Source organism: Achromobacter mucicolens (genome assembly GCF_902859725.1).
Classification (GTDB): domain Bacteria; phylum Pseudomonadota; class Gammaproteobacteria; order Burkholderiales; family Burkholderiaceae_B; genus Achromobacter; species Achromobacter mucicolens.
In genome coordinates, this window is the sequence record NZ_CADIJP010000007.1 from 167,260 (window position 1) to 224,385 (window position 57,126).

General features: G+C 67.4%; 52 protein-coding genes (1 of these 52 only partly in view). 28 read left to right on the forward strand and 24 right to left on the reverse strand.

What is annotated here, in order from left to right:
* Positions 1-514, reverse strand: the 5' portion of a protein-coding gene (locus HV786_RS10915) for an acyltransferase family protein (RefSeq protein WP_128828091.1). The gene continues 500 nt to the left of window position 1, outside the view; the window shows 514 of its 1,014 coding nt (coding positions 1-514); it begins with the start codon at positions 512-514; its stop codon lies beyond the left edge, outside the window.
* A 101-nt stretch (positions 515-615) separates the two neighbouring features.
* Here HV786_RS10915 and HV786_RS10920 point away from each other — a divergent pair, with 101 nt between their 5' ends.
* From HV786_RS10920 to HV786_RS10930, 3 genes are read left to right on the forward strand one after another with little or no spacing between them, the layout of a single operon-like run.
* Positions 616-924 (forward strand): hypothetical protein, encoded by a 309-nt coding sequence (locus tag HV786_RS10920; protein ID WP_128828092.1) that lies wholly within the window; start codon positions 616-618, stop codon positions 922-924.
* A gap of 9 nt (positions 925-933) precedes the next feature.
* Positions 934-1,428, forward strand: a complete 495-nt coding sequence (locus HV786_RS10925; protein WP_128828093.1) for a glycoside hydrolase family 108 protein — start codon at positions 934-936, stop codon at positions 1,426-1,428.
* Positions 1,425-1,952, forward strand: coding sequence for a hypothetical protein (locus tag HV786_RS10930; protein ID WP_128828094.1), 528 nt, complete (start codon positions 1,425-1,427; stop codon positions 1,950-1,952). Before HV786_RS10925 ends, HV786_RS10930 begins: the two co-directional genes overlap by 4 nt.
* A 9-nt stretch (positions 1,953-1,961) precedes the next feature.
* On the opposite strand, the gene HV786_RS10935 is transcribed toward HV786_RS10930, so the two are convergent.
* From HV786_RS10935 to HV786_RS10950, 4 genes are all read right to left on the reverse strand, one after another.
* Positions 1,962-3,218, reverse strand: coding sequence for a tyrosine-type recombinase/integrase (locus HV786_RS10935; protein WP_128828095.1), 1,257 nt, complete (start codon positions 3,216-3,218; stop codon positions 1,962-1,964).
* A gap of 456 nt (positions 3,219-3,674) precedes the next feature.
* Positions 3,675-3,893 (reverse strand): hypothetical protein, encoded by a 219-nt coding sequence (locus tag HV786_RS10940; protein WP_128828096.1) that lies wholly within the window; start codon positions 3,891-3,893, stop codon positions 3,675-3,677.
* A gap of 86 nt (positions 3,894-3,979) precedes the next feature.
* Positions 3,980-4,762, reverse strand: coding sequence for a 3-oxoacyl-ACP reductase (locus HV786_RS10945; protein ID WP_175210822.1), 783 nt, complete (start codon positions 4,760-4,762; stop codon positions 3,980-3,982).
* A gap of 17 nt (positions 4,763-4,779) precedes the next feature.
* Positions 4,780-5,583, reverse strand: a complete 804-nt coding sequence (locus tag HV786_RS10950; RefSeq protein WP_062840836.1) for a FadR/GntR family transcriptional regulator — start codon at positions 5,581-5,583, stop codon at positions 4,780-4,782.
* A gap of 289 nt (positions 5,584-5,872) precedes the next feature.
* On the opposite strand from HV786_RS10950, the gene HV786_RS10955 reads away from it, so the two are divergent.
* Positions 5,873-7,309: an aldehyde dehydrogenase family protein gene (locus HV786_RS10955; protein ID WP_175210918.1), complete on the forward strand. Its 1,437-nt coding sequence runs from the start codon at positions 5,873-5,875 to the stop codon at positions 7,307-7,309.
* Positions 7,310-7,410: 101 nt separating this feature from the next.
* Positions 7,411-8,115 (forward strand): riboflavin synthase subunit alpha, encoded by a 705-nt coding sequence (locus HV786_RS10960; RefSeq protein ID WP_128828098.1) that lies wholly within the window; start codon positions 7,411-7,413, stop codon positions 8,113-8,115.
* Between the two features lie 63 nt (positions 8,116-8,178).
* On the opposite strand, the gene HV786_RS10965 is transcribed toward HV786_RS10960, so the two are convergent.
* Positions 8,179-9,675, reverse strand: coding sequence for a M81 family metallopeptidase (locus tag HV786_RS10965; RefSeq protein WP_175210824.1), 1,497 nt, complete (start codon positions 9,673-9,675; stop codon positions 8,179-8,181).
* A gap of 306 nt (positions 9,676-9,981) precedes the next feature.
* Between HV786_RS10965 and HV786_RS10970 the strand changes: the two genes are divergently transcribed.
* From HV786_RS10970 to HV786_RS11020, 11 genes are all read left to right on the forward strand, one after another.
* Positions 9,982-11,415, forward strand: coding sequence for an amidase (locus tag HV786_RS10970; RefSeq protein WP_175210826.1), 1,434 nt, complete (start codon positions 9,982-9,984; stop codon positions 11,413-11,415).
* Between the two features lie 59 nt (positions 11,416-11,474).
* A complete protein-coding gene (locus HV786_RS10975) occupies positions 11,475-13,058 on the forward strand; it encodes an ABC transporter substrate-binding protein (RefSeq protein ID WP_128827147.1) in 1,584 nt (527 codons plus the stop codon).
* A gap of 18 nt (positions 13,059-13,076) precedes the next feature.
* Positions 13,077-14,018: an ABC transporter permease gene (locus HV786_RS10980; protein WP_062840841.1), complete on the forward strand. Its 942-nt coding sequence runs from the start codon at positions 13,077-13,079 to the stop codon at positions 14,016-14,018.
* Between the two features lie 8 nt (positions 14,019-14,026).
* Positions 14,027-14,890, forward strand: a complete 864-nt coding sequence (locus HV786_RS10985) for an ABC transporter permease (RefSeq protein WP_175210828.1) — start codon at positions 14,027-14,029, stop codon at positions 14,888-14,890.
* Positions 14,891-14,896: 6 nt separating this feature from the next.
* Positions 14,897-16,549, forward strand: coding sequence for an ABC transporter ATP-binding protein (locus HV786_RS10990; protein WP_128827146.1), 1,653 nt, complete (start codon positions 14,897-14,899; stop codon positions 16,547-16,549).
* A gap of 12 nt (positions 16,550-16,561) precedes the next feature.
* A complete protein-coding gene (locus tag HV786_RS10995; protein ID WP_175210830.1) occupies positions 16,562-17,488 on the forward strand; it encodes a 2-hydroxyacid dehydrogenase in 927 nt (308 codons plus the stop codon).
* Between the two features lie 45 nt (positions 17,489-17,533).
* On the forward strand, positions 17,534-18,514 hold the full coding sequence (locus tag HV786_RS11000) for an alpha/beta hydrolase fold domain-containing protein (protein ID WP_128827145.1): 981 nt from the start codon (positions 17,534-17,536) through the stop codon (positions 18,512-18,514).
* An 8-nt stretch (positions 18,515-18,522) separates the two neighbouring features.
* The gene (locus tag HV786_RS11005) at positions 18,523-19,161 is read left to right on the forward strand and encodes an FMN-binding negative transcriptional regulator (RefSeq protein ID WP_128827144.1); all 639 of its coding nucleotides are present in this window, start codon (positions 18,523-18,525) and stop codon (positions 19,159-19,161) included.
* A 17-nt stretch (positions 19,162-19,178) separates the two neighbouring features.
* Positions 19,179-19,922, forward strand: a complete 744-nt coding sequence (locus tag HV786_RS11010) for a class II aldolase/adducin family protein (RefSeq protein ID WP_128827143.1) — start codon at positions 19,179-19,181, stop codon at positions 19,920-19,922.
* A 210-nt stretch (positions 19,923-20,132) separates the two neighbouring features.
* Positions 20,133-21,128 carry a pyridoxal-phosphate-dependent aminotransferase family protein gene (locus HV786_RS11015; RefSeq protein ID WP_175210832.1) on the forward strand — a complete coding sequence of 332 codons (996 nt, stop codon included), beginning with the start codon at positions 20,133-20,135 and terminating at the stop codon, positions 21,126-21,128.
* A gap of 63 nt (positions 21,129-21,191) precedes the next feature.
* Entirely contained in the window at positions 21,192-22,766 is a 1,575-nt protein-coding gene (locus HV786_RS11020; RefSeq protein ID WP_128828099.1) for an ABC transporter substrate-binding protein, read from the forward strand.
* A gap of 10 nt (positions 22,767-22,776) precedes the next feature.
* Here the strand turns inward: HV786_RS11020 and HV786_RS11025 are convergent, their stop codons facing one another.
* Positions 22,777-23,568 carry an IclR family transcriptional regulator gene (locus HV786_RS11025; RefSeq protein ID WP_062840848.1) on the reverse strand — a complete coding sequence of 264 codons (792 nt, stop codon included), beginning with the start codon at positions 23,566-23,568 and terminating at the stop codon, positions 22,777-22,779.
* A gap of 183 nt (positions 23,569-23,751) precedes the next feature.
* Here HV786_RS11025 and speG point away from each other — a divergent pair, with 183 nt between their 5' ends.
* Positions 23,752-24,336, forward strand: coding sequence for a spermidine N1-acetyltransferase (gene speG / locus HV786_RS11030; protein ID WP_128828100.1), 585 nt, complete (start codon positions 23,752-23,754; stop codon positions 24,334-24,336).
* Positions 24,337-24,357: 21 nt separating this feature from the next.
* Here speG and HV786_RS11035 read toward each other — a convergent pair whose 3' ends face one another.
* From HV786_RS11035 to HV786_RS11055, 5 genes are all read right to left on the reverse strand, one after another.
* A complete protein-coding gene (locus HV786_RS11035; protein ID WP_105238410.1) occupies positions 24,358-24,675 on the reverse strand; it encodes an NIPSNAP family protein in 318 nt (105 codons plus the stop codon).
* A 32-nt stretch (positions 24,676-24,707) separates the two neighbouring features.
* On the reverse strand, positions 24,708-25,697 hold the full coding sequence (locus HV786_RS11040) for a Bug family tripartite tricarboxylate transporter substrate binding protein (protein ID WP_175210833.1): 990 nt from the start codon (positions 25,695-25,697) through the stop codon (positions 24,708-24,710).
* Positions 25,698-25,747: 50 nt separating this feature from the next.
* Positions 25,748-27,433, reverse strand: coding sequence for a thiamine pyrophosphate-binding protein (locus HV786_RS11045; protein ID WP_128830140.1), 1,686 nt, complete (start codon positions 27,431-27,433; stop codon positions 25,748-25,750).
* A 149-nt stretch (positions 27,434-27,582) separates the two neighbouring features.
* Positions 27,583-28,482, reverse strand: a complete 900-nt coding sequence (locus HV786_RS11050; protein ID WP_128827308.1) for a helix-turn-helix domain-containing protein — start codon at positions 28,480-28,482, stop codon at positions 27,583-27,585.
* Between the two features lie 79 nt (positions 28,483-28,561).
* Positions 28,562-30,964 (reverse strand): heavy metal translocating P-type ATPase, encoded by a 2,403-nt coding sequence (locus HV786_RS11055; RefSeq protein WP_254599474.1) that lies wholly within the window; start codon positions 30,962-30,964, stop codon positions 28,562-28,564.
* A gap of 97 nt (positions 30,965-31,061) precedes the next feature.
* Here HV786_RS11055 and cadR point away from each other — a divergent pair, with 97 nt between their 5' ends.
* From cadR to lpdA, 6 genes are all read left to right on the forward strand, one after another.
* Positions 31,062-31,496 (forward strand): Cd(II)/Pb(II)-responsive transcriptional regulator, encoded by a 435-nt coding sequence (gene cadR / locus HV786_RS11060; protein ID WP_056316368.1) that lies wholly within the window; start codon positions 31,062-31,064, stop codon positions 31,494-31,496.
* Between the two features lie 105 nt (positions 31,497-31,601).
* Positions 31,602-32,195 carry a nitroreductase family protein gene (locus HV786_RS11065; protein WP_056316369.1) on the forward strand — a complete coding sequence of 198 codons (594 nt, stop codon included), beginning with the start codon at positions 31,602-31,604 and terminating at the stop codon, positions 32,193-32,195.
* Between the two features lie 199 nt (positions 32,196-32,394).
* Complete coding sequence (locus HV786_RS11070) at positions 32,395-33,627, forward strand: 3-methyl-2-oxobutanoate dehydrogenase (2-methylpropanoyl-transferring) subunit alpha (RefSeq protein WP_128828101.1); 1,233 nt, start codon at positions 32,395-32,397, stop codon at positions 33,625-33,627.
* 2 nt (positions 33,628-33,629) lie between these two features.
* Positions 33,630-34,673 carry an alpha-ketoacid dehydrogenase subunit beta gene (locus tag HV786_RS11075; RefSeq protein WP_063952498.1) on the forward strand — a complete coding sequence of 348 codons (1,044 nt, stop codon included), beginning with the start codon at positions 33,630-33,632 and terminating at the stop codon, positions 34,671-34,673.
* Between the two features lies 1 nt (position 34,674).
* Complete coding sequence (locus HV786_RS11080; protein WP_175210835.1) at positions 34,675-36,096, forward strand: dihydrolipoamide acetyltransferase family protein; 1,422 nt, start codon at positions 34,675-34,677, stop codon at positions 36,094-36,096.
* Positions 36,097-36,098: 2 nt separating this feature from the next.
* Positions 36,099-37,502 carry a dihydrolipoyl dehydrogenase gene (lpdA, locus tag HV786_RS11085; RefSeq protein WP_128828102.1) on the forward strand — a complete coding sequence of 468 codons (1,404 nt, stop codon included), beginning with the start codon at positions 36,099-36,101 and terminating at the stop codon, positions 37,500-37,502.
* A gap of 127 nt (positions 37,503-37,629) precedes the next feature.
* Here the strand turns inward: lpdA and HV786_RS11090 are convergent, their stop codons facing one another.
* Positions 37,630-39,648 (reverse strand): PEP/pyruvate-binding domain-containing protein, encoded by a 2,019-nt coding sequence (locus HV786_RS11090; RefSeq protein WP_175210837.1) that lies wholly within the window; start codon positions 39,646-39,648, stop codon positions 37,630-37,632.
* 128 nt (positions 39,649-39,776) lie between these two features.
* A complete protein-coding gene (gene argH, locus HV786_RS11095; RefSeq protein WP_175210839.1) occupies positions 39,777-41,198 on the reverse strand; it encodes an argininosuccinate lyase in 1,422 nt (473 codons plus the stop codon).
* Positions 41,199-41,344: 146 nt separating this feature from the next.
* Between argH and HV786_RS11100 the strand changes: the two genes are divergently transcribed.
* The 3 genes from HV786_RS11100 to HV786_RS11110 all read left to right on the forward strand — a co-directional run bounded on the left by HV786_RS11100 (position 41,345) and on the right by HV786_RS11110 (position 45,381).
* The gene (locus HV786_RS11100) at positions 41,345-42,718 is read left to right on the forward strand and encodes a mechanosensitive ion channel family protein (protein WP_128828104.1); all 1,374 of its coding nucleotides are present in this window, start codon (positions 41,345-41,347) and stop codon (positions 42,716-42,718) included.
* Positions 42,719-42,807: 89 nt separating this feature from the next.
* Entirely contained in the window at positions 42,808-44,874 is a 2,067-nt protein-coding gene (locus tag HV786_RS11105) for an NAD(+) synthase (protein ID WP_128828105.1), read from the forward strand.
* A gap of 168 nt (positions 44,875-45,042) precedes the next feature.
* The gene (locus HV786_RS11110) at positions 45,043-45,381 is read left to right on the forward strand and encodes a P-II family nitrogen regulator (protein WP_006386376.1); all 339 of its coding nucleotides are present in this window, start codon (positions 45,043-45,045) and stop codon (positions 45,379-45,381) included.
* A gap of 39 nt (positions 45,382-45,420) precedes the next feature.
* Here HV786_RS11110 and gspF read toward each other — a convergent pair whose 3' ends face one another.
* Positions 45,421-46,626: a type II secretion system inner membrane protein GspF gene (gene gspF, locus HV786_RS11115; protein WP_175210841.1), complete on the reverse strand. Its 1,206-nt coding sequence runs from the start codon at positions 46,624-46,626 to the stop codon at positions 45,421-45,423.
* 176 nt (positions 46,627-46,802) lie between these two features.
* On the opposite strand from gspF, the gene gspD reads away from it, so the two are divergent.
* Entirely contained in the window at positions 46,803-49,184 is a 2,382-nt protein-coding gene (gene gspD, locus HV786_RS11120) for a type II secretion system secretin GspD (protein WP_175210922.1), read from the forward strand.
* Complete coding sequence (gene gspE / locus HV786_RS11125; RefSeq protein WP_175210843.1) at positions 49,181-50,608, forward strand: type II secretion system ATPase GspE; 1,428 nt, start codon at positions 49,181-49,183, stop codon at positions 50,606-50,608. The genes gspD and gspE overlap by 4 nt, the downstream gene beginning before the upstream one ends.
* Before the next feature lie 21 nt (positions 50,609-50,629).
* Here gspE and gspN read toward each other — a convergent pair whose 3' ends face one another.
* The 9 genes from gspN to HV786_RS11170 all read right to left on the reverse strand — a co-directional run bounded on the left by gspN (position 50,630) and on the right by HV786_RS11170 (position 56,397).
* Positions 50,630-51,394 (reverse strand): type II secretion system protein N, encoded by a 765-nt coding sequence (gspN, locus tag HV786_RS11130; RefSeq protein WP_128828415.1) that lies wholly within the window; start codon positions 51,392-51,394, stop codon positions 50,630-50,632.
* Entirely contained in the window at positions 51,394-51,978 is a 585-nt protein-coding gene (gene gspM, locus HV786_RS11135) for a type II secretion system protein GspM (protein WP_175210853.1), read from the reverse strand. Before gspM ends, gspN begins: the two co-directional genes overlap by 1 nt.
* Positions 51,975-52,967, reverse strand: coding sequence for a type II secretion system protein GspL (gspL, locus tag HV786_RS11140; protein WP_175210855.1), 993 nt, complete (start codon positions 52,965-52,967; stop codon positions 51,975-51,977). The genes gspM and gspL overlap by 4 nt, the downstream gene beginning before the upstream one ends.
* On the reverse strand, positions 52,964-53,950 hold the full coding sequence (gene gspK, locus HV786_RS11145; RefSeq protein WP_175210857.1) for a type II secretion system minor pseudopilin GspK: 987 nt from the start codon (positions 53,948-53,950) through the stop codon (positions 52,964-52,966). The genes gspL and gspK overlap by 4 nt, the downstream gene beginning before the upstream one ends.
* Complete coding sequence (locus HV786_RS11150; RefSeq protein ID WP_175210859.1) at positions 53,947-54,558, reverse strand: prepilin-type N-terminal cleavage/methylation domain-containing protein; 612 nt, start codon at positions 54,556-54,558, stop codon at positions 53,947-53,949. The genes gspK and HV786_RS11150 overlap by 4 nt, the downstream gene beginning before the upstream one ends.
* On the reverse strand, positions 54,555-54,989 hold the full coding sequence (gene gspI / locus HV786_RS11155) for a type II secretion system minor pseudopilin GspI (RefSeq protein ID WP_175210861.1): 435 nt from the start codon (positions 54,987-54,989) through the stop codon (positions 54,555-54,557). Before gspI ends, HV786_RS11150 begins: the two co-directional genes overlap by 4 nt.
* On the reverse strand, positions 54,976-55,464 hold the full coding sequence (gene gspH / locus HV786_RS11160) for a type II secretion system minor pseudopilin GspH (protein ID WP_128828106.1): 489 nt from the start codon (positions 55,462-55,464) through the stop codon (positions 54,976-54,978). Before gspH ends, gspI begins: the two co-directional genes overlap by 14 nt.
* Positions 55,436-55,864 (reverse strand): type II secretion system major pseudopilin GspG, encoded by a 429-nt coding sequence (gene gspG, locus HV786_RS11165; protein WP_056316420.1) that lies wholly within the window; start codon positions 55,862-55,864, stop codon positions 55,436-55,438. The genes gspH and gspG overlap by 29 nt, the downstream gene beginning before the upstream one ends.
* An 89-nt stretch (positions 55,865-55,953) precedes the next feature.
* Complete coding sequence (locus HV786_RS11170) at positions 55,954-56,397, reverse strand: general secretion pathway protein GspC (protein ID WP_175210863.1); 444 nt, start codon at positions 56,395-56,397, stop codon at positions 55,954-55,956.
* Between the last annotated feature and the right edge of the window lie 729 nt (positions 56,398-57,126).

The window sequence follows — 57,126 nt, forward strand, 5'->3', positions numbered from 1 at the left end:
CCTGCATACCTGTGATGGAAAGCAGAGAGCCAATGAGGCAGGCCCAAAGAGCAGTGTCACCCAGTCGGGACGCAAAATGAGTTGCGATTGTCGTGACTAGCAGGGCGGAGAAGAAATAGTAGGACCCCATGCCTGTGAACAGGGCATAAAGAGGGCGGATCTGGAAAGTCGAGAAGGCCCCTAGCAAGGAAGGGACGCCCCCTAGCACCAAGAAATATGTGACCGCCCAAAAGCAGTGCAGTGTGATCAGTTTCTTAGTTCGTGCTGACAGGCTTGCCCGAGTAGGATCCTTTGATGCGTAAAGAAAGCATGAAATGAATATGAAGAACGGAACAGCCTGCAAGAGAACGTTGCTGTACAGGACGTCCGATATCGAAGGCCATGCGGGAAAGGCTGTCTCAGGGTAGAACATTCGCCCGCGACCAAAGATGTGCTCGTGCCAAAGAAGTACGAAGAGGACAGCAACGGCGCGGCCATATTCAAGGCCATAGATGCGTGTCTGACTTTGAGGCATGAACTTGTCCCTTCCACGAGTGGACGGAATCGTAGCAAAAAGACCGATGAATCGCTTAACGGACCCGCTTCGGCGGGTTTTTTTACGTCCAAAGGAACGTTATGGAACAGCCGCACTATGGGGATTTGGTCAGCCGGGTATCAGTCCTTGAGCGCCGGGTTGACAAGCTCTACGCCTGGGGCGCTGCGGCCTTCTTCACCGCGTCGCTGCTGAGCGGTGGGTACATCTGGTTTGGTAATCGCAGCGTGAACCAGCTTGACCAGGTTATCGGTGGCATGAACACGATGCAGACGGACGTGCTGCTCATCAAGAAGGACAACGAGCGCAAGGACCGGGAGTGGAAGCTGATTACTCAGATGGTGAAAAAAGGGGGGGTACCCGATGTTTCAAAAACTCTCAACGATGAATAGGTGCGACAGATGAATTTCGATACAGCATTCGACCGCCTCATCGGGCATGAGGGCGGCTACAGCAACCATCCGGACGACCCTGGCGGCGAAACTATGTGGGGCGTGACTATAGCCGTGGCGCGGGCCAACGGGTATTCGGGCGCCATGCGCGACATGCCGCGCGATACAGCCAAGGCTATCTACCGGTCGCAATACTGGGACAAGGTGCAGGCGGACCGCATGCAGTTCCCGGTCGCTTTTCAGTTATTCGATGCTGCGGTGAACCACGGCAACGGCCAGGCCGCAAAGCTTCTTCAGCGCGCCGCGGGCGTGACGGATGACGGCATCATCGGGCCGAAGACACTGGCGGCGGTAGCTGCGCGCGGCGCGGCGGCCATCCTGCTTCTCTTCAACGCCGAGCGCGAGCAGTTCTACACCGATCTGAAGACCTGGCCCAGCTTTGGCAAAGGCTGGTCGCGGCGCGTGGTTGCCAATCTGCGGTACGCCGCGGGGGATCTGCAATGAACTTCGACTGGAAGAGCGTGTTGGGCAACGTGGCGCCCATGCTGGCGACTGCCCTGGGCGGACCGCTCGCTGGCGGCGCGGTGGCAGCCATCACCAGAGCGCTGGGCCTGGGGGATGACGCGACGGACGCCGAAATAGCCAAGAAGCTGGCCGAAGCCGACCCCAGCACTCTGCTGCAACTCAAGAAAGCCGAGCAGGAATTCGCGGCGCGTATGGCCGAGATGGGATTCAAGAGCGAGACGGATCTCGAAAAGATCGCGGCCGACGACCGGGCCGACGCGCGGCACCGCGAGATTGAGCGCCAGGACTGGACGCCGCGAATCCTCGCCTACCTGGTGACCGCCGGTTTCTTCGGCATGCTTTCCGTGATGGTCTTTGCGGCCATCCCCGCCGCCAGCAAGGAACCGCTGTATATCCTGCTCGGCTCGCTCGGCACCGCCTGGACCAGCATCATTTCCTACTACTTCGGCAGCACCGCCGGCGGCCAGAAGAAGTCCGAGCTGCTGGCCAAGACCAAGCCCTAGGGTTGCCCCTCAAGACGCCGCGCGCAGGGGCGTCACATTCCAGTCCTTGCCGCTGGCGCAGCTCTCCAGGTAGGCCGCCCACAGTTCGAGCGCGGCCCGCCGCTCGGGGATGTCGTCCCGCACGTCGTAGATCGCCTCCATCCCCTTGAGCTTGTGATTCAGGGCCAGCTCTGAAATCTCGTTGCTGACGCCCAGGTTTCGCATGTGGCCCTTGGCGGTGCTGCGCGTGTCGTGCGGGGTGAACCGGCGGATGTCCAGGTCGCCGCGGTCGAAGGCGCGCCGGATGGCAGCCCACAGGGTGGTTTCGCCTACATGTGTATCGCCGCCCTGGTTGCGCCGGCGGCGCTCGTGCCTGGCCGGCAGCACCCATTCCGACGTGCCGGCCAGGGCCTGCAATTGCCGGAACCAGCCGGCTACGGTCGGCGTGAGCGGCACAGTGAAGCCGCGCCGGACCTTGACGTGTTCTTCTGGCACCCACCAGGTGCCGCGCTCCAGGTCGACGTACTCCCATCGGGCCTTGGCCAGCTCCACCGATCGGACACAGGTGGCCAGCAGGATGCGCAGCGCCAGGGCGTTCTCCGTCCCAATGTCCTCGATCTTGGCCAGCAGCCCGCGCAGCTCGGCCTCGGTCAGCATGACTCGTCGCTTGATCGGTGGGCGCGGCCCCAAGAGGGATACGAGATCGACGCCGGCGGCCGGGTTGGTGTCGATCAGGCGCAGGCCGCAGGCGTGGGCGAATAGCTGTTTGGCGGTCGTCAGCACGCGCTTGTTGATGGTCCACGTCCGCTTGGTGGATGTGAGCATGTGCACGACGTCAGACGGTTGCACCTGGTCTACCGGTATGGCGCCCAGCTTGGGAAGGATCGCCTTGTCCAGATCCCAGTTCCGGTAGGTGATGGTGTCGGCGGCCAGCCCTTCCAGCTTTTTGGCGCGGAAGTCGGCGACCAGTGCGCGGACATTTGAGATCTTCTCGGACCGGGCCTTGTCCCGCTGCTTCTCCAGGGCTGGATCGATCCCCTGGTCGATGGACGCACGATGCCCGCGAGCAGGGGCGCGTGCTGCCGCTAAGGTCAGGTCGGGGTAGTTCCCGATGGTGAGTTCCCGGGCGCGCTTCAAGTGCTGGTATCGCAGCACCCAGGTGGCGGTTCCAGCCCGGGAAAGGGTGAACGTCAACCCGTCCCCGTCCGTCCTCGAAATCGGCTGACCAGCCGAAACCCACCGGCGGATCTGTATGTCTTCCAGCAAATTCTTGCCGCGCTTGGCCATGCGTTTCTGCCTCCAAACTTTGTAGCTAGCCGCCTAGCTACAAACCTAGCTACAAATTGAGTTGTCGCCAGGAAAGTACTACATGACGCCATGGGAAACAAAACAGCCCGCGGTTATGCGGGCTGGCGGGGCATCGTGTGCATGGTGGGAAACAGCGGGCCACCTGCATCGGGCTTGCAGGTGGCGAGTTTCATGTTTTCTTCAGACCGTTTATTCAGGCGGTTCTTGGCGGTGGCGCCTTCCAAACCCCGGTCTAGCTACTCATCTGGCTACGCATCCGGGGCGTGGTTGGCATTCGCCGGGGATAAGGCCAGATGATACCCGCTCATGCTGTCTTCTTCTGCTTGCTGAACTCGATCATCGGATTCTCACCCACCGTAGCTCCGCCATTGCCGCAAGGTGTCTGACCCCTTCAAGCAAAAACCCCGATTCCTTCGAATCGGGGTTTTTCTTTTGCTACTCACTGATGTGATTGAACTCGACCGAGCCCGGGTCGATGCCGCCGCCCCGCAGTCTGGCGTCGACATCGTCGGGGTTGCCGGCCGTCTTTGCCTCGGGCAGGTCCAGCCAGTTTGCCAATTCCTGCCTGGCCTGCTGGGCCTCGGAAATGCCGCCGTTGACCAAAGCCACGCCTTCGCTGCCGTCGAGCTTTCGATAACTGATCTGTGTCTTCATCTTGCCTCCTGGGTTGCGGTGGATTGCCGTTCCACCGTAACACACGAGACAACGGCGTTGTCCGGGCAGCAGCCCGATCCGCTTCCTTATCCCTTGACCAATCCGCCATCCACAATCAGGTTCTGCCCGGTCACCGCGCGCGACCACGGGCTGGCGAAGAACAGGACCGCGTCGGCGAATTGTTCCGGCGTGGTGACCTCGCGCAGCGGGGTGCCGGCGGCGATCATGTCGAAGACGGCGTCGGGGGTGGCGGCGGAGGCGTCGGTGGTGCGCAGCAGGCCGCCGGACACCATGTTGACGGTGATGCCGTCAGCGCCCAGCTCGTGCGACAGCGTGCGGGTGAAGGCCAGCAGCGCGGCCTTGGCGGCGGTGTAGTCGTGGTAAGGCACGACCGGGTTCTGGACGAGGTTGGTGCCGACGTTGATGATGCGTCCGCCGCCGGCGGCGCGCATGCCGGGCAGGGCGGCCTGCGTGGTGTTCAGGGCGGCGCGCACGCTGCCTTCGAGCTGGGCGTTCATCTGCGCCCAGTCCAGCGTGTCGGCGTGGGGGCGGGCATCGCCGTTGAACTGGAAGGCGGGCAGCGCGTTGTTGACGATGGTGTGGACCGGCTGGCCGAAATGCTGGCTGGCGCGGGCGACCATGGCGGCGACGGCCGCGGGGTCGCGCACGTCGGCCTGCACGGCCAGGGCGCGGTCCGGGGCGATGGCTGCAAGGGCCTGCGCGCGGTCGGCGCTGTTCAGGTAGTTGATGACGACCTTGGCGCCTTCACGCAGAAAGGCCTGCGCGATGGCGGCGCCCAGGCCGCGGCTGGCGCCGGTGACGATGACGAGTTGCTGGTCCAGGGTTGGTTGCGGGCGTTGCGATGACATGAATTGAAGCTTCCTGCTCAGTGTTCCGAGCCGCTGTTGAGCATGCGGCTGCGGGCTTTTTCGATATGGGCGCGCATGACGTTGCGGGCGCCCTCGGCATCCTGATCGCGGATCAGTTTATAGATGTGGCGATGTTCGTCGATGGCGGCGCGCGTGCGCTTCCAGGGTTCGCTGTGCACCAGATGGCGCATGACGTTCACGGCGTGGCTGACGTCGTACTCCAGCGACTTGAGCACCTGCACGAAGCGCTGGTTGCCGGTGGCGGACGCAATGGCGCGGTGAAATCCGTAGTCGTGATGGTGGGCGATGGCACCGGACGCGTCGGCCTCTTCGTAGCCGGTCAGCATGCGGTCCATTTCCTGCAGGTCTTCGGGCGTGCGGCGCAGCGCGGCAAGGTGGGCGCATTCGGGCTCGATCACCATGCGCAGTTCCAGGCCTTCCAGGATATGGCCCACGCGGCGCGCGGGGTCCACGGCGGGCATGCCGCCCATCAGGTCCGGTTTGGACTTGACGTAGGTGCCGGACCCGCGGATCGAGTCCACGAGCTGATCTTCGCGCAGGCGGTCCAGCGCCTGGCGCACGACCGGCCGCGACACCTCGAAGAGGGCGGCCAGTTCCAGTTCTGTCGGCAGCTTGTTGCCGGGCGCGATCTTGCCGGTGGCGATCGCGTAGAACAGGCTTTCGTAGACGCGCTCGGCAAAACGCTCGGCGCGCACGTAGCCCAGGCCGGACGCCACCTCGGCCAGAACGTCCAGTTCGGGACGGGGGCGGGTGGCCGCGGCCAGCAGCGATTCCAGCTGCGGGTCACGCACGTTGCTCATCGGACGCTCCTTGAAGTGGGGACGGGTTGTCATGCGGCATGACTTCCCCGCCGGGCGCTAAGCCCCTGAAATATTAGGGATAACCCGATCATCCAGAAAAATATCCTGAACCTTGGGATAAAAGCTGTCATTCCAATTGACAAGTTACGGAGGGCTCCCGTACCTTGCCATCACACCACAACGCCCGCGCGCATGACGCGCTGGCGGCGCGGCTGGCCCTCTGCCGGCAAGCGCCTGGAGACACGCAGATTCCCCCAACCGGCCGTTCGGCCGCTACTTTACTCCGCACATCGTGACTCAGAAGAACTTTATCGCCAACCAATGGGTGGCCGCGGCCACCGGTGAAACCATTCCCGTCCTGAACCCGTCCGATGGCAAGCCTTTCGAGGAATTGGCCCGCTCGAACGAGGCGGACGTGGACCGTGCCGTCAAGGCCGCCCGCCAGGCCTTCGAGGGCGAGTGGGGCCAGATGGCGCCCGCCGTGCGCAGCCGCCTGTTGATGAAGATCGCCTTCGCGCTGCTGGACCGCCAGGAGGAACTGGCGCAGCTGGAGTCGGCCGACACGGGCAAGCCCATCAAGCAGGCGCGCGCCGACGCCGCCGCGGTGGCGCGCTACTTCGAGTTCTATGCCGGCGCGGTCGACAAGCTGCACGGCGAGACCATTCCCTACACGCCCGGCTTCACGGTGCTGACCGTGCGCGAGCCCCACGGCGTGACCGGCCACATCGTGCCTTGGAACTACCCCCTGCAGATCTTCGGCCGCAGCGTCGGCGCGGCGCTGGCCGCGAGCAATGCCTGCGTGGTCAAGCCCGCCGAGGACGCCTGCCTGTCGCTCCTGAAGCTGGCCGAAATCGCCGCTGAAGTGGGCCTGCCCGCCGGCGCGCTGAACATCGTCACCGGCTACGGCCATGAGGCGGGCGCCGCGCTGTCCGCGCATCCCGGCATCGACCACATTTCGTTCACGGGCTCGCCGCAGACGGGCAAGATGGTGGCGCATGCCGCCGCCGAAAACCACGTGCCCGTCACGCTGGAGCTGGGCGGCAAGTCGCCGCAGATCGTGTTTGACGACGCCGACCTGGACGCCGCGATGCCGGTGCTGCTGGGCGCCATCATCCAGAACGCCGGCCAGACGTGCTCGGCGGGCAGCCGCGTGCTGATCCAGCGCGGCGTGTACGAAACCGTGCTCAAGCGCCTGTCCGACGCGTTCTCGGCCACGGTGACCGGCCCGGCGGCGGCCGACCTGGATGTGGGTCCGCTGATCAACGCGCGCCAGCAGGACCGCGTGCGCGGCTTCCTGGCCGAAGCCGAAGCGCAAGGCATGAAGGTCGCCGCGCGCGGCAAGCTGAAGGACGGCACGCCCGAGGCCGGCTTCTACCAGCCGCCCGTCCTGTTCCGCGACGTGCCGCCGGACAGCCGCCTGGCGCAGGAAGAAGTCTTCGGCCCGGTGCTGGCCGCCATGGTCTTCGACACCGAGGAAGAAGCGCTGGAAATCGCCAACGGCACCCTGTACGGCCTGGTGGCGGGCGTGTGGACGCGCGATGGCGGTCGCCAGATGCGCCTGGCGCGCAAGCTGCGCGCGGGCCAGGTGTTCGTCAACAACTACGGCGCTGGCGGCGGCGTGGAACTGCCATTCGGCGGTTCGCGCCAGTCTGGCTACGGCCGCGAAAAGGGCTTTGAGGCGCTGTACGGCTTCACGTCCCTGAAGACCATCGCGATCCGCCACTGATCGCGGGGCGGGGCGGCGGCCCTGACCAAGGACCCGGGCAAAATATCGGTTAACGTTGATGTTTTGCTTCCGGGGCCTGCCGCCCCGCATTCAGGATCCGTATGTTCACCGGTATTGTTCAAGGCACCGCGAAGATCGCAAAGATCGCGGATCGCGAAGGCCTGCGCACCTTCACGCTGGATTTTCCCCCTGGTTTCTGCACTGACCTGGCCATTGGCGCCAGCGTCTCGACGGACGGCGTCTGCCTGACCGTCACGGAAATCCTGTCCGAGAACCAGGCCACGTTCGACGTCATGCTGCAAAGCCTGGCGATCACCACGCTGGGCAGCTACGCCGAGGGCGATAGCGCGAACGTGGAGCGCGCGGCCAAGGACGGCGCCGAGATCGGCGGCCATCCGCTGTCCGGTCACGTGGACTTCACCTCGCAGGTGCTGATGGTGAAATCGTCGGACACCAATCGCCTGATGCGCTTCAGCATCCCCGAGGCCTTTCGCAAATACGTGTTCGCCAAGGGCTACATCGCCATCAACGGCGCCAGCCTCACCGTGTCGGAAGTGAACCGCGCCGAGGGCTGGTTCGAGGTCTGGCTGATTCCCGAGACGCGCCGCATGACGGTCTTCGAGGACAAGCAGGTGGGCGATGCGGTCAACATCGAGATCGAACGCAGCACGCAGGTCATCGTCGACACCGTGCGCGAAACCGTGCAGGAAAGCCTGGGCAAGCTGCAACCGCTGCTGGAAGCGATCCTGAAGGAAAAGGGGCTGACGCTTGAAGACTTCGTCAACCCGCAGGGCAAGCTGAAGTAATTCCGCCCAAGCGTGGCCGCCCTGACTGCAATGGCCGGCGCCTTCGCGCCGGCCATGTCGTTTTCACGCCGTCCTGAACGGCTGCCCCTGCGGCCGCACCCGCATCCCGGGCTCAAGCCGCGTCCACGGCAGATCCGCGGGATCCGCCTGCATCGGGCCGGGCGCCTTGGCCACCAGCACCTCGTGCGCAATTGGCTGGAAGTCGGCCCGGAAATGCACCGAGCTTTTCACCACCAGGATCGCCATCTGCTCGGGCTGCACGCCGCCGACGCGGAAGAGGTTGCGGTCCAGCATCTGCGCCTTGCCGGCGCTGGCCACGACCCGCACGCCGCCGATCCGCAGCGTGGCCGTCGCGCCCAGGTCCACGTCCATGCCGTTCATCATCGGTCCGTCAAAGCGCAGCTTGCCGTCCGATAACGCCTCGACCACGAATTCGCCCTCGAACGCGGCGTCGCCCGCGACGCCGGACTGCCCGCCCAGGCTGAGCGCAACCGTGGCGCCGACGCCAGCCTGCGTGGCCCGACGCACCGCCTCGGGGTCGTACAGCAAGCCCAGCGCCGCGTTCTGCGCGTTGGCTTGCACCAGCGCGCGCAACATGCCGGTGGTGTTGGCGTCGCCGCCAGCGCCGGGGTTGTCCTGCGTGTCGGCGATCACGACGGGCCGCGTGGCGCCGGCGGCGAGGGCCTGCGCGCGGCGCACGGCTTCGGCCGGTTCCAGGAAATCGGGCGACCACTCGGGTTCCAGTTCCAGCACGCGTGCACACAGCGATTCGGTGACCGCTTCGACCGCGGCGGCGTCCGTGCCGTAGGCCCACACCACGGGTCCGCACTCAGGGAAATCCGCCGCCGGAAAGCCCGGCGCGAAAGAGACGGAGGCGACCTCCGGCGTCTGTTCCAGTTCGCTCAGCAGCGCATACACGCCCTGCGAGGGTTGCAGCATCGTGCACATGCCGTTGATGGGAATCAGGAAGGGCAGGCGGCGCTCGCTGCGGGTCCATTGTTCTCCGGCCTGAATGCGCGCAATCAGCAGCCGCGCGGCCAGCACGCCGGTGTCGGCCATGTCCACGTGCGGATAGGTGCGAAAGGCCACCAGGCCGTCAGCGCTGTGCAGCATCCGCGCGGTGACGTTGGCGTGCAGGTCCAGGCTGGCGACCACGGGCACGCCGGGCCCCGCGATCTCGCGCACGCGGGCCAGGAGTTCACCTTCGCCGTCGTCCAGGTGCTCGGTGACCATGGCGCCGTGCAGGTCCAGGTAGATGGCGTCAAAGCCGCCAGCCCGCACCGCGTCCAGGATCTCGCCGGCAATGCGCTCATAGGCATCGCGCGTCACGTGGGCCGACGGGCTGGCGCCCGCCCAGATCACCGTCTGCACGGTGTGGCCTTCAGCCGCCACGGCATTGATGAATCCGCCGGCCGGGATGTTGACCTCGCGCAGCGCCAGCATGTCAGCGCCGCGCACCATCGCGGGAAAGCCTTCGCCGCGCACGAAATTGTCGTAACCCGCCTTGGAGGGCGCAAAGGTGTTGGTCTCGTGCTGGAAGCCAGCAACCAGGATGTGCATGAGCGTTTTTCCTTGCCGTGTGAGAGAGGGGGAATGCGAGCGTCCACAAATTATTGGGGGCGGCGACGCGATCAGCAATACCGCCGTCCACGCCTGAACGCGACGACGCATCGGCAAGCCCGCCAGCGCGGGAAATCCCTGATGAATCGCGCGTTGCGTGCCCCGAAGTTGCTCGCTTAGAATATTTTTATGTACTACATCAGTATTGCTAAACAATACTTGAAACGTAGGCAATAAAGCAGGGCATCGAATCGGATGCGGGCTATCGCGCCGGCCACCCAGGCGCATCAAGGTTGCAGGGAAGTCATGCGGACAGACGAGTACGAAGAGCAGGACGGTTTGGCGTTGGCGGCGCTGGTTGCACGCGGCCAAGTCACGCCGGCCGAGCTGATGGAATGCGCGTTGCAGTTGGCCGAGGAACGCGGTGCGCCATTGAACGCGCTGACCTATGTGCAGCGTGAAACGGGGCGCAAGCTGGCGGGCAACTGGACCGAGCGCGGCCTGTTCCGCGGCATTCCTTTCCTGCTCAAGGATTCGGGCCTGCCGAGCAAGCGCTTTCCGTCCAGCCTGGGTTCGGCGCTGTTCGACGACACGGAATATGCGTTCGATGCGACGCTGGCCCAACGCTTCGAAGCGTCGGGACTGATTCCATTCGCGCGGACCACGGTATCCGAGCTGTGCATGGGGCCGTCTACGGAGGCGCGGCGCAATGGCGGCGCCACGCTGAACCCGCGTGCGCTGGACCGGTCCGTCGGCGGTTCCAGCGGCGGTGCGGCGGCGGCGGTGGCGGCGGGCATCGTGCCGGTGGCCCACGGTAGCGACGGCGGCGGATCGATCCGCATCCCGGCGGCCTGCTGCGGGGTGTTCGGGCTCAAGCCCAGCCGGGGACGTGTACCGATGGGACCTGCGCGCGGCGAGGGTTGGGGCGGCATGGCGTGCGAAGGCGTGCTGACGCGCAGCGTGCGCGATACCGCGGCGGCGATGGACGGCATCAGCGGTTATGCCGCGGGCGCGCCCTATGCCGCGCCGCCCGCGCCCGGGTCGTATCTGGATTCCGTGCGCGAGCAGCGCCGCGAGCCGCTGCGCATTGCCCTGTGGCGCCAGGCATGGAACGGGATCGCCATCGCGCCGGAATGCCTGGCAGCGGTGGAGCGCACCGCCCGCCTGTGCCGGGAACTGGGGCACGAAGTGGTGGAAGCGCCTTTGCCGGATCTGGACTATTCGGGATTCGTCCGCGCGCACGGCACGGTGCTGGCCACCAACATCGTGCTGGCTGTGCAGACGCGGCTGGCGATCCGCGGCCGCGATCTGCGTGACGACGACCTGGAACCGGTCATCCGCGACGGCCTGTCGGTCGGACGCGAACTGACGGCCACGCAATACGTGGATTCGATCAACCGTTTCCACGCCATCGGACGCGCCATCGAGGCGGCCATGACGGATTTTGACCTGGTGTTGACGCCCACGTTGGCGCAACTGCCGGCCAAGCTGGGGGATCTGGCGCTGGAAGGCGAGTTCTGGGCGTTCCGCGAAAAAGTGTCTCGCTACGCGACATTCCTGGCGGTGATCAATGCCTCGGGCCAGCCGGCGGCCAGCCTGCCGCTGGACTGGACGGAATCGGGTGTGCCGGTGGCCAGTCAGCTCATCGGGCATTTTGGGCGCGAAGACCAGATCCTGCGCTTGGCCGCCGAGCTGGAGCGCGCGGCTCCTTGGACGGGACGGCAGATACTGCTGCCCTGATCCGCACCCGGGCCCGCGGCACGCTGCCGGCGCCGGACCAAACCATAAAAGGGGAAGAAATGAAGCGATCCTTTCTGTTTTCCGCAGCAATGTTCCTGGCCGCAGCCGCGCCGCTGGCCGCCGCGCCGGCCGCCAGCCACGCCGAGACCACGGCAAAGTTCGTGATGCATGCACCGTTGCGCGTGCTGGATCCGATCCTGACGTCGGCCTATGTCACGCGCAACCACGGCTATCTCGTGTACGACACGTTGTTTTCGATGAACGCCTCGGGTCGGCCCCAGCCGCAGATGGTGGACTCGTGGACCGTGTCGGATGACGGCATGACCTATGTTTTCAAGTTGCGCGCCGGGCTGCTGTTTCATGACGGGGCGCCTGTCACAGCCGACGACGTCGTTGCGTCCCTGCAGCGGTGGCAGGCCGGCGACGCCACGATCGGCAATCGGCTGAAAAACGCCACCGCCGAACTGACTGCGTCCGGCCCCGACACCTTCACGCTCAAGCTCAAGTCGCCCTACGGGCTGGTGCTGGAATCGCTGGCCAAGGAGAGCTCGCCGGTGCCGTTCATCATGCCCAAGCGCATCGCGTCCGTGCCGGCTTCGCAGGCGATCAGCGAGACGATCGGCTCCGGTCCCTACAAGTTCGTGCAGGCCGATTTCCAGGCCGGCGTGAAAGCCACCTACTTGAAGTTCGACGGCTATGTGCCGCGCAAGGAACCGGCCAGCGCGTTCGCGGGCGGCAAGGTCGTGACCGTGGACCGGCTGGAACTGCTGAACATCCCTGATAGCCAGACGGCGGTGAACGCGCTGCGCAATGGCGAAATCGACTTTCTGGAAGATGTGCCGCCCGACCTGATGCCGCAGTTGAAGGACGCCAAGGGCATCTCGCTCAAGTCTTATGGCAAGAACTCCAACATGTTCACCTTGCGGATGAACTGGCTGCAGGCGCCGTTCAACAACGTTAAGGTGCGCCGTGCGGCGCTGGCCGCCTTGTACCAGGCGGACTACCTGGATGCGCAGATCGGCGATCCGGACGTCTATCAGGTCTGCGGCGCGGTCCTGACCTGCGTGTCGCCCTATGCGTCCGAGGAAGGCGCCACGCAGATCAAGGCGCCGGACCTGGCGCACGCCCGCAAGCTGTTGAAGGAAAGCGGCTATGCCGGCGAGAAAGTGGTGGTGCTGCATCCGGCCGACTTGCCCATCTTCGCCAACATTGCGCCGGTCACCGCGCAGGCGCTGCGCAGCATCGGCATGAACGTCGAGATCCAGTCCATGGATTGGGCGACGCTGCTCAGCCGCCGCAGCAAGAAGGAGGGCGTGGACCAGGGGGGCTGGAGCATCTTCCAATCGAATATGTCCAGCCTGGACCTGATCTCGGCGGTGGGCAATCCCAATCTGGACGGGCGCGCCGACTCGACTTATCCCGGCTGGACGCACGACGCCGTCATGGACGAACTGCGCAGCCGCTTCGCCGCCGCCCGCATCGAGGACGAGCGCCGCGAACTGGCCCAGGCCATCCAGCGCCGCAACTATGAACAGGTGATGTACGTGCCGCTGGGCGGGTACTCCAAATTCAAGGGCTACAACGCCAAGTTCGCTGATCTGGTCGATGCGCCGATTCCGCTGTTCTGGACCTCGCCCAAGTAGCGCAAGGGGATCTCCATCATGCTCAACCTGATCTTCAAGCGCGTGCTGGCCGCCATCCCCGTGATGCTGGTGGTGGCCACCGTGGTATTCCTGCTGCTACGGCTGGCGCCGGGCGATCCCGCCCGCGTCATCGCCGGCGACATGGCCAGCGAGCAGGCGGTGGCCGAGGTTCGGGCCGAAATGGGCCTGGACCGTCCGCTGGCCACGCAATACGCCCTGGCGATGGGCGCACTGCTCAAGGGCGACCTGGGCTCCTCGATCATTTCGAAGGACCCGGTCACCACGCTGATTGGCCAGCGGCTGGGGCCGACGATGGCGCTGGCGATCTGCGCGATCCTGCTCACCATCTTTGCCGCGATTCCGCTGGGCGTCTTCTCCGCCTGGTGGCACAAGGGCCTGTTCGACCGCGTGACGCTGGCGGTCACGGTGCTGGCGTTTTCCGTGCCGGCGTTCGTGGTGGGCTATCTGCTGATCCTGGCGTTCTCGGTGAAGCTGAACTGGTTTCCCGTGCAGGGCTACGCGGGGCTGGCGTCGGGGTTCGGGACGTTTCTGTATCACATGGCGCTGCCCACCATCACGTTGGCGACCGTGTTCGTGGCGCTGATCACGCGCATTACGCGCGGCAGCATGCTGGAAGTGCTGGGCGAGGACTTCGTGCGCACGGCGCGCGCCAAAGGCGTGCCCGAACGCTACGTGCTGTACCGCCACGCCTTGCGCAACGCCGCGGTGCCCATCGTCACCGTCATCGGGCTGGCGCTCACCACGCTGATCAGCGGAGTGGTCGTCACCGAGACCATCTTCAACATCCCCGGCGTGGGCCGCCTGATCGTCGACGCCGTGCTGGCGCGCGACTATCCGGTGGTGCAGGGCACGATCTTGTTCTTCTCGTTCGTGTATGTCTTCATCAACCTGGCGATCGACCTGCTGTATGTCGTGCTCGATCCGCGCATCCGCTACTGAGGCCGGACATGACCACAACTGCTCTGGACCGTCCCCGTTCCTTCTGGCCCGCGCTCACGCGCGATCCGCTCATGTTCACCGGGCTGGCGCTGCTGGCCGCGCTGGTGGGGCTGGCCATGCTGGCGCCCCTGATCACCTGGCATGACCCCGCCGCGCTGGCGCCCCGGATGCGGCTCAAACCGGTCAGCGCCGAATATTGGCTGGGCACCGATTCGCTGGGCCGCGACCTGTTTTCGCGCGTGCTTTACGGCGGCCGGCTGTCGATCACGCTGGCGGCGCTGGTCAGCCTGATCTCGGTGTGCGCCGGCCTGCTGCTGGGCCTCCTGGCGGGCTATTTCCGCCAGCTTGACGCGGTGGTGATGCGCATCATCGACGGCATCATGGCCATTCCCGGCCTGCTGCTGGCGATCGCCATGGTGGCGCTGGGCGGCGCGACCATTCCCACCATGGTGACGGCCATCGCCATCCCGGAGATTCCGCGGGTGGCGCGGCTGGTGCGCAGCGTGGTGCTGTCGGTGCGCGAGGAGCCTTACGTCGAAGCGTCCCTCGGCATGGGTACGGCGACCTGGCGCGTGCTGTGGCGCCACGTGTTGCCCAGCACGATAAATCCGCTGGTGGTGCAGGCCACGTTCATCTGCGCCTCGGCAATCCTGATCGAAGCCGTGCTGGGCTTTTTGGGCCTGGGCTTTCCGCCCGAGATCCCCAGCCTGGGCAGCATCATTTCCGAGGGCCGTCCGTTCTTCCAGCGCGCGCCGTGGATCGTCCTGTTCCCGGGCGTCTTCCTGGCGCTGCTGATCCTGTCAGTGAACCTGTTCGGCGACGCGCTGCGCGATCGCCTGGACCCGCGCATGGCGCGTCAACGCAAGGGCTGAAAGCCAATGTCCTCTCATCCCATTCTGGAAATCCGCGATTTGAAGGTCAGCCTGCCCGGCGCCGGCGACCGGCGTTACGCCGCCGAAGGCATCGCGCTGACCGTCCGCCCGCGCGAAATCGTGTGCATCGTCGGCGAATCGGGCTCGGGCAAGTCCGTCACGGCCAGCGCCGTCATGGGCCTGCTGCCCAAGAATGTGCTCAAGCTCGAAAGCGGACAGATCCTCTTGTCGGGCCGCGACATCACGCACGCCTCCCTGGCCGAGCTGCGTGCGCTGCGCGGCGACCGCATGGCCATGATCTTCCAGGAGCCCATGACGGCCCTGAATCCGCTGATGCAGGTGGGCGACCAGATCGCCGAGATCTTCCAGTTCCATGGCCCGTCGCTGTCGCGCCGGGAAGTCGACCAGCGCGTGCTGGCGTTGCTGACCGATATGCGGCTGCCGTCGCCCGAGACGCTGCGTCACGCCTTTCCCCACCAACTGTCGGGCGGGCAGCGCCAGCGCGTGATGATCGCGATGGCGCTGGCGATGGAGCCGGCGCTGATCATCGCGGACGAGCCGACCACGGCGCTGGATGTGACGTCGCAGGCCCAGGTGCTGCGCCTCTTGCACGGCCTGCGCGAGCGTCACGACACCGGCATCCTGTTCATCACGCACGACTTCGACGTGGTGGCCGAGATTGCCGATCGCGTGATCGTGATGCAGCACGGCCGCATCGTCGAGGCCGGCACGGCTGCCGAGGTGCTGGCCAATCCCCAGCATCCCTATACCCGCAAGCTGATCGACGCGGTGCCCAAAGGCAGGTTCGGCGCCGGCGCGCCCTTGGCCGCAGCCGATCCCGTCATCTCCGTCGAAAACCTGGGCATGCGTTTCGTGACGTCCAGCCTGTTTCGCTCCAAGCGGCGCGAGGTCAATGCGCTGGACGGCGTGTCGCTGTCGCTGGCGCGCGGCGAAACGCTGGGCATCGTCGGCGAGTCCGGCTCGGGCAAGACGACGCTGGGCCGGTGCCTGGCGCACTTCGCACGGCCCACCTCCGGCCGCATCGTCATGAACGGCGAGGACGTCTCGAACCTGTCGCGCGCGGCCTGGCGCCAGTGGTGCAAGCGCATCCAGATGGTGTTCCAGGATCCTTACCGGTCCTTCAACCCGCGCCTGACCATCGAAGCCACGCTGTCCGAGGGGCCGCTGAACTACGGCGAAGACCCGGCCCGCGTGCAGGCGCGGATGCGCGACATGCTGGCGCTGGTCAGCATCGATGCCAGCGCGCTCAAGCGCTATCCGCACGAGTTTTCCGGCGGGCAGCGTCAGCGGATTTCGATTGCGCGGGCGCTGATGATGGAGCCGGAAATCCTGATCGCGGACGAGGCGGTGTCGGCGCTGGACGTGTCCGTGCAGGCGCAGATCCTGGATCTGCTGGAGCGTATCCGCGCACAACTGAACCTGAGCATGATCTTCATCACCCACGACCTGCGCGTGGCCGCCCGGCTATGTCACCGCATCGCCGTGATGCAGCGCGGCCGCGTCATGGAGATCGGCCCCGCCGAGCAGATATTCACGCGGCCCGCCAGCCGCTACACCCAGGAACTGCTGGCCGCCATTCCCGGCAAGGACGGACTGGGCAGCCGCGATGCGGCCGGTCTGGCGTTGGCCGGCGCTTGAAGGAAACCCCCGATGACACGCGTTGCCTTGTTGAGCCGATCCGCCAATCTTTCCTACTTTCAGCCGCTCTTGCAGGGGCTGGCGCCCGACCTGGACGTTGCCGTCTGGCCCGATCCGCGCAGTCTGCACGCCGAGGTGGCGGTCTGCTGGAATCCGCCCCTGGGCGTTTACGACGACATGCCGAATCTGAAGCTGATCCACAGCATCGCCGCCGGCGTGGACAACCTGCTGGACGGCCAGCGCACGCGCGGGCTGCCGGTCTGCCGCGTGGTGGACCCGGAGCTGGCGCAGGGGATGCTGCAGTACGTGCTGTGGTGCGTGCTGACCTTTCATCGCAAGCTGGATCTGGCGCTCTCCAACCAGCGCGCCGCGCGCTGGAACCGGCCGCCGCAGACGCCGGCGTCGCAATGCCGGATCGGGCTGATGGGCCTGGGCGAGCTGGGCGGCGCCATCGCCGCCGTGCTGCCGGGGCTGGGCTATGCGGTCAACGGCTGGTCGCGCACGCCGCGCGATCTTGACGGCGTGCGCGTCTATGCCGGGGAGGCTGCCTTTGACGAATTTCTGGCCAACACCGATGTGCTGGTGTGCCTGGTCCCGCTGACCGACGCGACCCGCGGCATCCTTAACCGGCGCACCTTCGACGCGCTGCCGCAAGGCGCGGCGGTGGTCAATTGCGGCCGGGGAGAGCACCTGGTCGCGGCGGACCTGATCGACGCGCTGGCGCGCGGGCAACTGCGCGGCGCCGTGCTGGACGTGTTCGCGCAGGAGCCGCTGGATCCGGCCGATCCGTTGTGGTCGACGCCGGGGGTGATCGTCACCCCGCACATGGCGACCATGCCGGCGCCCGTCACCGTGGCCGAGCAGGTCGTGGCCAACATCCGCCGGCTGGGCCAGGGCGAGGCCCTGGCCCACACCGTGGACCTGACGCGCGGCTACTGACGCCGCCACCCGTTTTCCGATTGCCAACCCAAGACGAGACATTCCATGTATTTCGAAGATCCCGCGTTCACCATCCCGACCGGCACGCCCGCGCCCCTGGACCCGCAGATAGCCGAGTTCCTGCGGCGCATGGCGGCCGATGCGTCGCAGTATCCCCGCCGCGACACCCTGTCCATCGAACAGGGCCGCGCCAATGCCGAAAAGGTACGCCTGCCGTGGGCCCAGGGCGGCCCGGAGATGGCGCGCACGGCGGAACATCAGGTTGCGACGCGCCATGGACCGGTGCGCGTGCGTGTCTACTACCCGGCAGAGCGCCGGCTGCCGGGCGCCTTCATGTACATCCATGGCGGCGGCTTCGTGCTGTTCAGCATCGACACGCATGACCGCGTGATGCGCGAATACGCCGAGCGCGCCGGGGTCGTGGTGGTTGGGGTGGACTACACCCGCGCGCCCGAGGCCAAGTTCCCGCAGCCGCTGGAGGAATGCGTGGACGTGCTGCGCTGGGTCGCCGCGTCGGCGGGCGAACTGGATATCGATGCCGGGCAGATCTTTGTGGGCGGCGATTCCGCCGGCGCCAACCTGTCCATGGGCACGGCCCTGACGCTGCGCGACGAAGGCGTGCCGCTCATCAAGGGGCTGGTGCTGAACTACGGGGGCTTCGGCAGCAATCTGTTCCGCAATTCGGTCGTGCGGTATGGCGCGGGAGAGTACGGCCTGTCGCTGCACATGATGATCTGGTTCCGCGGCATGCACATCCGCCACGGCAAGGATTTCTTCGATCCGCGCGTGGACATCCTGCGCGCCGACCTGCAAGGCCTGCCGCCGGCCTGGCTGGTGGTGACCGAATGCGATCCGCTGCATGACGACAGCATCGAGCTGGAGCGCAAGCTGCGCGAGGCCGGGGTGGACGTCGCGTCCAAGGTCTACCCGGGCACCGCGCACAGCTTTCTGGAGGCCGTTTCGATTGCCGCCGTCGCGGGCGAAGCCTTCGACGACACCGCGCGCTGGCTGCACGCGAAGGCCTAGGGGACGCCATGTACACCCCGCCGGCCTATGCCGAATCCGATATCGGTGCGTTGCACGCGTTCATGCGCACCCACAGTTTCGCCACGCTGGTGACCGTGGGCGCGGCGGGCGCGAACGCCACGCACCTGCCGTTCCTGCTGCGCGAGGACGGCGCGTGCGGGACCTTGGTCACGCATCTGGCGCGCGCCAATCCGCAGTGGCGGGACCTGCAGGACGGCGCGCAGGCGCTGGTGCTGTTCCAGGGACCGCATGCGTTCATTTCGCCCAGCTGGTACGTCAACAGGCAGACGTTCCCGACGTGGAACTACACCGCGGTCCATGCGCGAGGCACGCCACGCTTGATCGATGCGCCCGAGGCCATCCGCGCGGTCCTGGCGGAAACGGTGGCTCGCTACGACACGCCGCTGGGGGGCGAATGGCGCTTTCCCGAGATGCCCGAGAGCCTGACGGCACCGCGCCTCACGGCGATCGCGGCGCTGGAGATCCCGATTGCCGGGCTGGAGGGAAAGATGAAGCTGAACCAGGACAAATCGGTGGCCGACCGCCTGAACGTGATCCGCGAGCTGGAACGGCTGGGGGACGCGGGCAGCCTGGCGGTCGCCCGGCTGATCCGCGCCCAGCCGGACCTGGCGGCGGACAACGCCTGATTCCAACCGGAGCCCTCATGACGCAAGAACTCACCGAAGCGAGCGTGCGCGACGAACTGGCCGCCCTGTACCGCCTCGTCGCCCACTTTCGCATGACCGATCTGATCGACACCCACATCAGCGCGCGGGTGCCGGGCACGAAAGATCATTTCCTCATCAACCGCTACGGCGTGCTGTTTCACGAAATGCGCCCGCAGGACCTGGTGAAGATCGATCTGGACGGCAATCCGGTCGATCCGGGCGACGCCGACAGTCAGCACGTCAACGCGGCCGGCTTCACCATTCATTCGGCGGTGCATGCCGCGCGCCACGATCTGGCGTGCGTGGTGCATACGCATACCGCCGATGGCATTGCCGTGGCGTGCCAGCGCGATGGGCTTCTGCCGATCACGCAGCATGCGCTGCGCTTCTACAACCGGCTCGGCTATCACGACTACCAGGGCATCGCGCTGGACCTCGAAGAGCGCGAAAGCCTCGTCGCCAGCCTTGGCCCGCACAAGGCCATGATCCTGCGCAACCACGGCCTGCTGGCGGCGGGATCGTCGGTGGCCGAGGCCTTCGTCAATATCTATTACCTGGAGCGCGCCTGCCAGGCGCAGGTCAAGGCCCAATCGGCCGGCGCGCCACTGGTATTCCCGCCGGAGGCGGTGTGCGAGCGCACCGCGAGCCAGTTTGAACGGCCCACCGCCCCGATCTACACGCAGCGGGTTTGGACCGCCGCGCGGCGCCTGCTGGAGCCGGACCTGGAGACGATCGAATGAAAGACAGCCTGACGACAGCACGCGCCGAATTGGCCGGGCCGCAGTTCCTGCATACGCCCGGGCCGACGCACGTGCCCGATGCGGTGCGCGAGGCCATGGGCCGCCAGTGCATGGATCTATCCGATCCGCGGCTGGCCGAATTGGTCGCGGATTGCGAGGCGGGCCTGGCCCGTCTGCTGGGCACGCGGCACGCGGCACGCGGACGTGCTGATGTACGCGGCCAACGGGCACGGCGCGTGGGAAGCCGCCATTGCCAATCTGGTCGCGCCCGGCGCGCAGGTGCTGGTGGCCGGCAGCGGCCATTTCGCGGAAGCGTGGGCCGTGCATGCCGAGGCCATGGGCGCCACGGCCTTGCGCACGCCGACCCGCCCCGGACAGGCGCTGGATCCGGCCGCGATCGAAGCGGCGCTGCGGGCGGACACGGCGCGGCGCATCGCCGCCGTGTTCGCGGTGCATACCGACACGGCCAGCGGCGTGACCAGCGACATTGCGGCCGTGCGCCGGGCCATGGACGCCAGCGGCCATCCGGCGCTGCTGGTGGCCGACGTGATCGCCTCGCTGGGCGCCACGCCCTTCCGCATGGACGAGTGGGGCGTCAACGTGGCGATCGGCGCATCGCAGAAGGCGCTGATGGGACCGCCGGGGCTGTCCTTCACCGCGGTCGACGCGCGCGCCCTGCAGGCGGCGCAAGCCAATCCCACGCCGCGTGCCTATTGGGACTGGAACAAGCGCAAGAGCGATCTGCTTTACCGCAAGTTCTGCGGCACGCCGCCGCAGAGCCTCCTGGCCGGCATGCGCGCCGCGCTGGCGCTGATTGCCGCCGAAGGCGAGGAGGCGGTGTTCGCCCGCCACCGGCGCGTAGCGAACGCGGTGCATGCCGCGGTGAACGCGTGGTCGCGCGGTGGCGCGCTCAGGCTGTTCGTGCAGGATCCCGCCGCGCGGGCGGTGTCGGTCACCACGATTTCGGTCGCCGACGGCGTGGACGTCGAGGCCATGCGTACCGTGGCGCGCGAACGCTTCCACGTTGCCGTGGCGGGCGGGCTGGGGCCGCTCGCCGGACGGATGTTCCGCATTGGCCACCTGGGCGACGTGCATCCCGCCATGATCCTGGGCGCGCTGGGCGGCGTTGACGCCGCATTGCGGGCCTGCGGCATACCCATTGGCGACGGCGCGCTGCTGGAGGCAGTCAGGGCGCTGCACGACTGAATCGGTTTTGCTGGCGCGGCCCTGACCCGGCCGCCATTTCTGCCGTACCTACGATAAGGACACATGATGAGACAACGTGGTTTTGCGGCGGCCGCCCTGGCCGTCATCGCGGTGGCGGTTTCCCTTTGCCCGGCCCAGGCCGAGCCGGTCAGCGCCAAGGTGGTCATGCATGCGCCGCTGCGCGTGCTGGACCCGGTGCTGACCAATGCGTACATCACGCGCAATCACGGGTACATGGTGTACGACACGCTGTTTTCGCTGGACGCGAATTCGCGTCCGCAGCCGCAGATGGTGGCGTCGTGGACGGTGTCGCCCGACCAGTTGACCTATATGTTCACGCTTAGGCCGGGCTTGAAATTTCATGACGGTGCGCCCGTCTCCGGTGAGGACGTGGTGGCGTCCCTCAAGCGCTGGTCGCAGCGCGATCCCGTCGGTTCGCGCCTGGCCGGCACCACGCAGAGCATGGACAGCCCGTCGGCCGACACCTTCCGCATCGTGCTCACCAAGCCCTACGGGCTGCTGCTGGATGCGCTGGCCAAGCCGGGCTCGCCCGTGCCGTTCATCATGCCCCGTCGCATCGCGGCGACGCCGCCGTCCGAGGCCATCAAGGAAACCGTCGGCTCGGGTCCGTACAAATTCCTGCAAGCCGAGTTCCAGGCCGGCGTGAAGGCCGCGTATGTGAAGAATGCGGATTACGTGCCGCGCAACGAGCCGGCCAGCCGCTTTGCCGGGGGCAAGGTCGCCATGTTCGACCGCATCGACGTGGTGAACGTGCCGGATGCGCAGACCGCGGTGAACGCACTGCGCCAGGGCGAAATCGACTTCGTCGAGAACGTGGCGCCCGACCTCTTGCCACAGCTGGACGGCGTGAAGACCGTGACGGTGCAGAGCTATGGCGACGCGTCCGAAACCTACACCTTGCGCATGAACTGGAAGCAGCCGCCCCTGGACAACGTGAAGGTGCGGCGTGCGGTGCTGGCCGCGCTGTACCAGGCCGACTACCTGGATGCCTCGCTGGGCGATCCGGCCTACTACAAGCTGTGTGGCGCCATGTTGAGCTGCATCTCGGCATACCAGACCGAAGACGGCGCGACGCAGACCAAGCCCGCCAATCTGGCGCAGGCGCGGGCGTTGCTGAAGGACAGCGGCTACGCGGGCGAGAAGATCGTGGTGCTGCATCCGACCGACGTGCGCAGCCTGTCCAGCCTGGCGCCCGTGACCGCGCAGGCGCTGCGCAGCATCGGTATGAACGTGGAAGTGCAGTCGATGGACTGGGCCACGCTGCTCTCGCGGCGCAGCAAGGACGCGCCGCTGGCCGAAGGCGGCTGGAGCATCTTCCATTCCAGTCTGACCAGCATGGACCTGCTGAACCCCATCGTGAACGCCAATCTGGACGGACGGGGCGAGGGCGGCTATCCGGGCTGGACCAAGGACGACACCATCCAGCGCCTGCGCGCCGAGTTCGAGTCGGTGAGCGGGCTGGAAGCGCAGAAGCGCGTGGCCGCCGAAATCCAGCAGCGCGCCTACGAGCAGGTGATGTTCGTGCCGCTGGGGGGATACTCGGAATTCAAGGCGTACGACAAGAAGTTCGACGGCATGGTGCCGGCCCCATTGCCGCTGTTCTGGCGCGGCAAGTAGGAAAGGCCGTTCAGGACAGCCCCACCTTGCCGCTCAGCCCCCGCGCCGCGGTCAGCAAGAGCGGCGAATAGCGTCGCGCAAACTCCGCCGGCGAAGCCCATTCGGACACCAGCCCGGCGATCTGGATGGCCGCTACCGGCCGATGCCGATGATCCAGGATGGCGGCGGCCAGGTTCAGCTCGCCCAGCATGCTTTCCTCGATGGCCGTGGCATACCCATCCTGGCGCGCCTGCTGGACCAGCCCCCGGATGCGGTCCGGGTCGTTGTCGGTCTTGGGCGTACTGGGGATGGTGTCGAGCGGCATGTCCTTGGACCGGGAAAGGATGTCTTCGACTTCCTCCTCGGGCAGGTGGGACATGATGGCCCGCCCGCCGGCCGTCTGCACCATCGGCAGGGCGCGGCCGGCCAGCGTGCTGCTGAAGGTCTGGCGCTTGGTCTGGCGTCGCAGCGCAAAAATGATGTACAGGTCATCGAACAGGCTCAGTTCGACGCGTTCGTTGGTTTCGCGCTGCATTTCGGCGATCAGCGGGGTGGCGCGTTCAAGCAGCGGCACGCTGCGCATGTAATCGAAGCTGCGCTGCAGGATCTTCTTGCCGGGCGTGTAGCCCTTGCCGCCCGCGCCGCGTTCCAGGTAGCCCAGCGTGACCAGCGTGTGGGTCATGCGCTGCGTGGTGCTGCGGTCAAAGCCGGTGATCTCCATGAGCTCGTTCATGCTCATGGTTGACGGGCGCTGGGCAAAGGCTTCCAGCAGTTCGAAGCCTTTGGCCAGGGATTGCACGAAGAGAGGGTCGGGACGGCTCATGGGAATCGCTTGTAGGGTGGCGGTGGGCGTCCGCGCCGGTTGGGAACTGCAGGGATTTTATAAAGATTCCGAGGTATTTCCTAGAGATACTTGCGTGCTCGCAAGCGGCTGCGGTTTCCACCAGGCGGGACGTGAGGGCTTGACATAGAATGGCCGCACATCAGCGGTCATTTCGAGGTACCCATGTCGGCCATATCCGATATCAAACTACGCCCGCTCGAACGCGGCGACCTGCACTTCGTGCACAAGATCAACAATAACGACGTCATCATGCGCTACTGGTTCGAAGAGCCGTACGAAGCCTATGACGAACTCGTCGCGCTGTACGACCGCCACCTTCACGACCAGAACGAGCGGCGCTTCATCATCGAGCACGACACGGGGCAGCCGGCCGGGCTGGTCGAGCTTGTGGAGATCGACTACATCCATCGCCGGGCAGAATTCCAGATCATCATCGCGCCCAGCTACCAGGGCAGGGGCTACGCCAAGGCCGCGACGCGCATTGCGGTGGGCTATGCGTTTCGGGTGCTGAACCTGCACAAGGTGTATCTGGTGGTGGACAAGGACAATACCGCCGCCGTGCACATCTACGAACGGTGCGGTTTCCAGATCGAAGGCCTGCTCAAGGAGGAATTCTTTTCCAACGGCGCGTACCGCGATGCCTATCGGATGGCGCTGTTGCAGCACGACCATCTGCGCGACGTGGGACCGGGCGCGCCGGACGCGCCCGTGCTGCGGGACTGGCCGCAGGAAGAGCAGGCGGGCTAGCGCCGCCTGCTGCGTGCTACATCAGGGCTTGAAGAACGCCGTCGGCGTCATCAGGCGGTTTTCCTGGCTGATCAGGTAACCGGCTTCGGCGCTCTTGGTCAGGTAGGTCGCCCAGGCCGGGTCCTTCTGCAGCGCCTGGCGCTTGGCTTCGCGGTCGGCGGCGCTGTCGTACACCCAGATGTGCATGTAGGAGTTGACGTTGCCGGTTTCAGTCTGCATGTAGGCGAGCGGCTTGCCCAGATGGCGGCTCTGCACCTCGTAGCCGTGCTCGGCATAGAGCGCCAGGTGTTTCTTGATGGTGCCGGCGCGGCACGTATAGGTACGGACGTCGTAAAGCATGTTGATCCTTGATAGGGGTAGCGGAAAGCGTGTTATTCGGCCGTGGCGCCGGACTGCTTGACCAGCTCGCTCCAGCGTTCCACTTCGGTGTTCACATATTTCTGGAAGGCGGTGTGGCCGTCGCCCACGGGGTCGGCGCCCAGGCCCTTCAACTTGTCCTGCACGGCCGGGTCGGCGACGCTGTCGGTGACGGCCTTGGACAGCTTCTCGACCACGGGCGCGGGCGTGGCGGCCGGCACGAACAGACCGAACCACGATCGCGCGTTCATGGCCGGGTAGGCCGCCTCGGAGAATGCGGGCACGTTGGGCAGCGCCGCATGGCGCTGCGTGCCGGTGACCGCGATGGGCGTGAGGCGCCCGGCCTGCACCTGCGACAGCACTTCGGGCAGGTTGGCGAACATGATCTGGACCTGTCCGCCCATGAGGTCGTTGAGCGCCTGCGCGCCGCCCTTGTACGGCACGTGCGTCATCTGCGCGCCAGCCAGCGAATTGAATTGCGCGCCGGCCAGGTGCGAAGCCGTGCCGGTGCCGCCCGAGGCGTAGTTCACGCGGTTGCCGTTGGCCTTGGCATAGGCCGCCAGTTCCTGCGGGGTCTTGGCCGGCACCGAGGGGTTCACCACCAGCAGCAGCGGCACCGACGCCAGGTTGGACAGGCCGGCGAAGTCGCGCGTCAGGCTGTAGTCGAGCTTGTGATAGAGCGTGGCGTTGATGGCGTGGCTGGACGTGGCCATCAGCAGCGTGTAGCCGTCGGGCTCGGCGCGGGCCGCCATGACGGCGCCGATGTTGCCGTTGGCGCCCGCCTTGTTCTCCACCACCACGGGTTGGCCAAGCCGTGTCGACATGGCCTGCGCCACGGTGCGCGCGATCACGTCGGTGGCGCCGCCCGCGGCGAAGGGCACGATGATGCGCAAGGGGCGTTCGGGGAAGTCGGCCGCGGCGGCCGTTGCTGCCGTGCCCAGCGACGCGGCGGCCATCAGGACGGCGGCGGCCAGGCGCCGCACGGGGGTCAGGGTTTTCGTCATGTCTCTCTCCAGTGTTTTGGGTTTTTTTATGGGTTGCCGGGCCTGGTCTCTCAGGCGCCGGCGGTGCGCGCCTTTTCGCGCAGGCTCGTCAGGGTGGCCCGGGGCGTGATCACCTCCGGGTCCAGGCTGAGTTCGATCAGATAAGGGGCTGCGCTGTCCAGCGCGCGAGCCAGCGCGGGCGTGAAGGCTTCATGCGTCTGTACGCGTTCGGCCGTCACGCCGAACGATTGCGCGTACGCCACGAAATCCGGGTTGCACAGGTCCGTGCCGATGGTGCGGCCGGGGTAGTGCACCTCCTGGTGCATGCGGATCGTGCCGTACATGCCGTTGTTGAACACGATGAAGACGATGCCAAGCTGGTGCTGCTTCACGGTGGCCAATTCCTGCGAAGTCATCAGGAAGCAGCCGTCGCCCGCCAGGCAGATCACCTGGCGGTCGGGATGGCGCAGCTTGGCCGCGATGGCCGCGGGCACGCCGTAACCCATGGCGCCGCTGGTCGGCGCCAGTTGTGTGCGCGGGTGGGTGAAACGGTAGTAACGATGCGCCCAGGCGCTGTAGTTGCCCGCGCCATTGGTCAGGATGGCGCTCGGGTCCAACTGGTCGCGCAGCGCGGCAATGACGCGCGCCGGGTCCAGGCCCGTGCGCGGGGCAGGCAGCTCGGTGTAGCGCAGGTAGTTGTCGTGCAGGCGTTGCGCCCACGCGCGCCACGGCGATGCGTCCACGGGCTCCAGCTCCACCGCCGTCTTCGCGAAGGCGTCCATGCCGGCCTGGATTTTCACGGCTGGCTGGTACACGCGGCCCAGCTCTTCGGGGCTTGCCAGCACGTGGATCAGCGTCTGGCTGGGCACCGGCGATTGCAGCAGCGAATAGCCGCCCGTCACCATCTCGCCCAGCCGCGCGCCCACCGCCAGGATGACGTCGGCCTGGCGCACCGCCTCGGCCAGTTCGGGGTTCACGCCGATGCCGACTTCACCCACGTATTGCGCGTGGTGGTTGTCGAACAGATCCTGCCGGCGGAACGAGCACGCCACGGGCAGGCCGTTCAGCTCGGCAAAGCGGGTCAGGCTTGACAGTCCCGCGTCGGTCCAGCCCGAACCGCCGACGATCATCAGGGGGCGCTGGGCGCCCGCCAGCAGCGTGCGCATGCTGGCCAGGGCGTCGGGCGCCGGATAGGCCTGCGGCACCTGGATCGTGCCGCAGGGCAGGGCCGGGGCCACGTCGGTCAGCATGTCCTCGGGCAGCGCCAGGACCACCGGGCCGGGGCGGCCGGACGTGGCGACGGAGAATGCGCGGTTCAGGTATTCGGTGACGCGCGCGGCGCTGTCGATCTGCGCCACCCACTTCGTGAACTGGCCGAACATGCGGCGGTAGTCGATCTCCTGGAACGCCTCGCGCTCGACCATGTCGTTGCCGACCTGGCCGACCAGCACGATGAGCGGGGTGGAATCCTGGAAGGCCGTCTGCACGCCGATGCTGGCGTTGGTGGCGCCGGGGCCACGCGTGACCATGCAGATGCCGGGGCGACCGGTCAGCTTGCCGTGCGCTTCGGCCATGAATGCCGCCGCGCCTTCGTGGCGGCAGGACACCAGCCGGATGCGGTCGCGATGCGCGTACAGCGCGTCCAGTACGTCCAGGTAGCTCTCGCCGGGTACGCCGAATACGGTATCCACGCCGTGGTCCAGCAGGGCCCGCACCACGTGCTGGCCGCCCGTCATCAATGTCGAAGTGTCGTTCATCGCAATTTCAATCTGGCCGCAGCGCGGCGGGTTGAGTCCGGATGAACTTTACGCAGCCCCGGTCAGGGCGCGTTAGGACAGATCAGAGCTTGTTTTGCACTTTTTTGCGGGCCGGGTCGCGCGGCCGCTGTCCGCCAGTCACTCAGCCATCACTCGATGGGGCGGTAGTACTTCTTGCGGAAGTCGCCCGGGGTGCAGCCGGTGTGCTTCTTGAAAAAGCGCGCGAAATAGGCCGGATCCTCGATGTTCAACTGAAAGCCGATTTCGGCAATGCCCAGATCCGTGTTGCACAGGAGCCGCTTGGCCTCCAGCGCGATGCGTTCCTGCACGAGCTGGCTGGCCGTGCGTCCCACGCTGCGCTTGACCGCTTCGTTCAACTGGCGTTCGCTGATGCACAGCGCGTCGGCGTACTGGCGGATAGCCGAGAAATCCAGGTAGTGCTCTTCGATCAGCATGGTGAAGCGCTTGGCCAGCGAATAGCTGGGACCCGCCTCGGTTTCGCGCTCGTCGGCCGGATACAGCCGGCGCAGTTGCGTCAGGAGGATCAGCAGGTAAGAGCGCACCACGTCGAACCGGCCCGTCTGCCGGTCGCGCGTTTCGCGTTCGATTTCCGCCAGCAGCGGCAGCATGGCGTCGTGCTGCTCGCGCGTCAGGTAGATGACCGGCGATCCGCCGGCCAGGTGAAAGAACGGGAACTTGGCGATGTCGTCGGCGCGCGGGAACATCTGCGCGAAGAACTCGGTGCTGATGTTCATGACATAGCCGCTGGGCTTGACCGACGACGTCCACGCGTGGATCTGGCCGGGCGACAGGAAAAAGACCGAGTGGTCGCGCACCTCGTGCTGCTCGAAGTCCAGCAGGTGGGTGCCTTGCGCCTCGGTCATCCACAACAGGTGGTAATAGCGGTGCCGGTGCAGGAAACCGCGCGGGATGTCGTCGTGATCCTGCAGGCGCACGAGGTCGAAGTAAAAGGATCCCTCTCCCGAGAAATCCGAGGATTCGAAGGTGGGAAAGGTCTCCGGGACGGGCGAAATCGTACCTGCGGACAAGCGGCAGTCTCCTTGATGGCGCGCGGGGCGGCTCTGTTTTTCGCCATCATACGGGGATTCGCCGCACCGCCCGCTTGGCTTACCGGCTGGCCGGGGCGGCGCGCAGCAGACGCAGGCCGTTCGCCACCACCAGCAGGCTCGCGCCCACGTCTGCAAACACCGCCATCCACAGCGTCGCGTGACCCGTCACGGCCAGCGCCAGGAACACCACCTTGATGCCCAGCGCCAGCGCGATGTTCTGCACGAGGATGCGGTGCGTGGCGCGCGACAAGCGCAGGAAGGTGCCGATCTTGCGCAGGTCGTCGTCCATGAGGGCCACGTCGGCGGTCTCGATCGCCGTGCCGGTGCCTGCCGCGCCCATGGCGAAACCGATGTCGGCCCGGGCCAGCGCGGGCGCGTCGTTGATGCCGTCGCCCACCATGCCGACCCGGATGTCCGGCGCCAGCTTGCTTTCAATGGCGGCCAGCTTGTCCTCGGGCAACTGGTCGCCACGCGCTTCGTCGATGCCGACCTGGTGCGCGATGGCCTGCGCGGTCGGCGTGTTGTCGCCCGTCAGCATGAGCGTGCGCACGCCCAGGCCGTGCAGGTCGGCGATGGCCTGCGCGCTGGTGGGCTTGACCGTGTCGGCCACGGCGGCCACCGCCAGCACGCGGCTGCCGTCCGAAAGCGCGATGACGCTCTTGCCCTGGCTCTCCAGCTCGTCAAAGCGCGTGTCGAGCGCGGCGCTGGAGACGCCCAGTTCCCGCATCAGGCGGCGGTTGCCCAGGTGGTACGTCTGCCCGCCCACCTGGCCACTGACGCCGCGGCCGGGCAGGGCGGTAAAGGCCTCGACGTCCAGCAGCGTGCTGCCGGCCTGGCGCGCGGCGTTGGCCACGGCCAGTGAGACCGGGTGATCTGATCGGGCCGCCAGGCTTGCCGCGACGAGGGCGGCAGGGTGAGGGCCAGGCGCCGCCGCGTCCCAATCCTGCAGGTCGGTTTGAACGGGCTTGCCGTGCGTCAGCGTGCCGGTCTTGTCCAGCGCCAGCCATTTCAGGTTGCGGCCTTCTTCCAGATAGACCCCACCCTTGACGAGAATGCCGCGGCGCGAGGCGGCGGTCAGGCCGCTGACGATGCTGACCGGCGTGGAAATCACCAGCGCGCACGGGCAGGCGATGATCAGCAGCGCAAGCGCGCGGTACAGGGCATCGAACCACGGCTGGCCCCACAGCAGTGGCGGCAGCACCGCGACGGCCAGCGCAATCGCCACGACCGCAGGCGTGTAGATGCGCGAGAAGCGGTCGATGAAGCGCTGCGTGGGGGCGCGCGCGCCCTGCGCCTGTTCCACCGCGTGGATGATGCGCGCCAGCGTGGTGTTGCCGGCTGCGGCGGTCACGCGGTACTCAAACGAGCCGGACGTGTTGATGGTGGCCGCGAAGACGGGATCGTCCTGCGTCTTTTCGACGGGCAGGCTTTCGCCCGTGATCGGCGACTGATCCACGGCCGACGAGCCGTTCACGACGATGCCGTCGGCCGCGATGCGCTCGCCCGGACGCACGCGCACGATCCCGCCCGGTTGCAGCGACGCGGCGGGCACTTCGACCCAGCTGCCGTCCGCCTGGCGCAGGGTCGCCGTCTCGGGCGCCAGGTCCAGCAGACCGCGCACCGCGTTGCGGGCGCGGTCCAGTGAACGGGCTTCGATGAGTTCGGCCACGTTGAACAGGAACATCACCATGGCCGCCTCGGGCCACTGGCCGATCAGCACCGCGCCGGTGACGGCGATGCTCATCAGGGCGTTGATATTCAGGTTGCCGTTGCGCACGGCGATCCAGCCCTTGCGATAGGTGCTGACGCCGCAGGCCAGGATGGCGGCCACGGCCAGCGCGGCGGTCACCAAGAGCGGGGCGTCCAGGTAGTGCGAGACTTCCGACAGCGCGGCCAGCACGCCCGCGCCGCCAATCAGCCACCAGTTCACCGCCTTGGCGGCGGGGGCGGGCGCGGCGGCCGCGCCGTCGGCCAGGGGCTCGGGCGTCATGTCCAGCGACTTGATGGCCGCGACGATACGGTCCAGCGCGCCCTCCGCGTGGACGACGGTCAGGATGCGCTGCATCAGGTTGAAGTCCAGCGCATGCACGCCGTCGACGCCGTCCAGCTTTTTGCGGATCAGCGTTTCCTCGGTGGGGCAGTCCATCTGCCCGATGCGCAGGCGCGCCAGCAGCTGGCCGGGGCCGGCGGTGAGCGTCGCGGCAGCGGCGGCCGGCTGCAGGACCGCATCGCCGTGCGCGTGGCCGCAGCAGGCATCCGCGCCGTGGGCGTGGCCAGGGGCCGCGGCGGCGTGCTGGTGGGCGGGTGCGCCGTGATCGTGGTCATCGTGATGGTGGCCGTCGTGGCCCTGAGCCGCATGGCCGGCGTCTGCATGCGGCGCCTTGCCCTCATCGTGACCGCAGCAGGAGCCGCAGGCCCCGCCCGACTGATGTTCGCGTTGTTTGACCGGAGGTAAAGACATCCGCTTGACCCTTGAAATAAGCTGGTGACGCAATTCCACACCTTGGAGTTACTATAGGGTCAACCCCTAATCATCGGATCGGATCCGGGAGGCAGCGATGCGTATCGGCGAATTGGCCACGGCGGCCGGCACCACGGTCGAAACCGTCAGGTACTACGAAAAGGAAGGACTGCTGCCCGCGCCGGAGCGGGGTCTGAACAACTACCGCAGCTACGGGCAGATGCACCTGGAGCGCCTGCGCCTCATCCGCAACTGCCGGGCGCTGGACATGACGCAGGACGAGATCCGCGCCATCCTGTCCGTGGCCGACAACCACCGCACCGGTTGCGGCCCGATCAACCAGCTGTTCGACGAGCACATCTCCCACGTGGACGAGCGCATTGCCGAACTGATGCAGCTGAAATCCCAACTGAGCGAATTGCGCCAGCGCTGCGTGTCGGCGCGCCCGGACACGGACGACTGCGGCATCCTGCACGGCCTGACCGAAATGCAGGTCGAAGAGCGGCAGGAGCGCCATACCCACCTGGGGTGACCGCGAACGGCGCGATGTCCTTGTTGCAGGCCAGGGGATCGGCGATGGGGCGGCCGTCATCGCGTACTATGAGAATCTGTTTTTTTCCCATTTGCGCATCGATCAATGACCGTCACCCAGACCGCCACCCCGCTCCACGCCCTGACTTCGCGCCGCTCCTTCAAGTTTCTGCGGGCTCCGGCGCCCAAACCCGACGAACTCGAACAGATCCTGCAGGCCGCCATGGCGGCGCCCGATCATGGCGCGCTGCGCCCGTGGCGCTTCGTCGTGATCCAGGGCGAAGCCATCGGCAAGCTGGCGGACATGGCGCTGGACGCGGTCAAGCGCAGCGGCGATCCGCGCATGACGCCTGAAAAGGAAAAGTCCGTCCGCGAATGGATGGCCGGCGTGCCCCTGTTCATCGCCGTGGCCCAGAAGATCGCCCACGACAACACCAAGATTCCCGAGCAGGAACAGCTCCTGGCCACGGGCTGCTCGGTCATGAACATCCTGAACGCGGTCCACATGCTGGGCTACGCCGCCTTCTGGAGCACCGGCCTGGGCACTTACGTCGAAGACGTGCAGAACGCGCTGGGGCTGGACTCGCTGGATTACCGCTTCCTGGGCTTTCTGGCCGTGGGCACGCCCGCGTGCGCGGTGCCCCCCGCCAAGCGTCCCGACTACCGTGAATTCGTCACGGAATGGACCGGCGCCGCCTGAGGAAAACCCTCAGTCCAATGCGGCCCCAAAAGGCCGCGCGGCCCGCTCATCGGCCCTGTCCCCTGTGCTAATCTCGTCAACGGCTTTGCCCAAGTATCCCCGGGTGCAAGCCGTCGACGGCAGCGTCCGAGGTCACACGCCTCTGGCAATGCCTTGGTAGGAAGAAAACGCATGACACGATCAAGCGTGGAGACAATACATGAGCCAATATGGGCCGCTGAAGTTGCACGTCCCCGAGCCGACAGGGCGACCGGGTTGCAAGACAGACTTCTCCTATCTGCATCTATCGCCGCCCGGCGAGGTGCCCAAACCCCCCATTGATGTTGCCGCGGTCGACACCGGTCCACTGGCCTACAGCCTGGTCCGGGTCATCGACAATGACGGCCATGCCGTCGGGCCGTGGGCGCCGGAGATCAGCCACGACATGCTGCGCGCCGGCATGCGGGCGATGCTCAAGACCCGCATCTTTGACGGGCGCATGCTGACCGCGCAGCGCAAGAAGAAGATCTCGTTCTACATGCAGAGCCTGGGCGAGGAGGCCATCGGCACCGCCCACGCGATGGCGCTGGAAAAGGGGGACATGTGCTTTCCCACCTATCGCCAGCAAAGCATCCTGCTCTCGCGCGATGTGTCGCTGGTGAAGATGATGTGCCAGCTCATGTCCAACGAGCGTGACCCGCTAAAGGGCCGGCAGCTGCCGGTCATGTATTCCGACCGCGAGAACGGCTTTTTCACGATTTCGGGCAACCTGGCCACGCAGTTCATTCAGGCGGTGGGCTGGGCCATGGCGTCGGCCATCAAGGGCGACACCCGCATTGCCTCGGCCTGGATCGGCGACGGCGCCACCGCCGAAGCCGACTTCCACACCGCGTTGACCTTCGCGCACGTCTACCGCGCGCCCGTCATCCTGAACGTGGTCAACAACCAGTGGGCCATTTCCACCTTCCAGGCCATCGCCGGCGGCGAGGGCGCGACCTTCGCGGGCCGTGGCGTGGGCTGCGGCATTGCGTCGCTGCGGGTGGATGGCAACGATTTCCTGGCGGTCTATTCCGCCTCGCGCTGGGCGGCCGAGCGCGCCCGCCGCAACCTGGGCCCGACGCTGATCGAATGGGTGACCTATCGCGCCGGGCCCCACTCCACGTCGGACGACCCCTCCAAGTACCGGCCCGGCGACGACTGGAGCCACTTTCCCCTGGGCGACCCGATCGAGCGCTTCAAGAAACATCTCATCCTGTTGGGCATCTGGTCCGACGCCGAGCACGACGCGGTCCGCGCCGAACTCGACGCCGAGATCCTGGCGGCCCAAAAGGAAGCCGAGAGCTACGGCACCCTGGTGGACGGCCACGTCCCCAGCGCCGCCAGCATTTTTGAAGACGTGTACAAGGACATGCCGGAGCATCTGCGCCGGCAGCGCCAGCAGCTCGGAGTCTGACCATGGCAATCGATAACAACGCTGGTCCGGCCTCGGCGCCGATGACCATGATCCAGGCTTTGCGCTCGGCCATGGATGTCATGCTTGAGCGCGACAACAACGTCGTGGTGTTCGGGCAGGATGTCGGTTACTTCGGCGGCGTGTTCCGCTGCACTGAAGGCCTGCAGGCCAAGTACGGCAGCTCGCGCGTGTTCGACACCCCCATTTCCGAAGGCGGGATCGTCGGCGTGGCGGTGGGCATGGGCGCCTACGGCCTGCGGCCGGTGTGCGAAATCCAGTTCGCCGACTACTTCTATCCGGCTTCGGACCAGATCGTGTCCGAGGCCGCGCGCCTGCGCTACCGCTCGGTGGGCGAATTCATTGCCCCCATGACCATCCGCATGCCTTGCGGCGGCGGCATCTACGGCGGGCAGACGCACAGCCAGAGTCCGGAGGCAATGTTCACGCAGGTCTGCGGGTTGCGCACGGTGATGCCGTCCAACCCGTACGACGCGAAGGGGCTGTTGATCGCCGCCATCGAGAACGATGATCCGGTGATCTTCCTGGAACCCAAGCGGCTCTACAACGGCCCGTTCGACGGCCACCACGACCGCCCGGTCACGCCGTGGACCGGGCGTCCCGGAAGCGTCGTGCCCACGGGCTACTACACCGTGCCGCTGGAATCGGCGGCCATCGTGCGCCCGGGTTCGGAACTGACGGTGCTGACCTACGGCACCACGGTGCACGTGTCGCTGACCGCGGCCGAGGAAACCGGCATCGATGCCGAGATCATCGACCTGCGCAGCCTGTGGCCGCTGGACCTGGACGCCATCGTCAACTCTGTCAAGAAGACCGGGCGCTGCGTGGTCGTGCACGAAGCCACGCGCACCTGCGGCTTCGGCGCGGAGTTGATTGCGCTGGTGCAGGAGCACTGCTTCCATCATCTGGAGGCGCCCGTCGAGCGCGTGACCGGTTGGGACACTCCCTATCCGCACGCGCAGGAATGGGCGTACTTCCCCGGCCCGCGCCGGGTCGGCGAAGCGTTCAAACGCGCGATGGAGGCATGACATGGGGATTCATATCATCAAGATGCCCGACATCGGCGAAGGCATCGCAGAGGTCGAGCTGGTGGGCTGGCACGTCAAGGTGGGCGACACGGTCGCCGAGGACCAGCCGCTGGCGGATGTGATGACGGACAAGGCCACGGTCGAGATTCCGTCGCCGGTGGTCGGCAAGGTGATCTCGCTGGGCGGTGATGTTGGCCAGGTGATGGCCGTGGGCGGCGAGTTGATCCGCCTGGAAGTCGAAGGCGAAGGGAATGTGAAGGCGGGGGCTGCGGCGGCCGTGCCGGCGGCGAAGGCGGCTGTGCCCGCGGCTGGCGGGATTGCTGCCGACGGGGCGCAGCGCGCTGGTGGTCCGAGTCTGGTGGAAAGTGGCGCAGCGGCATCGACGCCCGGCGTGTCGGCGCCCGGCGCATCGGCGCCCGCAACTTCCCCGCCGGCCAAGTCATCATCATCTGCATCAACATCCGCATCCACCTCTGGCTCCGCGTCGGCCAAGTCGCCAGCCGCGCGCCAATCCGGCGGCGCGCCCGCGGCGATCCGCCAGCCCGGTGAAAAGCCGCTGGCATCGCCCGCCGTTCGCAAGCGTGCGTGGGATCTGGGCGTGGAGCTGCGCTACGTGCAGGGCAGCGGCCCGGCCGGGCGCATCCTGCACGAAGACCTGGACGCCTGGCTGCAAGGGCAGGGCGCCGCCAGCAGTGCGCGCGGCGGGTCGGCCTATGTGGAACGCAACGACGAAGACGCCGTGCCGGTCATCGGTCTGCGCAGGAAGATCGCGCAGAAGATGGCCGAGTCCAAGCGCCGCATCCCGCATTTCAGCTACGTCGAGGAAATCGACGTGACCGAGCTCGAAGACCTGCGCGTGCAGTTGAACGCCAAATGGGGCGAGTCGCGCGGCAAGCTGACGCTGCTGCCGCTCCTGGCCCGCGCGATGGTGGTGGCGCTGCGCGATTTCCCGCAGATCAATGCGCGCTACGACGACGAGGCGGGGGTGGTCACGCGCTATGGCGCGGTGCACATCGGCATTGCCACGCAAAGCGACGGCGGCCTGATGGTGCCGGTGATGCGCCACGCCGAGGCGCGCGACCTGTGGTCCATGGCCGCGGAGATCAATCGGTTGGCGCAGGCGGTGCGCAGCGGGTCGGCCGGCCGCGACGAGCTGTCCGGTTCGACCATCACCATCACCAGCCTGGGCCCCTTGGGCGGCATCGTCACCACGCCGGTCATCAACCATCCCGAGGTCGGCATCGTGGGCGTGAACCGCATCGTCGAACGCCCCGCCTTCCGCAACGGCGCCGTGGTGGCGCGCAAGCTGATGAACCTGTCTTCGTCTTTCGACCACCGCGTGGTGGACGGCATGGACGCGGCGCGCTTCATCCAGGCCGTGCGCGCGCTGCTGGAACAACCCGCGCTGCTTTTCGTGGAGTGAGCATGAGCCAGATCACAAAGACAACGACATTGCTGGTGATCGGCGGCGGCCCCGGCGGCTACGTGGCCGCCATCCGCGCCGGACAACTGGGAGTGCCGACCATCCTGGTCGAGGGCGCGCAGCTGGGCGGCACCTGCCTGAACATCGGCTGCATCCCCTCCAAGGCCCTGATCCACGCGGCCGAGGAGTTCGACAAGGCGCGCCACTACGCCGGCGAATCGGCGCTTGGCATTGCCGTGGACACGCCGCGCATCGACATCGCCAAGACGGTCGCCTGGAAAGACGGCATCGTCGGCAAGCTGACGGGGGGCGTGGGCGCGCTGCTCAAGAAGAACGGCGTGGAAGTCGTGCGCGGCTGGGCCACGCTTCTGGACGGCAAGACGGCGGAAGTCGAAACCCCCGATGCGGGGCGCGTTCGCATCCAGTGCGAGCACCTGTTGCTGGCGGCAGGCTCCGAACCCACGCCGCTGCCGTCCATGCCTTTCGGCGGCATCGTGGTGTCGTCCACCGAGGCGCTGTCGCCCGTCAGCATCCCGAAGCAGCTCGTGGTGGTGGGCGGCGGCTACATCGGCCTGGAACTGGGCACCGTGTACCGCAAGCTGGGCGCCGAAGTCGCAGTCGTGGAAGCGCAGGACCGCATCCTGCCGACCTACGACGCCGAGCTCACCAAGCCCGTCGCGGTCGCGCTGGACAAGATGGGCGTGGCCTTGCACCTGGGCCGCAAGGTGCTGGGGCTGAACGGCAAGGGCGACGCGGTGCGGGTGCAGGACGCCAGCGGCGCCGAAACCCTGCTGCCGGCCGACCGCGTGCTGATCTCGGTGGGACGCCGTCCGCGCACGCAGGGCTGGGGGCTGGAAAGCCTGCAGCTGGACCGCAAGGGCAACGCGCTGCGCATCGACGACCAATGCCGCACGTCCATGCGCGACGTCTGGGCCATCGGCGACATCGCGGGCGAACCGATGCTGGCGCACCGCGCGATGGCGCAGGGTGAGATGGTGGCCGAACTGGTGGCGGGCAAGCGCCGCCACTTCCAGCCGGCATCCATCCCGGCCGTCTGCTTCACCGACCCCGAGGTCGTGGTGGCGGGCCTGTCGCCCCACGAGGCCGAAGCCGCCGGCCTGGATTGCCTGACGGCATCCTTCCCCTTCGCCGCCAACGGCCGCGCCATGACGCTGGAATCCACCGACGGCTTTGTCCGCGTGGTGGCCCGGCGCGACAATCACCTGATCGTGGGATGGCAGGCAGTGGGGCGCGCGGTGTCGGAACTGTCGACGGCCTTTGGCCAGTCGTTGGAGATGGGCGCCACGCTGGAAGACGTGGCGGGCACCATCCACGCGCATCCCACGCTGGGCGAGGCGGTCCAGGAGGCGGCGCTCAAGGCGCTGGGGCATGCTTTGCATATCTGACGGTCTGCAGACCTGATGCCCCGGCACGGCGCGGCCCGCAAAGGCCGCGCCGTGTTTGCTTTCGTCCTGGTCATGCCGCATGCAGGACCTGCGCTGCGGTCCCATCGGACGCCTGGCGCGTTGGCCTTCAGCGGCTCCCGTCGACGTAAGGCCGCGCCTGCAGGATCAGGATCTTGTCTGCCTGCACGGCCCATTCGATGTCCTGATCTCCATTTCCCAAGCGCTTTTTCACCTGCCGTCCCACGGCGGCCAGCCGGGCGACCAGCGCATCGTTCAGCACCTGGCGTGCGCCCTCAAGGGGCACTTCGCGCACGCCGCCGCCCGCGTCGGCCACGAGCTGCGTGTCCTCGGCGGAACGGCTCAGCACTTGAACCGCCTTGGACCAGCTTGAATACATCACCTGTTCGGCCTGCCGCTTGCCTTCGACCACCTTGATGCCCAGTCCGCGCTTGGCGGACAGGTAGGTGACGTGGCGACGCGAGGCGTCGAAGGGATCGCGCGTGATCATGACACCCGAGCTGTCCGACGCCGCGGCCCGTTGCACCAGCACCGCCATGACGACGGCGTCCTGTCCGAAGCCTGCGGTGCGGCGCGCCTCGTAAGCCTCGAAGTTGTAGACCGAAGCCCACACCGTCTGCACGGCCCGGGCCAGCGCATCGGCCTGCGTGACGTTCGGCACGGTGGTGTACAGGCCCGCGCCGCTGAAGCCCGGCAGATCTTCGGAATTGGACGAGCTGCGCACGAAGACGCCGTGGCCACCCAACTGCTTTTCCCAGCGGGCGCGCCACGCGGCCGACAGGGCAGGATCGGGCGTTGCGTCGACGATGTCCTGGCGCAGCTTGGCCAGTTCGGCGCGCCGCACGTTGGCGTCGCTGGCAAAGTCGGCCCGCTGCGCCAGCGCCGCCACGCGCGCGGGCACCCCCAGCTGGTCCATGAACGCCGCGTATTGGGCAAACGGAATGCAAAAGCCGTCGGGCACGCTGGCCGCGGGCGGCAGCACGGCCGTCAGCGCGCCAAGGTTCGCCGCCTTGACCCCGCAGTGGCGGCTGTCGCGCGTGGTCATGCCGGACAGCGGCTTGAGGGCGCGCACCGACAGGTCGGGCTTGGGCAGCGAGGGCGAGGAGGCCGGGGTTGCCGCCGAGGCCGTCGACGCGGCGGGCTGCGCGATGCGCCGCACCCGGTAGCCGTTGCTTTCAACGGTCAGTTCGACCCATTGGCCATCATGCTCGCGCAAGGCGGCCGCGGCGTCGCGCACGTAGGCATTCGGAATGCGCCAGCCCTTGGCCAGCAGGTTCACGTGGGACAGCAACGTGGATGGGCGCTGCGTGACCAGGCCCGCCACTGGCGTCAGCGCCACGGGCACCTCGTCCAGCACCACGATGTCGGTGGGCGAGAGGTCAGCCGTTTCATCCACGGCCTTGACGATGCGCAGCCGTCCCTGCGCGCGCCCGGTGTTCAGCGGCAAGAAGGTCTGCTCGCGCAGCAGCGCCTCCTGCGTGACGAAGTCCAGCCCGGCCCGCCGTGCGGTCTCTTCCTGCAGCGTGGAATTGCTCTTGAATTTCAGCGGGAGAGGGAACGTGGCCGAGAGCCGCTGCGCCGTCAGGGTCAGCAGTTCTGGCGTCAGCAGATCGCCTTCCCAGAACTCATAGGTATAGCCGGGCAGGCTGTTCTGCCAGCTCAGCGTGCCGAACAGCAGACGACGATTGGGATCCTTGTACTGCGCCACCAGCGCGGCCCGGTCGCCGGACAGCAGCCGCCGCTCACGCGCAAAGGTCTCGTGCAGCCCGTACCGCGGCGTGTTGACGTAATAGATACGGTCGGCGCGCTGGCGGTCGATGACGAACAGCACATGGGGGATTTCCAGCGGCGTGCCGGCGTTATAGACCCGCGCCAGTTGATCGAATTCGGCCCGGGTCTTGATCTGCGCCAGGAACCGCGGGCCTCCCCACCGCGCGTCCTCGGCCTTGCGTGCCTCGACCTCGTCGGGGCGCAGGGGGCGGCCGTTTTCGTACGGGGAGGGTTTGCGGGCGGTTTGGGCTTGGGCGGGCGACGCGCCGGCGCCAACGAGCAGCGCGGAGACGGCCAGCACGGCCAGCGACATCCGCAGTGGAATAAGGGGCCTGAGCGGCGCGCGCGCGAGGATCATGGTCTCGGGGACAGAGCGGCAAAGGCGCCATCATATCCGGCCCGGGAGCGGGATTGCTGGCTGGGGGCGGAAACAACAAGGCCCCCAAAAGGGGGCCTTGCATCCAACGCATCTACGGCAAGCCGAAATCAGCCTTGCGCCGTTTCCGCCAGCACGCGCTGGGCTTCTTCAGCGACGCGTTCGGGGGCGGTGCCGCCCACGTGCTTGCGCGCGGCGACCGAGCCTTCCAGCGTCAGGACCTGGTGCACGTCCTCGGTGATGCTGGGATGGTAGGCCGTGAGCTCGGCGGTGGACAGGTCTGCCAGGTCGCAGCCGCGCTGTTCGCAGTCGCGCACGGCGTGGGCCACGACTTCGTGCGCGTCGCGGAAGGGCACGCCGCGCTTGACCAGGTAGTCGGCCAGATCGGTGGCGGTGGCAAAGCCTTGCAGCGCCGCGGCGCGCATGTTGTCGGCCTTGACCTTGATGCCGCCGGCCATGTCCGCGAAGATCGTGAGCGTGTCGCGCAGCGTGTCCGCCGTGTCGAACAGGCCTTCCTTGTCTTCCTGGTTGTCCTTGTTGTAGGCCAGGGGCTGACCCTTCATCAGGGTCAGCAGCGCGACCAGGTTGCCGTTGACGCGGCCGGTCTTGCCGCGGGCCAGTTCGGGCACGTCGGGGTTCTTTTTCTGCGGCATGATCGAGCTGCCGGTGCAGAAGCGGTCGGCGAGATCGATGAAGCCCACGCGCGGGCTCATCCAGAGCACCAGCTCTTCGGACAGGCGCGAGACGTGCGTCATGATCAGCGCGCCGGCGGCGCAGAATTCGATGGCGAAGTCGCGGTCGGAGACGGCGTCCAGCGAATTGCGGCACACGCCTTCAAAGCCCAGGGTTTTGGCGACGCGTTCGCGGTCGATCGGGAAAGACGTGCCGGCCAGGGCGGCGGCGCCCAGCGGCAGGCGGTTCACGCGGCGGCGGCAGTCGGCCAGGCGCTCGGCGTCGCGGCCGAACATTTCGGCGTACGCGAGCAGGTGATGGCCGAAGGTGACGGGCTGGGCCACTTGCAGGTGCGTGAAGCCCGGCATGATGGTGCCGGCGTTTTCCAGCGCGACCGTCGCCAGGGCGTGGCGCAGCTGGCGCAAGAGGATCTGCAGGGTGTCGATTTCGTCACGCAGCCACAGGCGGATGTCGGTGGCGACCTGGTCGTTGCGCGAACGGCCGGTGTGCAGGCGCTTGCCCGCGTCGCCCACCAGTTCCACCAGGCGCTTTTCGATGTTCAGATGGACGTCTTCCAGGTCGAGCAGCCACTGGAACGAGCCGGCGTCGATTTCGGACAGGATCTGGGTCATGCCGCGCTGGATGTCGGCCAGATCCTGGGCGCCGATGATGCCCTGGGCGGCCAGCATGTCCGCGTGCGCGAGCGAGCCCTGGATGTCGTGGCGCGCCAGGCGCTTGTCGAAATCCACGGACGCCGTGTAGCGTTTGACGAGTTCGGAAACCGGCTCGGAGAACCGGGCGGACCAGGCCTGCGCCTTGTTGGCGAACTGGTTTTGATCGGGGGAGGGAGTGTTTGCCATGATGGGCAGGATTATAGGGCCTTGCGCCACGCCGGGCGACGGCGGCCGTTATGCGGGGCCGGAACCCGCTAAGGGCGCGAGTTGTCGGATAATCCCGGTCAGTGCAAGACCCCGGTTTCACGACCCTGTAGAGCGAGTACGGATCCATGCCCCTGGAATGGGAAGAGCTAGTCACCCAAATTGATACCCATATGCCCCGGGAGATCTGGGCGCAGACGCTGATCGGCATCGGCGCGCTCATCCTGACCGCGCTGTTCGTGCAATGGGTGGTCGCGCGGGTGGTCCTGCTGCTTGCGCACCGGCTGCTCGTGGTCAGCGGGCACGGCGATTGGGACAAGGCGCTGCAGCGCCGCCGCGCGTACCATAACCTCTGGTACGCGGTGCCGTTTGCGGTGGTTTCCATGGGCATCGACCTGGTCCCCCACGCCGAGCGGGTGGTCACCATCGTGGGCCGGCTGGCCCACGCGGGCGCCTGGATCTGCGTCTTCGTGGCGTTTTCTGGCGTGCTGAGCGCCTGGCAGGACACCTATTCGGCCACGACCCGCGCGCAGACCCGGTCCATCAAGGGTTATATCCAGATCGGCAAGCTGATCCTGATGGCGGTATGCACCGTCCTGGTGCTTTCCATCCTGATCGATCGCTCGCCGCTCTGGATGATCTCCGGCCTGGGCGCGCTGTCGGCGGTGCTTCTGCTGGTGTTCAAGGACACGCTCTTGTCGCTGGTGGCCAGCACGCAGCTCACCAGCAACGACATGCTGCGCATCGGCGACTGGATCGAGATGCCGCAATGCAACGCGGACGGCTTCGTCAAGGACATTGCGCTGCACACCGTGAAGGTGCAGAACTGGGACAACACCGTCACCACGGTGCCGACCTACAAGCTGTTCTCGGAAAGCTACCGCAACTACCGGCACATGTTCGAATCCGGCGGCCGGCGCATCAAGCGCACCATCCGCATCGACGCGGCCAGCGTGCGCTTTCTGACCGACGACGAGGCGCAGCGGCTGATGAAGTTCCGGCTGCTGCACGACTATCTGCAAAGCAAGACGCAGGACATCGTTCAGGCCAACCAGACGCTGGGCGAACTGGCCAGCGTGCCGGCCAACCGGCGCCGTCTGACCAACATCGGTACGCTGCGCGCCTACGCGCTGGCCTACCTGAAGCAAAATCCGGAAATCCGCCAGGACATGGCGATGATGGTGCGCATGATGGAGCCCACCTCCGAGGGCATTCCGGTCGAGGTCTATTGCTTTACCGCCGTGACCGCGTGGGTGGAATACGAACGCATCCAGGGCGACGTGTTCGACCATCTGCTGGCGATCCTGCCCGAGCTGGGCCTGCGCTTGTACCAGCAGCCGTCCGGCGCCGACATCGGCGCCATGGGCGGATACCTGCGCGACAGCGCCATCCATGCGGCGCTGTCGGCCGAGCGCGACCGGCAAGGATCCATGGACGGCAGTCCGGCGCTGCCGTTCGAGCGCGGCCTGACCGACGGCAAGATGCCGCGCCAGGCGGAATAGGGCCCGTGAGATAATCCAGCCGTTGATTCCCGGGCCTCCAGCCCCCCCGGCGCACCCCTCCACGTCGCAATCTCCAGGCGAAATCCCCGATGTCGAATCCGTTCTTCAACCTGTATTCCCACGGCTTCGCCCGGGTCGCGGTCGGCGTGCCCGAGTGCCGGGTCGCCGATCCCGCGTTCAATGCCGCGCAGACCATCGCGCTGGCGCAGCAGGCCGCCCAAGGCGGCGCGGTGCTGGCGGCGTTTCCGGAACTGGGCCTGTCGGCCTACACCTGCGACGATCTCTTTCACCAGAAGGCCCTCTTGGACGCCTGCGAGGCGGCGCTGGCCCAGGTGGTTGAAGCCACCGCCGACCTGGATATCGCCATCGTCGTGGGGGCGCCGCTGCGGGTGGCGCACCAGTTGTTCAACTGCGCCGTGGTGGCGGCCGGCGGGCGCATCCTTGGCGTCGTGCCCAAGACGTATTTGCCGAATTACGGCGAGTTCTACGAAGCCCGCCAGTTCAGCGCGGCCGACTGCGCCATCGACACGCAGATCGACCTGCTGGGCCAGACGGTGCCGTTCGGGTCCGAGCTGCTGTTCCAGATGGAAAAGCTGCCGCTGTTCCAGTTTCACGTTGAAATTTGCGAAGACGTCTGGGTGCCCATTCCCCCGTCATCCTATGCCGCGCTGGCGGGCGCCACGGTGCTGGTCAACCTGTCCGCCTCCAATATCGTCGTCGGCAAGTCCGCATACCGTCACCAGCTCGTGTCGCAGCAGTCGGCGCGCTGCCTGTCGGCCTATATGTACACCTCGGCCGGGCGGGGCGAGTCGTCGACGGACCTGGCCTGGGACGGGCAGGCGCTCATCTACGAAAACGGCGAGCTGCTGGCCGAATCCGAGCGCTTCCTGAACCATTCCCACCTGTTGTTCTCGGACGTGGACCTGGAGCGCCTGTCGCGCGAACGCATGCGCCAGAGCACCTTCGGCCAGTCCGTGCGCCGCCACGCGGACGAAGTCCGCCGATTCCGCCGCGTGGCGGTTCCGGTGAATCCGCCGCTCGAGGATGCCGAACTGGCGCTGGAACGGCGCGTGGCGCGCTTTCCCTATGTGCCGGCCGACCCGCAGCGACGAGACGCGCGCTGCAAGGAGGTCTACAACATCCAGGTGCAGGCGCTGGCGCAGCGCTTGTCGGCCAGCGGCATGAAGAAGGTGGTCATCGGTATTTCGGGCGGGCTGGATTCCACGCATGCGCTGCTGGTGTGCGCCAAGGCCATGGACGCCCTGGACCTGCCGCGCTCGAACATCCTGGCGGTCACGATGCCGGGTTTTGCCACCAGCACGCGCACGCTGCAGCAGGCGCGCCGTCTGATGGCGGTGGTGGGCTGCACGGCCTCCGAAATCGACATCCGCCCCAGCTGCCTGCAGATGCTCAAGGACCTGGGCCATCCCTACGCCAACGGCGAGCCGGTCTATGACATCACCTTCGAGAACGTCCAGGCGGGCGAACGCACCAACCACCTTTTCCGGCTGGCCAATTTCAGCAACGCCATCGTCATCGGCACGGGCGACTTGAGCGAGCTTGCACTGGGTTGGTGCACGTACGGCGTGGGCGACCATATGTCGCATTACAGCGTCAACGCCAGCGTGCCCAAGACCCTGATCACGCATCTGGTGCGCTGGGTGGCCGAATCGGGCCGCCTGGGCGACGAGGGCGCGCAGGTGCTGCTGGACGTGCTGGGCACCGACGTCAGCCCCGAGCTGGTGCCGGGCGGCGCGGACGACAAGCCCGAGCAAAAGAGCGAGGCCTCGATCGGCCCTTACGAGCTGCAGGACTTCAACCTGTACTACACGCTGCGCTACGGCTTTGCGCCGACCAAGGTGGCCTTCCTGTCCTGGACGGCCTGGCGCGACCGCGAGGCGGGCGCCTGGCCCGAGGCCGGGCACGTCGTGCGCAACGAATACGACCTGGCCGCCATCAAGCGCAACCTGAAGATCTTTCTGGACAAGTTCTTCCGGACCAGCCAGTTCAAGCGCACCTGCATCCCGAACGCGCCCAAGGTGGGTTCCGGCGGCTCGCTGTCGCCGCGCGGCGACTGGCGCGCGCCCAGCGACTCCGAGTCCGTGGTCTGGATGCGCGAGGCCGACCAGATTCCCGACCAGGCGCCTGAAAGCTGAGGGCGGCGCCGCGCACCACATTGGGGCGGCGGCAGAAAATTCGCGGGCGCCGCTTGGCGACCGCGCGGTGTTATTCTCTGTCCATTGCGCCCGGCGCCCGCCTGTGTCACAAGACAGCGGGCCGCGCGGCAGGGCGACGCACCACATCAAAAACCCAGGACGACCAACGTGAAACAAGTCACCGCCATCATCAAACCCTTCAAGCTCGACGAAGTCCGCGAGGCGCTGGCGGAAGTCGGCGTCAGCGGCCTGACGGTCACCGAAGTCAAGGGTTTCGGCCGCCAGAAGGGCCACACCGAACTCTATCGCGGCGCCGAATACGTGGTGGACTTCCTGCCCAAGATCCGCGTCGAAGTCGTGCTGCCCGACGACCAGGTCGAAGCCGCCATCGAAGCCGTCGTCAAGGCCGCCCGCACCGGCAAGATCGGCGACGGCAAGATCTTCGTGACACCGGTGGAACAGGCCATCCGCATCCGCACCGGCGAGAGCGACGAAGAGGCGCTCTGAGTCTTGTCTTTGACCGGGCCGCACTCGCGGCCCGCGTTCCTACCTGATCAACTGGTTCATCTCCAGAATCGGCATCATCACCGCCAGCACGATCAAGAGGACAAATCCCCCCATCAGCAGTATCAGCGCCGGCTCCAGCAGGGCCGTCATCGCCATCGCGCGCCGCTCCAGGTCGCGCGACAGGTTCTGCGCGCCCCGGTCCAGCAGTTCGGGCAGGCGGCCGGTCTTCTCGCCGCTGGCGATCAGATGCACCAGCAGCGACGGAAAGACCCTTTGCGCGCCCAGCGACGATGACAGCGCCGCGCCCTCGCGCACGCGCGCCGCGGCCTCGTCGACCGCCAGCCGCAGCACGTCGTTGCTGAGCGTGCGGCGGGCGGCCTCCAGCGCGGTCAGCAGGGCCACGCCGCTGCCGCTCAGGATCGCGAGGGTGGACGCAAAGCGCGCGGCGTTCACGCCCAGCACGAAGCGGCCGGCCAGCGGCAGCCGCAGCACGCGCGCGTGCCAGGCCCGCCGCGCAGCCGGCACGCGCAGCGTGTAGCGCCACAAGGCGATGGCCGCCACCACCGCAATGCCCGTGACCGCGCCCCATTCGCGCACGTAGTCCGACAGCCCCAGCATCACGCGCGTGAGCATCGGCAATTCCTGCTTGGCCTGGCTGAAGGCGGACACCACCTGCGGCACCACATAGCCCAGCAGGAAGATCACGATGACCACCGACACGCTGGCCACCACCGCCGGGTAGATGAAGGCCGTCATGACCTTGCTGCGCAGGGTGTTGCGTTCCTCGATGTAGTCGGCCAGCTTTTCCATCACCTGCGCCAGGTCGCCCGATTCCTCGCCCGCGCCGATCAGCGCGCGATAGATTTCGGGAAAGTCGCGTGGCCGCGAGGCCAGCGCCGCGGACAGGCGATGGCCGGCGCGCACATCGTCGCGCACGCCGCCCAGCGTGGCGGCAATGTGCTTTTTCTCGGCCTGTTCCAGCGTGGCGCTGAGCGCCGCATCCAATGGCAGGCGTGCGGCCAGGAGGCTGGCGAGCTGGCGCGTCAGCCACGCCAGATCGGCGTCCGACAGGCGCGCGCGCAGCGCCGCGCCCATGCCTTCGGCGCGCGCCGCCAGCGAGGTCGACAGGGGCAACAAACCACGGCCGCGCAACTGGTTCCGGGCGCCGCGTTCGGAGTCGGCATCGATCGTGCCGCGCACGATTTTTCCGAGCGCGTCGGTGGCTTCATAGCGATAGGAAGGCATGGCTGTAATAAAGCGGAAGCACCTGCCGAAATCGCCAAGAGCCCCGAATTTAAAGGGTTTCCAGCCCGTCACCTTGCCTATGAAATATGACCGGGATGTTGCAGTCACACCCCGTATACTCCGACGCGCTTTCCCGTTTTTCCAAACGATTTCACGTCTCGGGCACCTATCTCGTCATGCGTCACATCGCGCAATTCAGCCTTGCATTCCTGCTTGCCGCAAGTCAACTCGGACCCGCCGCCGGCACGGCTCACGCACAACAGGCGGACAACCGCGTCAGCCTGAACTTCGTCGACACGGACATCCCCGCCGTGTTGCGCGCGCTGTCCCTGTTCACGCAGCGCAACTTCCTGGTGGACCCTCGCGTCAAGGGCAAGCTCACCCTGGTTTCGGATCGCCCCGTCGATAGCGCGCAGGCGCTGTCCATGCTGACCGGCGCATTGCGGCTGCAAGGGTTTGCCATCGTCGACGTGGACGGCGTGACGCGCGTCGTGCCCGAGGCCGACGCCAAGCTGCAAGGCAGCGCCGTTGTGGGCGGAGCGGGACCGGGAGGCGCCAAGACTGCGGCTGGCGCGCCGGCCGCGGCGGGCAGGGCGCCTGTGCCCGTGTCGGCCTTTGCCAAAGGCGGGGGCAACAGCGGCGAAATGCTGACGCGTGTGTTCCCGCTGAAGTACGAGAACGCCGCGAACCTGGTGCCGGTGCTGCGCCCGATGGTGCCGCCGAACAACCCGATCAACGCGTATCCCGGCAACAACACGCTGGTCGTGACGGATTACGCGGACAACCTGGAGCGCATCGCCGCGGTCATCGCGCGCATCGACGTGCCCAGTTCGATGGACACGGACGTGGTGCCGGTGCAATCGGCCATCGCGACGGACATCGCCATCCTGGCCTCGCAACTGCTCGACACGCAAAGCAGCGACCCCACGCAGCGCATCGCGGTCGTGGCGGATCCGCGCAGCAACAGCGTGCTGGTGCGTTCGGGCAGTCCGGCGCGCACGCGCCTGGCGCGTGAACTGATCCAGAAGCTGGACGCCCAGCAGAACCGCGCGGGCAATCTGCACGTGGTGTACATGCGCAACGCGCAGGCCACGCGCATCGCCGAGGTGCTGGGCGGGCTGCTGACGGGCCAGGCAAATTCGGCGCCGGGCGCAGCCCCGGGCACCAGCAGCAGCACCGGCGGCGCGCAGGGCGGCGCTCGCACGCAGAACACGGCCAGCAGCTCGGCGCCGCAGGCAGGCATGGGCATGTCCAGCCAGTCGGGCTCGTCGCGCAGTGGCCTGTCGGGCGAACAGGAGCGCATCGCGCGCGAAGACAATTCGACGCAGGCGGTGTCGTATTCCGCGGGCGGCGCCACCATCCAGGCAGACCCCGCAACCAACTCGCTCATCATCTCCGCGCCCGAGCCGCTGTACCGCAGCCTGCGTGAAGTGATCGACCAGCTTGACCAGCGCCGCGCGCAGGTGCTGGTGGAAAGCCTGATCGTGGAAGTCAGCGAAGAGAAGGCCGCCGAATTCGGCATCCAGTGGATGACCGGCGCGGGCAACATCAACGGCAACGGCACCAGCTTCATCGGCGGCACGAACCTGGGCGGCAGCGGCATCACCGGCAACGGACCGACCTCGATCGACGCGCTGGGCAGCGGCTTGAGCCTGGGCGTGGTCAAGGGCACGGTCGACGTGCTGGGCAACGAGGTCATCAACCTGGGCGTGCTGGCGCGCGCCATGCAGAACACGGGCGAGGCCAACATCCTGTCCACGCCCAACCTGCTGACGCTGGACAACCAGTCGGCCAGCATCCTGGTCGGCAAGACAGTGCCGTTCGTGACGGGCCAGTACGTGACCTCGGGCAGCAATGGCAGCTCCAATCCGTTCCAGACCATCGAACGCGAGGACGTGGGCCTGAAACTGAACATCCGGCCGCAGATTTCCGAAGGCGGCTCGGTCAAGCTGGACATCTATCAGGAAGTCAGCAGCATCGACGAAAGCCGCTCGAACGCCACCACCGGCATCGTCACCAACAAGCGCGCGATCGACACCAGCGTGCTGATCGACGACGGCCAGATCATCGTGCTGGGCGGCCTGCTGGAAGACAACGTGACGCTCACGTCCAACGCGGTGCCGGGATTGAGTTCGCTGCCCGTTATCGGTTCGCTCTTTCGATACGACACGCGCAAGCGCACCAAGACCAACCTGATGGTGTTCCTGCGACCGTACGTGGTGCGCGATGCCAACCGCAGCGCCAGCGTCACGATGGACCGCTACGACTACATGCGGCGCGCGCAGGGCGCGGTGCAGCCGCGCGACCACTGGGCGCTGCCGGACATGCAGGCGCCGATGCTGCCGCTGCCGGGCTCGGCGCCGTCGGTGTCGAACAATGCCTACGATCTGCGGCCCGAGCAGCAGGCGGCCACGCTGCGCCGTCCGCCGCCGGCCACGGTCGAGACCTTCGCGGTGCGCCAGTATCCCGGCACGCCGCCCGCGCCCGCCCAGCAACCCATTCGCGCGCCGCGGCCCGTCATGATGACGGTGGCGGTGGACCCCGAGAAGCTGCTATGAGCGCGCACCCCTTACCGTACGCCTGGGCCCGCGCGCAGCGCGCGGTGCTATCGCTGCGCGGGGGGCAGGCGCAGCTGACGGTCAGTCCGCGCACGCCGGAATGGGCCGTGCGCGAGATCCGGCGCTGCCACGGCGACATCGGCCTGACGCGAATCGACGACGAGGCGCTGGAGACGCTGCTGACCGCGGCCTACAGCCATTCGGAAGACGCGGCGTCGGTCATGGGCGTGGCGGAGAACGAGATCGACCTGGACCGGCTGATGCAGGACATGCCCGAGGTGGCGGACCTGCTGGAAGCGCAGGACGACGCGCCCGTGATCCGCATGATCAACGCGCTGTTCGCGCAGGCCGCGCGCGACGGCGCCAGCGATATCCACATCGAACCCTTCGAAACGCATTCCGTGGTGCGCTACCGCGTGGACGGCACGCTGCGCGATGTGGTGTCGCCGCGCAAGGCGCTGCACGCCGCGCTGATTTCGCGCATCAAGATCATGGCGCATCTGGACATCGCCGAAAAGCGCCTGCCGCAGGATGGGCGCATCGCGCTGCGCGTGGGCGGGCGTCCCATCGACGTGCGCGTGTCCACGTTGCCGACCGGGCATGGCGAGCGCGCCGTGCTGCGTTTGCTGGACAAGGAGGCCGGCCGGCTGCAACTGGAAAAGCTCGGCATGAGCCCGGGCGTTCTGTCGCAGCTGGACCGTCTGATCCGCCAGCCGCACGGCATCGTCCTGGTGACCGGCCCGACCGGCAGCGGCAAGACCACCACGCTATATGCGGCGCTGAGCCGTCTGGACGCCTCCACCAGCAACATCCTGACGGTGGAGGATCCCATCGAATACGACCTGGCCGGCATCAGCCAGACGCAGGTCAACGCCAAGATCGACATGAGCTTTGCGCTGGCCCTGCGCGCCATCCTGCGCCAGGACCCGGACGTCATCATGATCGGCGAAATCCGCGACCTGGAAACCGCGCAGATCGCGGTGCAAGCCTCGCTGACCGGCCACCTGGTGCTGGCCACGTTGCACACCAACGATGCCGTGTCCGCCGTCACTCGCCTGACCGACATGGGCGTCGAACCCTTTTTGCTGGCGTCGTCGCTGCTGGGCGTACTGGCGCAGCGGCTGGTGCGCAAGCTGTGCCCGGTGTGCAAGTCGCCGTCGATGCTGGATGGCGTGCAGGTCTTTCACCCCGTGGGCTGCGAGGCCTGCAACCACACCGGCTACAGCGGCCGCTCTGGCATCCACGAGCTCTTCACGGTGGACGACGAGGCCCGCCGCCTCATCCACGAAGGCCGCGACGAACGCGAACTGCGCCGCGCCGCGGCGGCCGCCGGGATGCGCAGCATGCGCGAAGACGGCCAGCGGTGGGTGGACGCGGGGCAAACGTCGCCGGAAGAAATCCTGCGCGTCACGCGCGACGCGTAGCAGTCGCGCCCGTCGCCGCCCCTATCGCGCCGATTTCCCCACGCTGAACGTCACCGTGTCGCCCGAGCGGCGGCCCAGGGTCGACAGCAGGCCGTCGAGCGCGGCGCGGTCGGCCTCATTCGCCGATCGCGCGAATGTGGCTTCGCCCTGGAAGCTGATGCCCCGGGGGCCGCTGCCGCCCTGGCCCTTGACGTCGAGCAGGCCGCTTTCCGTGCTGAGGACCAGCGTCGCGCCGGTTTTACCGCCCTGCACGCGCAGCAAATAAGTCCCCACTGGCGTGATGGGCGAGAGCGCAGTCGCGGCGTTGCGCCAGCGCACGTCGACGGCCGGGCCGGGGGGAAGCGGGGCGCCCAGGCGAAAGGGCTGCCAGCTGATTTCCAGCATGCCTTGCGGCGACAACGTATTCCAAGGCGCGCCGAGCGCAGGCAATACCGTCGCGGGCACGCGCAGGGACGACGCGGGCAGCGCCAGACCGTTCCACCCCGGGCGCGCGCGCAACGCGCCTTGCAGCCAGGGATGCGAGATGTCGAGCGCCATCGTGTCCCAGCGCCATTGCCATTGCACCGGTTGCGGCAGCACGCGGCGCGCGCCTTGGGAGCCAAGGGCGATCCACGCGCTGCCGTGCCACAGCGTGCCGCTGGCGTCGGCCAACGTGACCGGCGCGTCGTCGGGCAAGAGCGCCAGCACCCATCGCGCGGGCAGCACGGAGGCACCCGCAGCTGCGGCGCACAACACGCCAGCCAACCACAGGCCCGCCACGCGGCGGGAAGGAAATTTCAGCGGCATCAGCGGCTCCCGGCCGCCTGCGGCGGCAGCAGCACGACCTTGCCGTTGATCAGGCCCGGCAGCGGCCGTCCGTTGGCGTTTGCGGCGCGCGTCAGGTCCACCTGCGAGATGGCCAGTCCCCAATCGCGCCCCGCACCATCCAGCCAGCGCATCAGCGCCGACGACGGCGCCTGCTCCAACGACAGCGCGACGCCGCCCGCGTCGGCATCGGCCAGCGTCCATTGCCCGGCGGGCAGGCCGGCGCGTTCCAGACTGGCCGACAGCTCCTGTGTGCTGGGCATGGCTCCTGCGGGAACCGCGCTGCGCTGACGCAGGGCGGCGGCTTGCGCCGTCAGGTCGGCGACGGTGGCGGCCTGCGTGCGCAGGCCTGGCAGCTCGGCGTGCAGTTTGCGCACGGTGTTCAGGGCGGGCTCGATCAGCGTCACAAAGCCAATCGCCGCGCCCAGAAGCAACGCCGCGCCGGCGACGAGGCGGCGTTCGCGCGGGGCCAACGCCTGGTAGCGCGCTCGGGCGCGCGCCAGCGCGGGGTCCACGGGTTTGCGGGCGGCCTGCCACGCGGCTTGAAGTCGATGTAGCGGTGTCATGGTTGGCTGCGCACAATGCGCCAGGTGTTGTCGGTATCGCCACGTTCCAGCTTCAGCCCCAGGGCGGCGGCTTGTTGGATCAACGCGGGCGTTTCTGCGACGCGTTGCGCTTGCGGTCCGGCGTCCGCCAGTTGCAGCGTGAGCGCCTGGTCGGCGTACGTCAGGTGCGCGACCTTGTCGGCGGCAAAGGGCAGCGCCTGCGCGGCGGCGCGGGCCAGTGGCAGGAAGTCGCCAGCGCTGGCGGCGCCGCGGTTGGCCTGCAACGCGTCCAGCCCCTGCTGCGCCTGGCGCGCGGGGTCCAGCACGACGGGCACGTTCGGAAATGCCGCCAGCACCTGGTCGTGCATGCCACGCCGCAAGGTGTCCGCTTCGCCGCGCAGTTGCGCGGCATACAGGTTCAAGCCCGCTATCCACACCACAGCCGCCAGCGCGCCCCAGCGCCACACCGGCCGCCAGCGTGACACGCTGACCGGCGCGAGGTGCGGCATGGCCAGCGACCAGGCGGGCGAAGGCGCGTGCCAGCGCGGATCGGCAGGATCGCGCAACGGCGCATCGGTGGCTGGCGCCAGCGCTTGCGGGGCGATCAGCGCGCGCACGCGCAGGCCTTGTTCGCTCAGCAGGCTCCACGCGCGGCGCACCGGTTCGCGTGGGGACCAGGCCAGCGCAACGGACCCGTCGGCGGCGCGCGCGCCGTGACCGATGGCAAGGCCATCCAGGTCGCTCAGGACCAGCGGTTCCAGCGCGCCGCGCACGGCCGCCCCGAAGTGCGCGCGCGCCACGGCGGGAATCTGCACCGTGGCCGAAATGACGTCGGCCGGGTGCAGAACCGCTTCGCACACGGCTTGGGGCCAGGCGTGCCCAAGGGCGCGCAGCGCCAGCTCGCCTTGCCGCACGCAGCGGCCGCGCCGGTCGAACCAGGCGTAGGGCAGCGGCGAATCGGCGCCAAATTCCTCCAGCGCGGGCAGGGCGATGCGCAGGGTGTTCTTCAAGGTGTTTCTCTCGTCCAGAGGGTTTCGGGAGCGGCCGGCGGGGCGCTGCGCATCAGCGCCTGCATGGAGACGCGCGCCCGTTCGTAGACCACGGTGCCGCTGGCCAGGAACCAGCTGCTGTTGGTGGAGACTGCGGGCGCGGGCGTCTTCACGCCCGTGCCCGCCAGCCGGTTGGCGAAGTCGCCAGTGTTGTTGAACCAGTTGCCGCGGTCGCGCTCGCCCGCCAAGGCGCGGGCCTGCGCAAGCGACAGCCCCGGCACCAGCGCGGCGATCACCTCCGCGGGCGCGGTGTTGACGTTGACCTGGGTCGCCGACGGCAGCAGCGTCATCGTGCGCCGCAACGCGTTTCGCATGGGCGGTTCAAGGTCCAGCAGCGCCGCGATTTCGTCCACGCCCCGCGGCAACGGCGCGCGCGCCAGCGGGCCGGGCTGCGCCGCGGTGTTGGGCGCGTCCGCCGCCAGCGCGGGCGGCTGTGCGGCCGCAACGATGTCGACGATGCGCGCTGCCAGCGTGTCGGGCAGTTCCAGCGTGCCGAGCAGGCGCCGCAGAATCTCTTCCTGCTCGGGCTGCGCCACGCCATTGCGCGCCAGGTTGTAGAGGTTGTACTTGCCCTGTTCGTCCTGGACCCCGCCCGAGAACACCGCCACGCGGTCGTCGCCGGGGCGCTCGATACGGGTGTCCAGCACCGGGGTCGCCCAGATCTGGTCGCCGCGGGTGGTGGGCTCGCGCCGGCCGTGGTCGCGCACCACCAGCCGCGCCCAGTCGATGCCGCCCGCGAGCATCGCGCGCGCCTGCACGCGCGCCAGTTCATTCTCCACGCGCCGCGTGCTGGCGGTCTGCCGCTGGAACAGACTGGTGGTCAGCGCGGCCACGATTGCAACCACAATGAGCGCGCTGACGACCGCCGCGCCGCGTTGGCGGGCCCCGCCGCCTCCCCCATGACCGCTGCACGGGGCCTGTGCGTGAACAGCCCTGCGGCTCATGGCAGCTCCAGGATGCGCGAGTAGCGCCGCAGATCGCCCGGCACGCCACGATCAAAAACGATCTCCAGCCCGCTGGGCGCCGCCGCGAACGCCGCGTTCGCGTCCACCCAGCCCACGCCCGGCACCCAGGCGCGCAGTGCAAGGTTGCGCACGCCCGGTAAAAGCAGCACGCCGTCAACGGCCGCCGGCAGCGGACTGCGCGGCGCGGATGGGCCACTGGTGCGCCACAGGCCGTCGTTGCGGACCTGCCATTGAACACGCTGCCACAGGCCGTTGCCATCGGGATCGGGACGCAGGACTTCCAGCGTCTGCCCGCCGGCGGCGCGCGGCAACAGCCGCAGGCCCGTCGTGAACGACACCGCGTCCAGACCCGGTGAGTCGAACGCAGGGCCCGCGTACGACAGCTCCACATCGCGCGCCATCTGGCCTAACGTGCGTACGATGGCGTCCGTGTCCTCGGCCTGCGCGGCGATAAGATCGCGCGCACCCGACACGCTGGCCAGGCCGCGCCAGGCCATCAGGCTGACAAGCGCCATCAGCGCCAGGGCGACCAGCACCTCGATCAGCGTGAAGCCGGCCTGGGATTGCGGTGTGCGGCGCGCGGTCATCGCAGGCTGGACAGCAGTCCGTCGAGCTGCAGCAGGATCGCGCCATCGCGCGAAGACGCGGCGTCGTGGACCTTCACCGACACCTGCCGAAAACTGCGGTTCATCGAATTGGTGAAGACCAGCTCGCACTGCAGCGCCAGGCCGCCTTGCGGACACGGCACCGTCTGCGAGCCGGCGCGCGGCAGCGTCTGTTCCAGACGCAGCTGCGTAAGCGCGTTCTGCGCCGCCAGCAATGCCAGGGTCTTGTCCTGCAGTGCGCGGTTGTTCGCGGCCATGACGCCCGTGGCGCGCAACGCCGCGCCCATCGCCACGGCGATGATCGCCAGCGCGACCAGCACTTCGATCAACGTGAAACCGCGTTGGCGGTTGCGCGGACGCGGCAATGCCGCGCCATCGAGGGCGGCCTGGGCGAATTCGTCAGCGGATCTCATAGCGTCCCGCGGCATCGCGTTGCAGTGTCACGCGCACGTCTGCCGCGCTCAACGTCAACGTCATGGGCGCGGCGACCCATTCCGTGTTGAAGATCAGCGGCCGGTCCGGATCCAGCCGCCATTGCACCGGGCTGGCCGACCAGGCCTGCGGACGCAGCACCTCGTCGGTGTCGAGACGGTCGGGGGGCACCGGAATGTCGTCTTGCGCGGTAGGGCCGGCCGCGCGGCCGTTGCGCTCGAACGACCACCCCTGGCCATTTGCCAGCCAGCGAATCGGGCGCCCGTCGCTGCGGGCCTCGCTCTGCGCCACGGTGAACGCGTCCGCCAGGCGCTCGGCGTCAGCGCGCAGACGATTGTCTCCACGCCCGACCGACAGGCTCACCATGCTGGCCGCGATGGCCACGATCACCAGCACCACCAGGACTTCGACCAGCGTGAAACCGCGTTCAGAGTTCCCAGGAACCGATGTCGGCATCGCCGCTTTCTCCGCCGGGCTTGTTGTCGGCGCCGAACGAGAAGACATCGACGTCGCCTTTGACGCCGGGGCTCAGATATTGGTAGGGGTGTCCCCACGGATCGTTGGGCAGCTTGTCCAGGTAGCCACGCCAGTTGGCAACGCCCTCCGGCTTCTGCGCCAGCGCGCGCAGGCCTTGCGCCGTGGTCGGGTAGCGGCCATTGTCCAGCCGGTACAGCTTGAGCGCCTGCATGATGCCCGCAATGTCCTGCCGGGCGGCCGCCTGACGCGCCTGATCCGGGCGATCGAGCACGCGCGGCACCACCAGCGCGGCCAGAATCCCCATGATCACAATCACCACCATGATCTCGATGAGGGTAAAGCCCTGCTGGCGGGCAAGCCCGCGCGGTAACTGACGCACTTTGCAACTCCGGTCTTTCAGTAGAAGCCCGGGATTGTGGACATGAAATATGACAGTAATGCGCACGCCGGCAGGTCACCCGCCGGCATTCACTTCAAGCGCGTGATTCCGCCCGGCGCGTCCTGTGCAGCCGGCGCGGCCAGGCGGCTCGCGCGGCCCGACTGCTCGACCGTCACGGCGTCCGCCGCGATGTCGCGAAGCACGATGCCCGGCGCCACTTCAGCGCCCGCGCGCCAAGCCAGCGGCGGTCCGCCGTCCACGCTCAGCACGGCCGCACCATCCGGCCCAGCCGCGATCACCCCCAGCACCGTGATCTGCGTGCGCATGGCTTCATCCTTGCCGAACCACAGCGCGACCGGCGTATTGTCGGCCGCACGCGGCGCAGCGGCCGAGACCGCCGGGGGCAGGGGCCCGGGCTGTGGCGCAAGCAGGATAGACGCCCACACGCCAAGCCCCGCGGCAAAAGCCAGGACGGCAAGGACGCGCAGCAAGGCGGGCGCGGAGGGCAGGGGCAGGCGCAGGGACAAAGGCATGGGATTGAACGGCAGATGAAGCAACGCGGCCGACTATAGCGGCGATTCATGACAGCAATGTTGGGTGTCTGACACCCATGGAAGTGAATGCTGGTTGTCGCAATGTCTCATTGGGTGTCAGACACCCGGCACCATCACCTTCCCCCCCAAAAAAAACCGACCCAAACCTTGCCACACGCGAAGCGCCATCGCCACGCCGCAAGACACCGCGTAAGTCCCCGGAGGCCGCCCGCGCGGCCGAACGGGGACGGGCACCGCAAGCCGCTTCAACCCCGGGCACGTCTCCAACAGAACGCCAAGCACGCTGACCGTCCCGCCGCCCGGAAAACTTCAACTGCTCGAGTCCGGTGCGGTGGCGGCCCGGGGTGCGCGGGGCGTCGATAAGCCCGAGGGAATCTGAAGGGAGCCGAAGGCGGACGAAGATGACGACGGGGGGGGCCGCCTAGGCAAGTCCGGAGCGAAGGCTCGGGACCGCAATCGTGGCCCCGCGCGCCCCGGGCCGTCGCCGTGCCGGACGTCTCAAGAACTCAACCTCAGGCAAGCCAAAACGCAAAAGCGAACAAGCCGTCAGACAGCCCGGGGACAAGGTCGCCGGCATGTCGTGTCGACTTTCCGAGTGTCAAAACACCCGCCATCACCACATTCCCAGCCGCCGAAAACCCACCCGCTCCCTTGCCTCGCACGCAAACGAGCCCACCGAACTGCACACCTGCATTGCCTCATCCGCAA

Bases quoted from the DNA above. Each gene is read 5' to 3' on its own strand.
- HV786_RS10920 (WP_128828092.1), top strand. From the start codon at position 616: ATGGAACAGCCGCACTATGGGGATTTGGTCAGCCGGGTATCAGTCCTT.
- HV786_RS10925 (WP_128828093.1), top strand. From the start codon at position 934: ATGAATTTCGATACAGCATTCGACCGCCTCATCGGGCATGAGGGCGGC.
- HV786_RS10930 (WP_128828094.1), top strand. From the start codon at position 1,425: ATGAACTTCGACTGGAAGAGCGTGTTGGGCAACGTGGCGCCCATGCTG.
- HV786_RS10935 (WP_128828095.1), bottom strand. From the start codon at position 3,218: ATGGCCAAGCGCGGCAAGAATTTGCTGGAAGACATACAGATCCGCCGG.
- HV786_RS10940 (WP_128828096.1), bottom strand. From the start codon at position 3,893: ATGAAGACACAGATCAGTTATCGAAAGCTCGACGGCAGCGAAGGCGTG.
- HV786_RS10945 (WP_175210822.1), bottom strand. From the start codon at position 4,762: ATGTCATCGCAACGCCCGCAACCAACCCTGGACCAGCAACTCGTCATC.
- HV786_RS10950 (WP_062840836.1), bottom strand. From the start codon at position 5,583: ATGAGCAACGTGCGTGACCCGCAGCTGGAATCGCTGCTGGCCGCGGCC.
- HV786_RS10960 (WP_128828098.1), top strand. From the start codon at position 7,411: ATGTTCACCGGTATTGTTCAAGGCACCGCGAAGATCGCAAAGATCGCG.
- HV786_RS10965 (WP_175210824.1), bottom strand. From the start codon at position 9,675: ATGCACATCCTGGTTGCTGGCTTCCAGCACGAGACCAACACCTTTGCG.
- HV786_RS10970 (WP_175210826.1), top strand. From the start codon at position 9,982: ATGCGGACAGACGAGTACGAAGAGCAGGACGGTTTGGCGTTGGCGGCG.
- HV786_RS10975 (WP_128827147.1), top strand. From the start codon at position 11,475: ATGAAGCGATCCTTTCTGTTTTCCGCAGCAATGTTCCTGGCCGCAGCC.
- HV786_RS10980 (WP_062840841.1), top strand. From the start codon at position 13,077: ATGCTCAACCTGATCTTCAAGCGCGTGCTGGCCGCCATCCCCGTGATG.
- HV786_RS10985 (WP_175210828.1), top strand. From the start codon at position 14,027: ATGACCACAACTGCTCTGGACCGTCCCCGTTCCTTCTGGCCCGCGCTC.
- HV786_RS10990 (WP_128827146.1), top strand. From the start codon at position 14,897: ATGTCCTCTCATCCCATTCTGGAAATCCGCGATTTGAAGGTCAGCCTG.
- HV786_RS10995 (WP_175210830.1), top strand. From the start codon at position 16,562: ATGACACGCGTTGCCTTGTTGAGCCGATCCGCCAATCTTTCCTACTTT.
- HV786_RS11000 (WP_128827145.1), top strand. From the start codon at position 17,534: ATGTATTTCGAAGATCCCGCGTTCACCATCCCGACCGGCACGCCCGCG.
- HV786_RS11005 (WP_128827144.1), top strand. From the start codon at position 18,523: ATGTACACCCCGCCGGCCTATGCCGAATCCGATATCGGTGCGTTGCAC.
- HV786_RS11010 (WP_128827143.1), top strand. From the start codon at position 19,179: ATGACGCAAGAACTCACCGAAGCGAGCGTGCGCGACGAACTGGCCGCC.
- HV786_RS11015 (WP_175210832.1), top strand. From the start codon at position 20,133: ATGTACGCGGCCAACGGGCACGGCGCGTGGGAAGCCGCCATTGCCAAT.
- HV786_RS11020 (WP_128828099.1), top strand. From the start codon at position 21,192: ATGATGAGACAACGTGGTTTTGCGGCGGCCGCCCTGGCCGTCATCGCG.
- HV786_RS11025 (WP_062840848.1), bottom strand. From the start codon at position 23,568: ATGAGCCGTCCCGACCCTCTCTTCGTGCAATCCCTGGCCAAAGGCTTC.
- speG (WP_128828100.1), top strand. From the start codon at position 23,752: ATGTCGGCCATATCCGATATCAAACTACGCCCGCTCGAACGCGGCGAC.
- HV786_RS11035 (WP_105238410.1), bottom strand. From the start codon at position 24,675: ATGCTTTACGACGTCCGTACCTATACGTGCCGCGCCGGCACCATCAAG.
- HV786_RS11040 (WP_175210833.1), bottom strand. From the start codon at position 25,697: ATGACGAAAACCCTGACCCCCGTGCGGCGCCTGGCCGCCGCCGTCCTG.
- HV786_RS11045 (WP_128830140.1), bottom strand. From the start codon at position 27,433: ATGAACGACACTTCGACATTGATGACGGGCGGCCAGCACGTGGTGCGG.
- HV786_RS11055 (WP_254599474.1), bottom strand. From the start codon at position 30,964: ATGTCTTTACCTCCGGTCAAACAACGCGAACATCAGTCGGGCGGGGCC.
- cadR (WP_056316368.1), top strand. From the start codon at position 31,062: ATGCGTATCGGCGAATTGGCCACGGCGGCCGGCACCACGGTCGAAACC.
- HV786_RS11065 (WP_056316369.1), top strand. From the start codon at position 31,602: ATGACCGTCACCCAGACCGCCACCCCGCTCCACGCCCTGACTTCGCGC.
- HV786_RS11070 (WP_128828101.1), top strand. From the start codon at position 32,395: ATGAGCCAATATGGGCCGCTGAAGTTGCACGTCCCCGAGCCGACAGGG.
- HV786_RS11075 (WP_063952498.1), top strand. From the start codon at position 33,630: ATGGCAATCGATAACAACGCTGGTCCGGCCTCGGCGCCGATGACCATG.
- HV786_RS11080 (WP_175210835.1), top strand. From the start codon at position 34,675: ATGGGGATTCATATCATCAAGATGCCCGACATCGGCGAAGGCATCGCA.
- lpdA (WP_128828102.1), top strand. From the start codon at position 36,099: ATGAGCCAGATCACAAAGACAACGACATTGCTGGTGATCGGCGGCGGC.
- HV786_RS11090 (WP_175210837.1), bottom strand. From the start codon at position 39,648: ATGATCCTCGCGCGCGCGCCGCTCAGGCCCCTTATTCCACTGCGGATG.
- argH (WP_175210839.1), bottom strand. From the start codon at position 41,198: ATGGCAAACACTCCCTCCCCCGATCAAAACCAGTTCGCCAACAAGGCG.
- HV786_RS11100 (WP_128828104.1), top strand. From the start codon at position 41,345: ATGCCCCTGGAATGGGAAGAGCTAGTCACCCAAATTGATACCCATATG.
- HV786_RS11105 (WP_128828105.1), top strand. From the start codon at position 42,808: ATGTCGAATCCGTTCTTCAACCTGTATTCCCACGGCTTCGCCCGGGTC.
- gspF (WP_175210841.1), bottom strand. From the start codon at position 46,626: ATGCCTTCCTATCGCTATGAAGCCACCGACGCGCTCGGAAAAATCGTG.
- gspD (WP_175210922.1), top strand. From the start codon at position 46,803: ATGCGTCACATCGCGCAATTCAGCCTTGCATTCCTGCTTGCCGCAAGT.
- gspE (WP_175210843.1), top strand. From the start codon at position 49,181: ATGAGCGCGCACCCCTTACCGTACGCCTGGGCCCGCGCGCAGCGCGCG.
- gspN (WP_128828415.1), bottom strand. From the start codon at position 51,394: ATGCCGCTGAAATTTCCTTCCCGCCGCGTGGCGGGCCTGTGGTTGGCT.
- gspM (WP_175210853.1), bottom strand. From the start codon at position 51,978: ATGACACCGCTACATCGACTTCAAGCCGCGTGGCAGGCCGCCCGCAAA.
- gspK (WP_175210857.1), bottom strand. From the start codon at position 53,950: ATGAGCCGCAGGGCTGTTCACGCACAGGCCCCGTGCAGCGGTCATGGG.
- HV786_RS11150 (WP_175210859.1), bottom strand. From the start codon at position 54,558: ATGACCGCGCGCCGCACACCGCAATCCCAGGCCGGCTTCACGCTGATC.
- gspI (WP_175210861.1), bottom strand. From the start codon at position 54,989: ATGAGATCCGCTGACGAATTCGCCCAGGCCGCCCTCGATGGCGCGGCA.
- gspH (WP_128828106.1), bottom strand. From the start codon at position 55,464: ATGCCGACATCGGTTCCTGGGAACTCTGAACGCGGTTTCACGCTGGTC.
- HV786_RS11170 (WP_175210863.1), bottom strand. From the start codon at position 56,397: ATGCCTTTGTCCCTGCGCCTGCCCCTGCCCTCCGCGCCCGCCTTGCTG.